Annotated in this window: 50 protein-coding genes, 2 pseudogenes and 1 riboswitch (2 of these 53 cut by a window edge); of the genes and pseudogenes, 35 read left to right on the top strand and 17 right to left on the bottom strand. The window is 73.7% G+C overall.

The annotated features are described in order from the left end of the window. A protein-coding gene (locus J5Y05_RS19060; RefSeq protein ID WP_210874110.1) for a hypothetical protein crosses the window boundary here: on the bottom strand, positions 1 to 127 show its beginning. Its footprint begins 476 nt before the window's first position; 127 of the gene's 603 nt are visible here — the first part of the coding sequence; it begins with the start codon at positions 125 to 127; its stop codon lies off the left edge, out of view. A gap of 283 nt (positions 128 to 410) precedes the next feature. Between J5Y05_RS19060 and J5Y05_RS19055 the strand changes: the two genes are divergently transcribed. From J5Y05_RS19055 to J5Y05_RS19000, 12 genes are all read left to right on the top strand, one after another. After that, the gene (locus J5Y05_RS19055) at positions 411 to 1,265 is read left to right on the top strand and encodes a bifunctional methylenetetrahydrofolate dehydrogenase/methenyltetrahydrofolate cyclohydrolase (protein ID WP_210874108.1); all 855 of its coding nucleotides are present in this window, start codon (positions 411 to 413) and stop codon (positions 1,263 to 1,265) included. Next, positions 1,255 to 1,731 (top strand): DUF3017 domain-containing protein, encoded by a 477-nt coding sequence (locus J5Y05_RS19050; protein WP_210874106.1) that lies wholly within the window; start codon positions 1,255 to 1,257, stop codon positions 1,729 to 1,731. Before J5Y05_RS19055 ends, J5Y05_RS19050 begins: the two co-directional genes overlap by 11 nt. A gap of 412 nt (positions 1,732 to 2,143) precedes the next feature. Continuing rightward, positions 2,144 to 3,292, top strand: coding sequence for a helix-turn-helix domain-containing protein (locus J5Y05_RS19045; RefSeq protein ID WP_210874104.1), 1,149 nt, complete (start codon positions 2,144 to 2,146; stop codon positions 3,290 to 3,292). A gap of 702 nt (positions 3,293 to 3,994) precedes the next feature. Further along, positions 3,995 to 4,984: a malate dehydrogenase gene (locus J5Y05_RS19040; RefSeq protein ID WP_210874102.1), complete on the top strand. Its 990-nt coding sequence runs from the start codon at positions 3,995 to 3,997 to the stop codon at positions 4,982 to 4,984. Between the two features lie 349 nt (positions 4,985 to 5,333). Next, entirely contained in the window at positions 5,334 to 6,863 is a 1,530-nt protein-coding gene (locus J5Y05_RS19035; protein ID WP_210874099.1) for an aldehyde dehydrogenase family protein, read from the top strand. A 59-nt stretch (positions 6,864 to 6,922) separates the two neighbouring features. Further along, positions 6,923 to 8,464 (top strand): GMC family oxidoreductase, encoded by a 1,542-nt coding sequence (locus J5Y05_RS19030; RefSeq protein ID WP_210874097.1) that lies wholly within the window; start codon positions 6,923 to 6,925, stop codon positions 8,462 to 8,464. A gap of 68 nt (positions 8,465 to 8,532) precedes the next feature. Beyond that, the gene (locus J5Y05_RS19025; protein WP_210874547.1) at positions 8,533 to 9,864 is read left to right on the top strand and encodes a quaternary amine ABC transporter ATP-binding protein; all 1,332 of its coding nucleotides are present in this window, start codon (positions 8,533 to 8,535) and stop codon (positions 9,862 to 9,864) included. Next, positions 9,864 to 11,831: an ABC transporter permease gene (locus J5Y05_RS19020; protein WP_210874095.1), complete on the top strand. Its 1,968-nt coding sequence runs from the start codon at positions 9,864 to 9,866 to the stop codon at positions 11,829 to 11,831. The genes J5Y05_RS19025 and J5Y05_RS19020 overlap by 1 nt, the downstream gene beginning before the upstream one ends. Beyond that, entirely contained in the window at positions 11,832 to 12,788 is a 957-nt protein-coding gene (locus tag J5Y05_RS19015; protein WP_210874093.1) for an ABC transporter substrate-binding protein, read from the top strand. It abuts the gene before it with no gap. A 100-nt stretch (positions 12,789 to 12,888) separates the two neighbouring features. Continuing rightward, a riboswitch (ZMP/ZTP riboswitch) is annotated at positions 12,889 to 12,991 on the top strand. 30 nt (positions 12,992 to 13,021) lie between these two features. Further along, a complete protein-coding gene (locus J5Y05_RS19010) occupies positions 13,022 to 14,470 on the top strand; it encodes a glycine hydroxymethyltransferase (RefSeq protein WP_210874091.1) in 1,449 nt (482 codons plus the stop codon). 120 nt (positions 14,471 to 14,590) lie between these two features. Then, positions 14,591 to 15,604: a tryptophan--tRNA ligase gene (gene trpS, locus J5Y05_RS19005; protein WP_210874089.1), complete on the top strand. Its 1,014-nt coding sequence runs from the start codon at positions 14,591 to 14,593 to the stop codon at positions 15,602 to 15,604. 185 nt (positions 15,605 to 15,789) lie between these two features. Further along, on the top strand, positions 15,790 to 16,368 hold the full coding sequence (locus J5Y05_RS19000) for a 2'-5' RNA ligase family protein (RefSeq protein WP_210874087.1): 579 nt from the start codon (positions 15,790 to 15,792) through the stop codon (positions 16,366 to 16,368). A gap of 46 nt (positions 16,369 to 16,414) precedes the next feature. Here the strand turns inward: J5Y05_RS19000 and dprE2 are convergent, their stop codons facing one another. Both dprE2 and dprE1 read right to left on the bottom strand, forming a co-directional pair. After that, positions 16,415 to 17,170 (bottom strand): decaprenylphospho-beta-D-erythro-pentofuranosid-2-ulose 2-reductase, encoded by a 756-nt coding sequence (gene dprE2, locus J5Y05_RS18995; protein WP_210874085.1) that lies wholly within the window; start codon positions 17,168 to 17,170, stop codon positions 16,415 to 16,417. 17 nt (positions 17,171 to 17,187) lie between these two features. Continuing rightward, complete coding sequence (gene dprE1 / locus J5Y05_RS18990; RefSeq protein WP_210874083.1) at positions 17,188 to 18,537, bottom strand: decaprenylphosphoryl-beta-D-ribose oxidase; 1,350 nt, start codon at positions 18,535 to 18,537, stop codon at positions 17,188 to 17,190. Between the two features lie 134 nt (positions 18,538 to 18,671). On the opposite strand from dprE1, the gene J5Y05_RS18985 reads away from it, so the two are divergent. The 4 genes from J5Y05_RS18985 (at position 18,672) to J5Y05_RS18970 (ending at position 21,545) form a co-directional block, all read left to right on the top strand. Beyond that, the gene (locus tag J5Y05_RS18985) at positions 18,672 to 19,181 is read left to right on the top strand and encodes a phosphatase PAP2 family protein (RefSeq protein WP_210874081.1); all 510 of its coding nucleotides are present in this window, start codon (positions 18,672 to 18,674) and stop codon (positions 19,179 to 19,181) included. Then, positions 19,174 to 20,121 carry a decaprenyl-phosphate phosphoribosyltransferase gene (locus J5Y05_RS18980; RefSeq protein ID WP_210874079.1) on the top strand — a complete coding sequence of 316 codons (948 nt, stop codon included), beginning with the start codon at positions 19,174 to 19,176 and terminating at the stop codon, positions 20,119 to 20,121. The genes J5Y05_RS18985 and J5Y05_RS18980 overlap by 8 nt, the downstream gene beginning before the upstream one ends. Further along, the gene (locus tag J5Y05_RS18975) at positions 20,118 to 20,567 is read left to right on the top strand and encodes a GtrA family protein (RefSeq protein ID WP_307853980.1); all 450 of its coding nucleotides are present in this window, start codon (positions 20,118 to 20,120) and stop codon (positions 20,565 to 20,567) included. The genes J5Y05_RS18980 and J5Y05_RS18975 overlap by 4 nt, the downstream gene beginning before the upstream one ends. 69 nt (positions 20,568 to 20,636) lie before the next feature. Beyond that, entirely contained in the window at positions 20,637 to 21,545 is a 909-nt protein-coding gene (locus tag J5Y05_RS18970) for a YihY/virulence factor BrkB family protein (RefSeq protein WP_210874077.1), read from the top strand. On the opposite strand, the gene J5Y05_RS18965 is transcribed toward J5Y05_RS18970, so the two are convergent. Beyond that, a complete protein-coding gene (locus tag J5Y05_RS18965; RefSeq protein WP_372450503.1) occupies positions 21,493 to 22,803 on the bottom strand; it encodes a D-alanyl-D-alanine carboxypeptidase family protein in 1,311 nt (436 codons plus the stop codon). The genes J5Y05_RS18970 and J5Y05_RS18965 overlap by 53 nt on opposite strands. A gap of 91 nt (positions 22,804 to 22,894) precedes the next feature. Between J5Y05_RS18965 and J5Y05_RS31935 the strand changes: the two genes are divergently transcribed. Together J5Y05_RS31935 and J5Y05_RS18960 are read left to right on the top strand one after the other, a co-directional pair. Continuing rightward, on the top strand, positions 22,895 to 23,134 hold the full coding sequence (locus tag J5Y05_RS31935; RefSeq protein WP_247614946.1) for an SCO4848 family membrane protein: 240 nt from the start codon (positions 22,895 to 22,897) through the stop codon (positions 23,132 to 23,134). Between the two features lie 63 nt (positions 23,135 to 23,197). Beyond that, entirely contained in the window at positions 23,198 to 24,502 is a 1,305-nt protein-coding gene (locus J5Y05_RS18960) for a metallophosphoesterase (RefSeq protein ID WP_210874073.1), read from the top strand. 20 nt (positions 24,503 to 24,522) lie between these two features. Here the strand turns inward: J5Y05_RS18960 and J5Y05_RS18955 are convergent, their stop codons facing one another. Continuing rightward, positions 24,523 to 25,329: a TetR/AcrR family transcriptional regulator gene (locus J5Y05_RS18955; protein ID WP_210874072.1), complete on the bottom strand. Its 807-nt coding sequence runs from the start codon at positions 25,327 to 25,329 to the stop codon at positions 24,523 to 24,525. An 18-nt stretch (positions 25,330 to 25,347) separates the two neighbouring features. Next, on the bottom strand, positions 25,348 to 25,764 hold the full coding sequence (locus J5Y05_RS18950) for a VOC family protein (RefSeq protein WP_210874070.1): 417 nt from the start codon (positions 25,762 to 25,764) through the stop codon (positions 25,348 to 25,350). Between the two features lie 168 nt (positions 25,765 to 25,932). On the opposite strand from J5Y05_RS18950, the gene J5Y05_RS18945 reads away from it, so the two are divergent. The 3 genes from J5Y05_RS18945 to J5Y05_RS18935 all read left to right on the top strand — a co-directional run bounded on the left by J5Y05_RS18945 (position 25,933) and on the right by J5Y05_RS18935 (position 27,311). After that, complete coding sequence (locus J5Y05_RS18945) at positions 25,933 to 26,400, top strand: TM2 domain-containing protein (RefSeq protein ID WP_210874068.1); 468 nt, start codon at positions 25,933 to 25,935, stop codon at positions 26,398 to 26,400. Beyond that, a complete protein-coding gene (locus J5Y05_RS18940) occupies positions 26,393 to 26,812 on the top strand; it encodes a DUF2752 domain-containing protein (protein ID WP_210874065.1) in 420 nt (139 codons plus the stop codon). Before J5Y05_RS18945 ends, J5Y05_RS18940 begins: the two co-directional genes overlap by 8 nt. 232 nt (positions 26,813 to 27,044) lie before the next feature. After that, complete coding sequence (locus J5Y05_RS18935; RefSeq protein ID WP_210874063.1) at positions 27,045 to 27,311, top strand: TM2 domain-containing protein; 267 nt, start codon at positions 27,045 to 27,047, stop codon at positions 27,309 to 27,311. 85 nt (positions 27,312 to 27,396) lie between these two features. On the opposite strand, the gene J5Y05_RS18930 is transcribed toward J5Y05_RS18935, so the two are convergent. The 5 genes from J5Y05_RS18930 to J5Y05_RS18910 all read right to left on the bottom strand — a co-directional run bounded on the left by J5Y05_RS18930 (position 27,397) and on the right by J5Y05_RS18910 (position 31,577). Continuing rightward, complete coding sequence (locus tag J5Y05_RS18930; protein ID WP_210874061.1) at positions 27,397 to 28,170, bottom strand: succinate dehydrogenase iron-sulfur subunit; 774 nt, start codon at positions 28,168 to 28,170, stop codon at positions 27,397 to 27,399. Further along, positions 28,170 to 29,924 (bottom strand): succinate dehydrogenase flavoprotein subunit, encoded by a 1,755-nt coding sequence (sdhA, locus tag J5Y05_RS18925; protein ID WP_210874059.1) that lies wholly within the window; start codon positions 29,922 to 29,924, stop codon positions 28,170 to 28,172. Before sdhA ends, J5Y05_RS18930 begins: the two co-directional genes overlap by 1 nt. Before the next feature lie 19 nt (positions 29,925 to 29,943). Beyond that, positions 29,944 to 30,426: a succinate dehydrogenase hydrophobic membrane anchor subunit gene (locus tag J5Y05_RS18920; protein ID WP_210874057.1), complete on the bottom strand. Its 483-nt coding sequence runs from the start codon at positions 30,424 to 30,426 to the stop codon at positions 29,944 to 29,946. 5 nt (positions 30,427 to 30,431) lie between these two features. Continuing rightward, complete coding sequence (gene sdhC / locus J5Y05_RS18915) at positions 30,432 to 30,812, bottom strand: succinate dehydrogenase, cytochrome b556 subunit (protein WP_078856165.1); 381 nt, start codon at positions 30,810 to 30,812, stop codon at positions 30,432 to 30,434. Between the two features lie 189 nt (positions 30,813 to 31,001). Beyond that, on the bottom strand, positions 31,002 to 31,577 hold the full coding sequence (locus J5Y05_RS18910) for a 2-oxo-4-hydroxy-4-carboxy-5-ureidoimidazoline decarboxylase (protein WP_307853979.1): 576 nt from the start codon (positions 31,575 to 31,577) through the stop codon (positions 31,002 to 31,004). Between the two features lie 232 nt (positions 31,578 to 31,809). Here J5Y05_RS18910 and J5Y05_RS18905 point away from each other — a divergent pair, with 232 nt between their 5' ends. The 6 genes and pseudogenes from J5Y05_RS18905 (at position 31,810) to J5Y05_RS18880 (ending at position 39,723) form a co-directional block, all read left to right on the top strand. Next, entirely contained in the window at positions 31,810 to 33,366 is a 1,557-nt protein-coding gene (locus J5Y05_RS18905) for a beta-N-acetylhexosaminidase (RefSeq protein ID WP_307854014.1), read from the top strand. A 292-nt stretch (positions 33,367 to 33,658) separates the two neighbouring features. After that, positions 33,659 to 34,099 (top strand): annotated as a pseudogene (locus tag J5Y05_RS18900) (hypothetical protein); the annotation flags it as partial. Between the two features lie 518 nt (positions 34,100 to 34,617). Then, entirely contained in the window at positions 34,618 to 35,196 is a 579-nt protein-coding gene (locus tag J5Y05_RS18895; RefSeq protein ID WP_210874052.1) for a hypothetical protein, read from the top strand. Between the two features lie 3 nt (positions 35,197 to 35,199). Continuing rightward, on the top strand, positions 35,200 to 36,375 hold the full coding sequence (locus J5Y05_RS18890) for a hypothetical protein (RefSeq protein ID WP_210874050.1): 1,176 nt from the start codon (positions 35,200 to 35,202) through the stop codon (positions 36,373 to 36,375). Between the two features lie 739 nt (positions 36,376 to 37,114). Then, on the top strand, positions 37,115 to 37,777 hold the full coding sequence (locus J5Y05_RS18885) for an RNA polymerase sigma factor (protein WP_210874048.1): 663 nt from the start codon (positions 37,115 to 37,117) through the stop codon (positions 37,775 to 37,777). 686 nt (positions 37,778 to 38,463) lie between these two features. Next, a complete protein-coding gene (locus tag J5Y05_RS18880; RefSeq protein WP_210874046.1) occupies positions 38,464 to 39,723 on the top strand; it encodes a hypothetical protein in 1,260 nt (419 codons plus the stop codon). Positions 39,724 to 39,913: 190 nt separating this feature from the next. On the opposite strand, the gene J5Y05_RS18875 is transcribed toward J5Y05_RS18880, so the two are convergent. Beyond that, a complete protein-coding gene (locus tag J5Y05_RS18875) occupies positions 39,914 to 40,915 on the bottom strand; it encodes a L,D-transpeptidase family protein (RefSeq protein WP_210874044.1) in 1,002 nt (333 codons plus the stop codon). 311 nt (positions 40,916 to 41,226) lie between these two features. Here J5Y05_RS18875 and J5Y05_RS18870 point away from each other — a divergent pair, with 311 nt between their 5' ends. Both J5Y05_RS18870 and leuE read left to right on the top strand, forming a co-directional pair. Further along, entirely contained in the window at positions 41,227 to 42,807 is a 1,581-nt protein-coding gene (locus J5Y05_RS18870; RefSeq protein WP_210874042.1) for an acyl-CoA mutase large subunit family protein, read from the top strand. A gap of 47 nt (positions 42,808 to 42,854) precedes the next feature. Continuing rightward, positions 42,855 to 43,505 carry a leucine efflux protein LeuE gene (leuE, locus tag J5Y05_RS18865; RefSeq protein ID WP_210874040.1) on the top strand — a complete coding sequence of 217 codons (651 nt, stop codon included), beginning with the start codon at positions 42,855 to 42,857 and terminating at the stop codon, positions 43,503 to 43,505. Between the two features lie 100 nt (positions 43,506 to 43,605). On the opposite strand, the gene J5Y05_RS18860 is transcribed toward leuE, so the two are convergent. Next, complete coding sequence (locus J5Y05_RS18860; RefSeq protein ID WP_210874038.1) at positions 43,606 to 45,012, bottom strand: FAD-dependent monooxygenase; 1,407 nt, start codon at positions 45,010 to 45,012, stop codon at positions 43,606 to 43,608. A 79-nt stretch (positions 45,013 to 45,091) separates the two neighbouring features. Here J5Y05_RS18860 and J5Y05_RS18855 point away from each other — a divergent pair, with 79 nt between their 5' ends. Then, positions 45,092 to 45,742, top strand: a complete 651-nt coding sequence (locus tag J5Y05_RS18855; RefSeq protein WP_210874036.1) for a TetR/AcrR family transcriptional regulator C-terminal domain-containing protein — start codon at positions 45,092 to 45,094, stop codon at positions 45,740 to 45,742. A gap of 92 nt (positions 45,743 to 45,834) precedes the next feature. Here the strand turns inward: J5Y05_RS18855 and J5Y05_RS18850 are convergent, their stop codons facing one another. Further along, positions 45,835 to 46,782, bottom strand: a complete 948-nt coding sequence (locus J5Y05_RS18850; RefSeq protein WP_210874034.1) for a class I SAM-dependent methyltransferase — start codon at positions 46,780 to 46,782, stop codon at positions 45,835 to 45,837. A gap of 283 nt (positions 46,783 to 47,065) precedes the next feature. Between J5Y05_RS18850 and J5Y05_RS18845 the strand changes: the two genes are divergently transcribed. From J5Y05_RS18845 to J5Y05_RS18835, 3 genes are all read left to right on the top strand, one after another. After that, a complete protein-coding gene (locus J5Y05_RS18845) occupies positions 47,066 to 48,052 on the top strand; it encodes a glycosyltransferase family 2 protein (RefSeq protein ID WP_210874032.1) in 987 nt (328 codons plus the stop codon). Next, entirely contained in the window at positions 48,049 to 49,389 is a 1,341-nt protein-coding gene (locus J5Y05_RS18840; protein WP_210874030.1) for a polysialyltransferase family glycosyltransferase, read from the top strand. Before J5Y05_RS18845 ends, J5Y05_RS18840 begins: the two co-directional genes overlap by 4 nt. A 271-nt stretch (positions 49,390 to 49,660) precedes the next feature. Further along, on the top strand, positions 49,661 to 50,452 hold the full coding sequence (locus J5Y05_RS18835) for a phosphotransferase family protein (protein WP_210874028.1): 792 nt from the start codon (positions 49,661 to 49,663) through the stop codon (positions 50,450 to 50,452). An 80-nt stretch (positions 50,453 to 50,532) separates the two neighbouring features. Here the strand turns inward: J5Y05_RS18835 and J5Y05_RS18830 are convergent, their stop codons facing one another. The 3 genes from J5Y05_RS18830 to J5Y05_RS18820 form a co-directional block, all read right to left on the bottom strand. Next, positions 50,533 to 51,756 (bottom strand): acyltransferase family protein, encoded by a 1,224-nt coding sequence (locus tag J5Y05_RS18830; protein ID WP_210874026.1) that lies wholly within the window; start codon positions 51,754 to 51,756, stop codon positions 50,533 to 50,535. Positions 51,757 to 51,905: 149 nt separating this feature from the next. Next, entirely contained in the window at positions 51,906 to 53,573 is a 1,668-nt protein-coding gene (locus tag J5Y05_RS18825; RefSeq protein WP_210874024.1) for a polysialyltransferase family glycosyltransferase, read from the bottom strand. Continuing rightward, positions 53,573 to 54,553, bottom strand: a complete 981-nt coding sequence (locus J5Y05_RS18820; RefSeq protein WP_210874022.1) for a glycosyltransferase family 2 protein — start codon at positions 54,551 to 54,553, stop codon at positions 53,573 to 53,575. Before J5Y05_RS18820 ends, J5Y05_RS18825 begins: the two co-directional genes overlap by 1 nt. Before the next feature lie 198 nt (positions 54,554 to 54,751). Here J5Y05_RS18820 and J5Y05_RS18815 point away from each other — a divergent pair, with 198 nt between their 5' ends. Together J5Y05_RS18815 and J5Y05_RS18810 are read left to right on the top strand one after the other, a co-directional pair. After that, positions 54,752 to 56,074 carry a DUF6716 putative glycosyltransferase gene (locus tag J5Y05_RS18815; RefSeq protein WP_210874019.1) on the top strand — a complete coding sequence of 441 codons (1,323 nt, stop codon included), beginning with the start codon at positions 54,752 to 54,754 and terminating at the stop codon, positions 56,072 to 56,074. Between the two features lie 32 nt (positions 56,075 to 56,106). Next, positions 56,107 to 56,959 (top strand): annotated as a pseudogene (locus J5Y05_RS18810) (cytidylyltransferase domain-containing protein); its annotated part runs 368 nt beyond the window's last position; the annotation flags it as partial.

Raw genomic sequence — 56,959 nt, 5'->3', positions numbered from 1 at the left:
AGGACGAGACCGGCGGGGCGGCCGGGTAGCCGTAACCGGGCTGGCCCTGGGGCTGCTGCGGCTGTCCGTAGCCGGGCTGCTGGCCCTGCGGGGGGCCGTAGGGGTTGTTCGGGTCGCCGAAACTCATGGCGGTGTCTCCTCCGTTGTCTTCGCGTGCGGGGACGACGCGTGGCACGACTCGGAGGAGATGTCTACGAAGCGGTTCGTCCCCCCGGTACGGCCCCGCGGCACTGCCGTTCCATCGTTCGTGACCGGTCCAATGCTTGTCCAGCGATGGTCCGAAGGTGTTGTGCAAGTGCAACATCCATGATCAAGGTGTGACACTTCCCGTCTGCCCGGGTCTTCCGCGGGGCTGTCCGCAGGGTGGCCGGATTGGAACCGGGGGCCGGTCATCCGCGAGAATGGGGCCTATGACCGCCCAGATTCTCGATGGCAAGGCCACGGCAGCCGCGATCAAGTCCGAACTGACCGCCCGCGTGGCGGCGCTGAAGGAGAGGGGCGTCACGCCCGGCCTCGGCACGATCCTCGTCGGCGACGATCCCGGCAGCCAGAAGTACGTCGCGGGCAAGCACCGCGACTGCGCCCAGGTGGGCATCGCCTCCATCCAGCGCGAACTGCCGGCCACGGCGACGCAGGAGGAGATCGAGGCCGTGGTCCGCGAGCTGAACGAGGACCCGGAGTGCACCGGTTACATCGTCCAGCTCCCGCTGCCCAAGGGCATCGACGAGAACCGCATCCTGGAGCTGATGGACCCGGACAAGGACGCGGACGGCCTGCACCCGATGAACCTCGGCCGCCTCGTGCTCAACGAGCCGGCGCCGCTGCCCTGCACCCCCAACGGCATCATCACCCTGCTGCGCCGCCACGGCGTGGAGATCAAGGGCGCGGAGGTCGTCGTCGTCGGCCGCGGCGTCACCATCGGCCGGCCGATGCCGCTGCTGCTCACCCGGCGCAGCGAGAACGCCACGGTCACCCAGTGCCACACCGGCACCCGCGACCTCTCCGCCCACCTCAAGCGGGCCGACATCGTGGTCGCCGCGGCCGGCTCCCCGCACCTGATCCGCGCCGAGGACATCAAGCCGGGCGCGGCCGTGCTCGACGTCGGAGTCTCGCGCAACGCCGAGGGCAAGATCCTCGGCGACGTCCACCCGGACGTGGCCGAGGTGGCCGCCTGGATCTCCCCGAACCCCGGCGGCGTCGGCCCGATGACCCGCGCCCAGCTTCTCGTCAACGTGGTCGAGGCGGCGGAGCGCAGTGCCGGCTGACGAGAACGCCGAACGCCCGGAGGACGTCACGGTCAAGGACCCGGTCGCCGTGCCCGGCGCCGACGGTCGGCCGCGGCGCGGCACCCGGCGCTTCCCCCTCTTCACCCGGGACACGGCACGCCCCGAGGGCGGCGGACGCGCCGCGCCCGGGGGTGCCCCGGCACCGGCCCGGCAGTGGCCGATCCTCTCCGTGCTGATCGTCGTCGGACTCGGCCTGTTCCTCACCGCGCTCGACGTCTTCCGCCTCGGCACGCTGCTCATCGGCATCGCGCTGCTGGCGGGGGCGGCGCTGCGGTGGACGCTGCCGGACGTCGGGATGCTCGCGGTGCGCTCGCGCTTCACCGACATCGCCACCTACGGCGTGCTCGGCGGCGCGATCTCGCTCCTGGCGCTGATGGCGCAGCCCGATCCGTGGCTGGAGATCCCGTTCCTGTCGGACACGCTGCACTTCACGGTCAGCCAGTAGTCAAGCAGGCAACAGGCAGGAGCGGCGGCCCGTCCTCACCCCCGTGAGAGGGCGGGCCGCCGCCGGGAACCACCCTCGTGCACAGCGAACGCCCTGTTCAACGGCTGTCAGACCGCTGTGGCACGGAAGTGACCGTTCCGCTACGTGGCGCGTGCACCGCGGGGTGGGGGTTCCGGTCCGGAGGCACCGGCTCCGGTGGGACACTGGACCCCGGTCCGGCGGGCGTGCGACGGTGCATGCCCGCGGCCTTCCGTGCTCCTGTGCGCCTCCACCCCGGGAACTGGGGTCCCGCGCGGGCGCATCCCTGTGGGTAGCCGGAGCGGGGCCCCGGCGCGGGCGCCGCGCGGGGGGAACCGGGCGGGACCGAACGGGGAGACCACTCGCACGACACCGGGGGGAAGAGGGGGAAGCAATGCCTCGCTGGAAGGCGCTGCCGGACGAACTCGATCCGCAGATCAAAGAGTTCGCCAACCAGTTGCGCAGGCTCGTGGACCGCAGCGACCTGAGCATCGCGTCGGTGGCCGACGCCACGGGCTACAGCAAGACGTCCTGGGAGCGTTATCTCAACGGCCGGCTGCTCGCGCCCAAGGGCGCGATCGTGGCCCTGGCCGAGGTGACGGGGACCAACCCCGTCCACCTGACCACCATGTGGGAGCTGGCCGAGCGCGCCTGGAGCCGCTCGGAGATGCGCCACGACATGACCATGGAGGCCATCCGGATCTCCCAGGCCCGCGCCGCGCTCGGCGAGTTGGACGCGCCGGCCGACTCCGGGAGCCGGCGCGCGAACCGGGCCGGGCGGCACGCGGGCGGTACGGCGGCCCGGGGCGGTGCGCCGACGGTGCCCGTCCAGCCGACCGCCGCCGACAGCGCGGACGCCGGCCTCGGCGCGGTGCGGACCGGGGCGGCCGACGGCAACTCGTGGAACATGGCCGGGTACCGGGGACCGGCGCCCACCGGACACCGCGCCGCGCGCGGACCCCGGGGCGCGGGCGTCCCGGCGGGGCCGGGCGGCGCGGCCCCGGCGGGCCACGGCGGGCCGGGCGCGGGGGGTACGGGCCGCCGGGGTTCCGGGGGCGGGAAGCGGACGGCCACGTTCGTCATGGGCGCGGTGGGCGTGCTCGTGGTGACGGCCGGCGCGTTCTTCCTGCTGAGCGGCGGTGACGGCAAGGATGCGGTGGCGCAGCCCTCCCCGTCGCCCAGCGTCACGAAGAAGGAACTGCCGCCCGGCGTGAAGTGCAGCGGCGCCGCGTGCACGGGGCAGGACGCGGAGGCCATGGGCTGCGGCGGCGACCTCGTGACGACGGCGACGACCACGACCGTCGGCACCGCCGTCGTCGAGGTCCGCTACAGCGAGGTCTGCGAGACCGCGTGGGGACGCGTGACGCAGGCCGCCCAGGGCGACGAGGTACGGGTCAGCGCGGGCGGCGAGGACCCGCAGACCGGTGCGGTGAACGTGCCGGGGGACACGGTCGCGTACACGCCGATGGTGGCCGTCCAGGCCCCGGAGGACGCCATCGCCTGCGTCACCCTCGCCACGGGCGAGAAGGGCTGCACGCAGTAGGCCACGGGGCGGGGCGGGGCGGGGCATGCGGTGCGGGTGAGGTGCGGGGCCGGTCGCGGTGTCGTGGCCGGGGCCGCGTCCCGGGGGCCGGTCGCGTAGGGGCGTACGGAGCGTGGGGGCGTACGGGACGTAGGGGGCGTACGGAGCGTCGGGGCGTACGGAGCGTACGAGCCGCGCGCGGCGCGCACCCGTCGTACGAGCCGCGCGCCCCCGGGACGGGAAAGGCGGCCGCCTGTCCGGGAGAGGGGGGACGGAGACGGCCGCCGTTCGGGGGACACCGTTGCCGGATTCCCGTGGGGGTACCTTCCGCGTGCCCCCGCCCGTGCGGACCATGCCCGCCGGCGGACGCCTTTTCCGCGTCCTCACCGTTCCGCCCCACGGGCATCACCCCGTTCACCCACACGCACCCCGTACGCCCCTCCGGCACCACCCGTACCCGCCCCCGACGACCCCGGTCAGCCGCCCGTACACCTCGTCACGCTGTGGGACGGGCCACACCGACCCGGACGTCCGGGACACGGCGGGCGCGATAGCCTGACCGCTGGATCTCTCTTGACGCCAAGAGATCGATCATCCGTCGGTGATCGGTCCGTACCCAGCGGTGATCGATCATCGAGGCGGGCGCCGGCCGTGGCCGGCAGGGGAGAATCCCCGCACCCCGGGGCAGGGACGCCCCACCGCCTGCTGTGATACGGAGAAGCCATGACCCGCACTCCCGTGAACGTCACCGTCACCGGCGCGGCCGGCCAGATCGGTTACGCCCTGCTCTTCCGCATCGCCTCCGGCCAGCTCCTCGGCGCGGACGTGCCGGTCCGGCTCCGTCTCCTGGAGATCACCCCCGCGCTCAACGCCGCCGCGGGCACCGCCATGGAGCTGGACGACTGCGCGTTCCCGCTGCTCCAGGGCATCGACATCACCGACGACCCGAACGTGGCCTTCGACGGCACCAACGTCGCCCTGCTCGTCGGCGCCCGCCCCCGCACCAAGGGCATGGAGCGCGGCGACCTGCTGGAGGCCAACGGCGGCATCTTCAAGCCGCAGGGCAAGGCCATCAACGACCACGCCGCGGACGACATCAAGGTCCTCGTCGTCGGCAACCCGGCCAACACCAACGCCCTCATCGCCCAGGCCGCCGCCCCGGACGTACCGGCCGAGCGCTTCACCGCGATGACCCGCCTGGACCACAACCGCGCGCTGACCCAGCTCGCCAAGAAGACCGGCTCCACGGTCGCCGACATCAAGCGCCTGACCATCTGGGGCAACCACTCGGCCACCCAGTACCCGGACATCTTCCACGCCACCGTCGCCGGCAAGAACGCCGCCGAGACCGTCAACGACGAGAAGTGGCTGGCCGACGAGTTCATCCCGACCGTCGCCAAGCGCGGCGCGGCCATCATCGAGGCCCGCGGCGCCTCCTCGGCCGCCTCCGCCGCCAACGCCGCCATCGACCACGTCCACACCTGGGTCAACGGCACCGCCGAGGGCGACTGGACCTCCATGGGCATCCCCTCCGACGGCTCCTACGGCGTCCCCGAGGGCCTCATCTCCTCCTTCCCGGTCACCTGCGACGACGGGCGGTACGAGATCGTCCAGGGCCTGGAGATCAACGAGTTCTCCCGCGCCCGCATCGACGCCTCCGTCCAGGAGCTGTCGGAGGAGCGCGACGCCGTCCGCGGTCTCGGCCTGCTCTGACCCCGCCGCGCCCCGCGCGAGCCTTCCGCCGTCCCGTACGGCACGCCCACGGGCCCCGCTCCGGTTCACCGCCGGAGCGGGGCCCGTCGCCGTACCCCGCCCGCCGCCGTGTGCCACCCCGTCGCCGTACCCCGCCCGCCGCCGTGTGTCACCCCGCCGCCGTACCCCGCTCCCGCCGCCGCCCGTGGCCTGCTTCGCCCCCCGTTGCGCCCATATCCCCCGTGACGCGGGGCACTTCGGCCGCTCCCGAGGCATGCGAACGGCCGGCCGGGGCAGGCGCTCCCGGTCCCCGGCGGTGGCACACGTGTGACACCGGGGCGCGGAACAGGAACGGAAGGCAGCACCCCACATGGCGAACACCACGGACACCCGGGCCGAGCGGGCACACCGCACCCTCCACCTGGGAGGCGAGTGGCGGGCCGCCGCCTCCGGCGCCACCCGCGAGATCCTCGACCCCGCCGACGCGCTGCCGTTCGCCGTCGTCGCCGAGGGCGACACGCACGACGCCGACCTCGCCGTCGCCGCCGCCCGCCACGCCTTCGACACCGGCGACTGGCCGCGCACCCCGGTCGCCGAACGCGCCGCCCTGCTGCGCCGCGTGGCCGGCCTCCTCGTCCGCGACCGGGAGGAACTGGGCCTGCTGGAGAGCCGCGACGCCGGCAAGACCCTGGAGGAGGGCCGGGTCGACGTGGACTGCGTCGCCGACGCCTTCCGCTACTTCGCCGACCTCGTCGCCGCCGAGGCGCCCGGCCGGGTCGTCGACGCCGGCTCGCCCGACGTGCACAGCGTCGTCGTCCACGAGCCGGTCGGCGTCTGCGCCCTGATCACGCCCTGGAACTACCCGCTCCTCCAGGCCAGTTGGAAGATCGCCCCGGCGCTCGCCGCAGGCAACACCTTCGTGGTCAAGCCCAGCGAGATCACCCCGTTGACCACCATCGCCCTGATCGGCCTGCTGACCGAGGCCGGGCTCCCCGCCGGCGTCGCCAACCTCGTCACCGGCCCCGGCCACACCGTCGGCGCCCGCCTCGCCGACCACCCCGACGTCGACCTCGTCTCCTTCACCGGCGGCCTGGCCAGCGGCACCAAGGTGGCGCACGCCGCCGCCGACACCGTCAAGAAGGTCGCCCTCGAACTCGGCGGCAAGAACCCCAACGTGGTCTTCGCCGACGCCTGCGCCACCGAGGAGGGCTTCGACACCGCCGTCGACCAGGCCCTCAACGCCGCCTTCATCCACAGCGGCCAGGTCTGCTCGGCCGGCTCCCGCCTCATCGTCGAGGAGTCGGTCCGCGAGCGCTTCGTCGCCGAACTCGCCCGCCGCGCCCGGCTGATCCGCCTCGGCCGCGGCACCGCCGACGGCGTCGAGTGCGGGCCCCTCGTCTCCGAGCGGCAGCGCGAGCGGACCGAGGAGTACGTCGCCTCCGCCCTCGCCGAGGGCGCGGCACTGCGCTGCGGCGGCAAGCGCCCCGAGCCGTCCTCGGACCGCCCGGAGACCGGCTGGTTCTACGAGCCCACCGTCCTCGACCACTGCCACCGCGGCATGCGCGTGGTCCGCGAGGAGGTCTTCGGACCGGTCCTCACCGTCGAGACCTTCCGTACCGAGGACGAGGCCGTCACACTGGCCAACGACACCGAGTACGGCCTCGCCGGCGCCGTGTGGACCACCGACGCGGGCCGCGCCCGCCGGGTCGCCGGCCGACTGCGCCACGGCACCGTCTGGATCAACGACTTCCACCCCTACCTGCCGCAGGCGGAGTGGGGCGGCTACGGCCGCAGCGGCACCGGCCGCGAACTCGGCCCCGCCGGACTGGCCGAGTACCGCGAGACCAAGCACGTCTACCAGAACCTCGCGCCCCGCCCGGTGCGCTGGTTCGCCGGCTGACCCGCAGCACCCTCCCCCCACCCCCACCACCCGTCCGCGAGCCCCAGGAGCAGCACCCCATGTCCCCCCACACCGAGAACCCCCGCGTCTACGACTACGTCGTGGTCGGCGGCGGCACCGCCGGCTCCGTCATCGCCGCCCGCCTCACCGAGAACCCCGACGTCACCGTCGCCGTCATCGAGGGCGGCCCCAGCGACGTCGGCCGCGACGACGTGCTGACCCTGCGCCGCTGGACGGGCCTGCTCGGCGGCGACCTCGACTACGACTACCCCACCACCGAACAGCCGCGCGGCAACTCGCACATCCGGCACAGCCGCGCCCGGGTGCTCGGCGGCTGCTCCTCCCACAACACCCTCATCGCCTTCAAGCCGCTCCCCTCCGACTGGGACGAGTGGGAGGCCGCGGGCGCCAAGGGCTGGGGCGCCGTCCAGATGGAGGCGTACTACGCCCGGCTGAAGAACAACATCGTCCCGGTCGACGAGAAGGACCGCAACGCCATCGCCCGCGACTTCGTCGACGCCGCCCAGGCCGCCGTGGGCGTCCCGCGCGTGGAGGGCTTCAACCGCAAGCCGTTCCAGGAGGGCGTCGGCTTCTTCGACCTCGCCTACCACCCCGAGGACAACAAGCGCTCCTCCGCCTCGGTGGCGTACCTGCACCCGGTGATGGACGAGCGGGCCAACCTGGAGATCTGGCTGGAGACCTGGGCGTACCGGCTGGAGCTGGAGGGCACCCGCGCGACCGGCGTCCACGTCCGCACCAAGGACGGCGAGGAGATCCTCGTCCGCGCCCGGGGCGAGGTCGTGCTCTGCGCCGGGGCCGTCGACACGCCCCGCCTGCTGCTGCACTCGGGCATCGGCCCCCGCGCCGACCTGGAGAAGCTCGGCATACCCGTGGCGCACGACCTGCCCGGCGTCGGCGAGAACCTGCTCGACCACCCCGAGTCGGTGATCGTGTGGGAGACCCACGGCCCCATCCCGGACAACTCCGCGATGGACTCCGACGCCGGCCTCTTCGTGCGCCGCGACCCCGCGCACCCCGGCCCGGACCTGATGTTCCACTTCTACCAGATCCCGTTCACCGACAATCCGGAGCGACTGGGCTACCGGCGGCCGGAGTTCGGCGTCTCGATGACCCCGAACATCCCCAAGCCGAGGAGCCGCGGCCGGCTCTACCTGACCAGCGCCGACCCCTCGGTCAAACCCGCCCTGGACTTCCGGTACTTCACCGACGAGGACGACCACGACGGCCGCACCCTCGTCGACGGCATCCGCATCGCCCGGGACATCGCCCGGACCGAGCCGCTGGCGGGCTGGCTCAAGCGCGAGGTCTGCCCCGGGCCGGAGGTCACCGGCGACGAGGAACTGAGCGAGTACGCCCGCAAGGCCGCCCACACCGTCTACCACCCGGCCGGCACCTGCCGGATGGGCGCCGCCGCCGACCCGGAGGCCGTGGTCGACCCCGAGCTGCGCGTCCGCGGACTGGAACGCCTGCGGATCGCCGACGCCTCCGTCTTCCCGACCATGCCCGCCGTCAACCCCATGATCGGCGTGCTCATGGTCGGCGAGCGCGCCGTCGAGCTGATCGCGGGTGACGCCCGGTGAGGGCGAGCGGCACGACCGGCGCGCGGCGCGCGGACGAGGGCGGTGACACGGGGGGCACTTCAGGGCCGCTGACGGGCAGTACCCCCGCGTCCGGCGCCGACGCTCCCGCCGACGGGCCGGTGTTCACGGTCGACGGGCTCTGGAAGGTCTTCGGGCCGAAGGCCCACCGCGTCCCCGCCGACCCGGCCCTCGCCGCCCTGCCCGCCGGCGAACTCCGCGCCCGCACCGGCTGCACCGCCGCCGTCCGCGACGTCTCCTTCGAGGTGCGCAAGGGCGAGGTCTTCGTCGTGATGGGCCTCTCCGGCTCCGGCAAGTCCACCCTGGTGCGCTGTCTGACCCGGCTGATCGAGCCGACCGCCGGCGCCATCGCCATCGACGGCGAGGACGTGCGCGCCATGGACCGCGCCCGGCTGCGCGCCCTGCGCCGGCACCGGGCCGCCATGGTCTTCCAGCACTTCGGCCTGCTCCCGCACCGCACCGTCCTCGACAACGTCGCCCACGGCCTGGAGATCCAGGGCATGGGCCGCGCCGAACGCCGCGAGCGCGCCGCCGGCCTCGTCGCCAAGGTCGGCCTCGCCGGGCTGGAGCACCGCCGCCCCGGCCGGCTCTCCGGCGGCCAGCGCCAGCGCGTGGGCCTGGCCCGCGCCCTCGCCGTCGACCCCGAAGTGCTGCTGTTCGACGAGCCGTTCAGCGCGCTCGACCCGCTGATCCGGCGGGACATGCAGGAGGAGGTGGTGCGGCTCCACCGCGAGGAGGGCCGCACGATGGTCTTCATCACCCACGACCTGCGAGAAGCCCTCAAACTGGGCGACCGCATCGCCCTCATGCGCGACGGCCGCGTCGTCCAGCTCGGCACCCCCGAGGAGATCGTCGGCTCGCCCGCCGACGACTACGTCCGCGCCTTCGTCCGCGACGTCCCCCGCGAACAGGTCCTCACCGTCCGCACCGCCATGCGCGCCCCCGCCGACGCCGCCGAGACCGGCCACGGCCCCGCGCTGCGGCCCGAGGCCACCGTCTCCGAGGCGATCGAGGCCGTCGCCCGCGCCGGCACCCCGGCCCGCGTCATGGACGGCCCCCGCTGCCTCGGCATCGTCGACGCCCCCGCCCTGCTCGACGTCATCGCCGGGACGGTACGCCCCACGGAGGGCACCCCGCCCTCCGCGGACGGGGCTCCCGCCGGCACCGTACGCGCCGGCGAGGCGGCGGACCTTCCCGGTGAGGCCGACCTCTCCGGTGAGGCGGCGGGCATCCCCGGTGAGGCGGGTATCCCCGGCGAGGCGCCGGGCCTTCCCGGTGAGGCGGGCATCCCCGGCGAGGCGGACCTCTCCAGCGAGGCGGCGGGCCTTCCCGGCGCCCCGGACCGCCCCCGCGAGGCCGACCGCCCCGAAGGGGCCGTCTGATGGCGACCCTCACCCCAGCCGCCCCCCGCCCCGCCCCGCTGCGTGCCCTCCGCGCCCTGCGCGCCCCGCGCGGCCGGCCCGTGGCCAAGCTGCTGGTCCTCGCCGCCCTCGCCGCCGTCCTCGTACCGCTGGCCCAGGCCCGCTGGGGCGCCGGCGCCTGGCCCGGCGCGCTCACCGTCGACGTCTCCGCGCCGCTCGGCACCGCCGGCGACTGGATCATCGACAACCGCGACAGCCACCCGCTGTTCCTGTACGTCCTCGGCCATGTCAGCAACGCCATCGTGGTCTCCGTGCGCGCCGTCTACCTCGTCCTGCTCGCCGCCGGCTGGGCGGGCGTCACCGCGGCCGGCGCCCTCGTCGCCTGGCGCGCGGCCGGACCCCGGCTCGCCCTCGGCACGGCGGCGGCCTTCCTCGCCTGCGGACTGCTCGGCATGTGGGTGCCGACGATGCAGACCCTCGCCCTGATGGTGGTCGCCGTCCTCGCCTCCGCCGTCGTCGGCGCCCTGCTCGGGCTGGCCGCCGGCCTCTCCGACCGGGCGGAGCGGGTGCTGCGCCCCGTCCTCGACACCATGCAGGTGCTGCCCGCCTTCGCCTACCTGCTCCCCGTCGTCCTGGTCTTCGGCATCGGCGTGCCCGCCGCCGTCCTCGCCACCGTCGTCTACGCCGCCCCGCCCATGGCCCGGCTCACCGCCCTCGGCCTGCGCGGCGCCGACCCGGAGGTCCTGGAGGCCGTCACCTCCCTCGGCACCACCGCCCGGCAGCGGCTGCTCACCGCCCGGCTGCCGCTGGCCCGCCGCGAACTCCTCCTCGGCCTCAACCAGACGATCATGATGGCGCTCTCCATGGCCGTCATCGCCTCCGTGATCGGCGCCGGCGGCCTCGGCGACCGCGTCTACCAGGCCCTCGCCTCGGTCGACGTCGGCGCCGCCCTCGCCGCCGGCATCCCGATCGTGCTGCTCGCCGTCGTCCTGGACCGCGTCACCGGCGCCGCCGGAGAACGCCTCGGCGCCGCCCGGCGCCCTCCGTCCCGGCCGCTCCTGGCCCTGGCCGCCGCCGGCGCCCTCGCGGTGGCGCTCGCCGCCCGCCTCGCCGGCCGCTCCCTGTGGCCCGGCGCGTGGGAGGTCCCGATCGCCGGGCCCGTCAACCGGGCCGTCGACTGGATGACCGCCCACCTGTACTCCGGCGTCCCCGTCGTCGGCGGCACCGCCGACTGGGCGGCCCGCTTCACCACCTGGGTCCTCGACCCGGTCCGCGACGGACTGCTCTGGCTGCCCTGGTGGTCCGTGCTGCTGCTGGTCGCCGCCCTGGCCTGGGTGATCGGCACCTGGCGCACCGCGCTCACCGCCGTCCTCGCCCTCGCCGCGATCGGGGTGCTCGGCGTGTGGGAACCGTCCCTGGACACGCTCTCCCAGGTGCTGGCCGCCGTCGCCGCCACCCTCGTCCTCGGCGTCGCCACCGGGATCGCCGCCGCCCGCGGCGACCGCTTCGAACGGCTGCTGCGGCCCGTCCTGGACGTCTTCCAGACCATGCCGCAGTTCGTGTACCTCATCCCGGTCGTCGCCCTCTTCGGCGTCGGCCGCGCCCCCGCCGTCGCCGCCGCCGTCGTCTACGCCCTGCCGGCCGTCGTCCGCATCACCGCCCAGGGGCTGCGCCAGGTCGACCCGGCCGCGCTGGAGGCGGCCCGCTCGCTCGGCGCCACCACCGGCCAGCAACTGCGGCAGGTCCAGCTCCCGCTGGCCCGCCCCGCGCTGCTGCTCGCCGTCAACCAGGGCGTCGTCCTGGTCCTCGCCGTCGTCATCATCGGCGGCCTCGTCGGCGGCGGCGCCCTCGGCTATCAGGTCGTCTTCGGCCTCGCCCAGGGCGACCTGGCGACCGGGCTGGTGGCGGGCGCGGCCATCGTCTGCCTCGGCCTGATGCTCGACCGGGTCACCCAGCCCACCGCCCGCCGCCCGAGGAAGGGAGCCTGAATGCGTCCCCGCGTCACGGCCGCTCTGGCCGCCGGTTCCGCGCTGCTGCTGCTCACCGGCTGCGGCGCCGCCGACATGACCCGCCAGGCGTCCCCGTTCGCCCACGCCGGCGGCACCCGTACCGTCACCCTCTCCGTCCAGTCCTGGGTCGGCGCCCAGGCCAACGTGGCCGTCGCCCGGCACCTGCTGGAGAACGAACTCGGCTACCGCGTCGACACCGTCCAGGCCGACGAGGTCCCCGCCTGGGACGCGCTCAGCCAGGGCCGGGTCGACGCCATCCTGGAGGACTGGGGCCACCCCGAGCAGGAACGCCGCTACATCGACGACAAGAAGACCATCACCCGAGGCGGCGACCTCGGCGTCACCGGGCACATCGGCTGGTACGTCCCCACCTACTTCGCCGACGCGCACCCCGACGTCACCGACTGGGAGAACCTCGACAAGTACGCCGGGACGCTGCGCACCGCCGAGAGCGGCGGCAAGGGCCAGCTCATGGACGGCTCCCCGTCCTACGTCACCAACGACAAGGCCCTGGTGAAGAACCTCGACCTCGACTACGAGGTCGTCTTCGCCGGCTCCGAGGCGGCCCAGATCACCCAGATTGAGCAGTTCGCCAAGGAGAGGAAGCCGTTCCTCACCTACTGGTACACACCCCAGTGGCTCTTCGAGAAGGTCCCCATGACCGAGGTGGAACTCCCGCCGTACGAGGAGGGGTGCGACGCCGACCCGGCGAAGGTCGCCTGCGCCTACCCGGTCACCGCACTGCAGAAGTACCTCAACGCCGACTTCGCCCGGGGCGGCGGCGACGCGGCCGAGTTCCTCAAGCGGTTCCGGTGGTCCACCGAGGACCAGAACGAGGTCTCCCTGATGATCGCCGAGCGCAAGATGCGCCCCGAGGACGCCGCGCGCGCCTGGGCCGACGCCCACCCCGGCACCTGGAAGCCCTGGCTCCCCTGACCGGGCCCCGCCGGCCCCCCGTACGGTCCCGTACGGCCCCGTACCCCCCGGCCCGCATGGTGGACGCCGGGGGCCGGGGCACCGGGGTCCCGGTAGGGTGAGCGTGGGCCGTGACTGGCGTGCTGGGATGGGACCGACCATCGGGAAGCGGCCCCCGGGACCCCGCGGGCCCGGCACGAGTGCCGTGCGCCTGGGCCGTACCGACAATGCCGACGCACCGTCCGGAGGTCCCCATGTCAGCGGAGCCGCTGTCCACCGCTTCCACCGCCTACCGCGCCGCCCTCGACGTCATCCGCTCGGTCGAACCGCGCGTCGCCGACGCCATCGGCCAGGAGGTCGCCGACCAGCGCGAGATGCTCAAGCTGATCGCGTCCGAGAACTACGCCTCCCCGGCCACCCTGCTCGCCATGGGCAACTGGCTCAGCGACAAGTACGCCGAGGGCACCGTCGGCCGCCGCTTCTACGCGGGCTGCCGCAACGTCGACACCGTCGAGTCCCTCGCCGCCGAGCACGCCCGCGAGCTCTTCGGCGCCCGGCACGCCTACGTCCAGCCGCACTCCGGCATCGACGCCAACCTGGTCGCCTTCTGGGCCGTCCTCGCCGACCGCGTCGAGGCCCCCTTCCTGGAGAAGGCCGGCGCCCGCCAGATCAACGACCTCACCGACGCCGACTGGGCCGAGCTGCGCGCCGCCTTCGGCAACCAGCGCATGCTGGGCATGTCCCTGGACGCGGGCGGCCACCTCACCCACGGCTTCCGCCCGAACATCTCCGGCAAGATGTTCGACCAGCGCTCCTACGGCACCGACCCCGTCACCGGCCTGATCGACTACGAGGCGCTGCGCGCCACCGCCCGCGAGTTCAAGCCGCTGATCCTCGTCGCCGGGTACTCCGCCTACCCGCGGCTGGTGAACTTCCGGATCATGCGCGAGATCGCCGACGAGGTCGGCGCCACGCTCATGGTCGACATGGCGCACTTCGCGGGCCTGGTCGCGGGCAAGGTCCTCACCGGCGACTTCGACCCGGTCCCGCACGCCCCGATCGTCACCACCACCACCCACAAGTCGCTGCGCGGCCCGCGCGGCGGCATGGTGCTCTGCGACGACTCCCTCAAGGACCAGGTCGACCGCGGCTGCCCGATGGTCCTCGGCGGCCCCCTCCCGCACGTCATGGCCGCCAAGGCCGTCGCCCTCGCCGAGGCCCGGCAGCCCGCCTTCCGCGACTACGCCCAGCGCGTCGTCGACAACTCCCGCGCCCTCGCCGAGGGCCTGACGCGGCGCGGCGCCACCCTCGTCACCGGCGGCAGCGACAACCACCTCAACCTCATCGACGTCGCCACCTCCTACGGCCTCACCGGCCGCCAGGCCGAGGCCGCCCTCCTCGACGCGGGCATCGTCACCAACCGCAACTCCATCCCCGCCGACCCCAACGGCGCCTGGTACACCTCCGGCATCCGCGTCGGCACCCCCGCGCTGACCACCCGGGGCCTGGGCACCGCCGAGATGGACGAGGTGGCCGGCCTCATCGACCGCGTCCTGACCGCCACCGAGCCGGGCACCACCGCCAAGGGCGCCCCCTCCAAGGCCCAGCACGTGCTGGACGCCAAGGTCGCGGACGAGATCTCGCACCGCGCCAGCGACCTGGTGGCGGGCTTCCCGCTCTACCCCGAGATCGACCTCGGCTGACCCGCCCGCGCGGCGCCCCGGCCCCCACCGGGCCGCCGCGCGGCACCCCGCCGCCACACCGCGCCCGTTTCCCGCGCAGCCGTGCCCGAGCGGGCCCCGGAGCCTGAGACAATGGGCGCCATGGCGACTGAACAACCCCGCGTGCTCTCCGGCATCCAGCCGACGTCCGGCTCGTTCCACCTCGGCAACTACCTCGGCGCCGTCCGCCAGTGGGTCGACATGCAGGACACCCACGACGCGTTCTACATGGTCGTCGACCTGCACGCGATCACCGTCCCGCAGGACCCGAGGGAGCTGCGGGAGAACACCCGCGTCGCCGCCGCCCAGCTCCTCGCGGCCGGCCTCGACCCGGACCGCTGCACCCTCTTCGTGCAGAGCCACGTTCCCGAGCACGCCCAGCTCGGCTGGCTGATGAACTGCATCACCGGCTTCGGCGAGGCGTCCCGGATGACCCAGTTCAAGGACAAGTCCGCCAAGCAGGGCAACGACCGCACCACCGTCGGCCTCTTCACGTACCCGATGCTGATGGTCGCCGACATCCTGCTCTACCAGGGCGACCAGGTCCCGGTCGGCGAGGACCAGCGCCAGCACCTGGAGCTGACCCGCGACCTCGCCGAGCGCTTCAACCAGACCTACGGCGACACCTTCACCGTCCCGAGCGCCTACATCCTCAAGGAGACGGCGAAGATCTTCGACCTCCAGGACCCCACCGCCAAGATGAGCAAGTCGGCGGCGACCCCCAAGGGCCTGATCAACCTCCTGGACGAGCCGAAGGCCACCGCCAAGAAGATCCGCAGCGCCGTCACCGACACCGACACGGTGATCCGCTTCGACCGCGAGCAGAAGCCCGGCGTGAGCAACCTCCTCACCATCCACTCCACCCTCACCGGCGAGACCGTCGCCGAGCTGGAGCAGCGGTACGAGGGCAAGGGGTACGGCGCGCTCAAGACCGACCTCGCCGACATCGTCGTCGACTTCGTCACCCCCTTCCGGGACCGCACCCGCCAGTACCTCGACGACCCCGAGACGCTCGACTCGATCCTCGCCAAGGGCGCCGAGAAGGCCCGCGCGGTCGCCGCCGAGACGCTCTCCCGGGCGTACGACCGGATGGGTTTCCTCCCCGCCAAGCACTGATCCGGCAAAGCCCCAGGGCACCGGGCCCGTACGCCCCGCCGCCGCGCCGTAGCGCTGCACATCACTCCCGTTGCGCCTGCCCGGGGCCGGGTCGTGGACGTACAGTCGATAACCGGGTGGCCGCGCCGCGGCCACCGCCGCGCGCCCCGGGGGCGGGCGGCACCGACAGAACGACAGGAGACGATGTGGGGACCGTAACGATCGGCGTGTCGATCGCGGTCCCGGAGCCTCACGGCAGCCAGCTCCAGGTGCTGCGCACGGGCTTCGGCGACGCCGCTGCTCACGGCATCCCCACCCACGTCACCCTGCTGCCGCCGACGGAGATCGACGCCGGGGTGCTGCCCGCCGTGGAGGCGCACCTCGCCGAGGTCGCGGCGGCCGGCCGGCCCTTCCCGATGAAGCTGTCCGGCACCGGGACCTTCCGCCCGCTCTCCCCGGTCGTCTTCGTGCGGGTGGTGGAGGGCGCCGCCGCCTGCGCCTGGCTGCAGAAGCGGGTCCGCTCCACCTCGGGCCCCGTCCCGCGCGAGTTGCAGTTCCCGTACCACCCGCACGTCACGGTGGCCCACGGCATCGACGAGGCCGCCATGGACCGCGCCTTCGAGGAGCTGTCCGACTACGAGGCCCAGTGGCCCTGCACCGGCTTCGCCCTCTACGAGCAGGGCGCCGACGCCGTCTGGCGCAAGCTGCGCGAGTTCCCCTTCGGCAGCGGGGTCGTCCCGCCCCAGGCGGGCCGCGTGGAACACGGCACCCTGCCGGCGCGGTAGGCGTGCCGACCCCGGGCGCCGCCACCGGCGCCCGGCGCGGGCCGGGTCACATCGGCAGGCGGCGGAAGACCGCGCGCGGCAGGTGCCGCACCGCCGACATCACCACCCGCAGCGTCCCCGGCACCCACACCGTCTCCGAGCGGCGGCGCAGGCCCAGTTCGATGGCGGCGGCCACCGCGCCCGGCGTCGTCGCCAGCGGGGCCTCCTCCCTCCCGGCCGTCATCCGCGACCGGACGAAACCGGGCCGCACCACCATCACGTGCACGCCGGTGCCGAGCAGCGCGTCGCCCAGCCCCTGGGCGAAGGCGTCCAGGCCCGCCTTGCTGGAGCCGTAGATGAAGTTGGCCCGGCGGGCCCGCTCCCCGGCGACCGAGGAGAGCACCACCAGCGAACCGTGCCCCTGGTCCTGGAGCGCGCGGGCGGCCACCAGCCCCGAGGAGACCGCGCCGGTGTAGTTGGTCTGCGCCACCCGCACCGCGTTCAGCGGCTCCCGCTCGTCGTGCGCCTGGTCGCCGAGGATGCCGAAGGCGAGCAGCACCAGATCGATGTCGCCCTCCGCGAACACCTTGCCGAGCGCCGCCTCGTGGGAGGCGGGGTCGAGGGCGTCGAAGGCGACGGTGCGCACCTCGGCGCCGAGCGCGCGCAGGTCCGCCGCGGCGGCCTCCAGGGCGGGGGAGGGGCGCCCGGCCAGCCAGACGACGCGGGTACGGCGGGCGATCAGGCGGCGCGCGGTGGCGAGCGCGATCTCGGACGTACCGCCGAGGACGAGAAGGGACTGGGGGAGGCCGAAGGCGTCCTTCACGACAGCTCCTGGGGTTCCTAGAGGGCGAGGCGCCGGGACAGGTCGGAGACGAACACCCCGCGCGGGTCCAGCTCCGCGCGCAGCGCGCGGAACTCGTCCAGGCGCGGGTACATGGCGGCCAGCAGCTCGGGGCGCAGCCGGGAGTCCTTGGCCAGGTAGACCCGGCCGCCCGCTTCCGCCACCTCCTCGTCCAGACCGTCCAGGAGCGGGCCGAGGCCGGGCAGGTTCGCCGGGATGTCCAGGGCGAGGGTCCAGCCGGGCACCGGGAAGGAGAGCCAGCCCGCGTCGCCCTCCCCGAACCGCTTGAGGACGGCGAGGAAGGACGGGCAGCGGTGCTCCGCGATCCGGCGCACGATCCGGCGCAGCGCCTCCTCCCGCCCGTGCCCGACGACGAACTGGTACTGCACGAAGCCGCCGCGGCCGTAGACCCGGTTCCAGTCGGGCACGCCGTCCAGCGGGTGGAAGAAGGCGGGGATCGGCCGCAGCCGGCCGGTCTCGGCGCGCGGCGCCTTGTGATACCAGACGGTGTTGAAGAGGCCCACCGTCGTGCGGGTCAGCAGCCCCTCCGGGAAGCGGGCGGGGGCGGCCGGCAGGCGCGCGGTGCGGAACTCCAGCGGGCGGGTGCGCCGGCGGGCGGGGAGCGCGTCCAGCGGCGCGTGGTCGCCCCGGGTGAGCACCGCCCGGCCGGTCGCCGCGCCGCGCGCCAGCAGGTCGATCCAGGCCACCGAGTAGCGGTGGCGGTGGTCGCCGGCGGTCAGCCGGGCGAGCAGGTCGTCCAGGTCGCGGGCGCGCTCGGTGTCCACCGACATCAGCGAGGTCTCCACCGGCTGGAGCCGCACCGTCGCGGTGAGGATCACCCCGGTCAGCCCCATGCCGCCCGCCGTCGCGTCGAAGAGCGGGGTGCCGGGGAGCACGGTGCGCACCTCGCCGTCGGCCGTGAGCAGCTCCAGCGCGAGCACGTGCCGGGCGAAGGAGCCCGAGACGTGGTGGTTCTTGCCGTGGATGTCCGCGCCGATCGCCCCGCCGACCGTCACGTACCGGGTGCCGGGGGTCACCGGCACGAACCAGCCGAGCGGCAGCAGCACCTCCATCAGCCGGTGCAGGGAGACCCCCGCGTCGCACAGCACCGTCCCGCCCGCGGCGTCCACCGCGTGGACGCGGTCCAGGCCCGTCATGTCCAGCACGGCCCCGCCCGCGTTCTGCGCCGCGTCCCCGTACGCCCGTCCCAGCCCCCGGGGGATGCCGCCGCGCGCCCCGCACGCCCGGACGGCGGCGGCGGCCTCCTCGTACGTCCGCGGGCGGACCAGACGGGCGGCCGTGGGCGCCGTACGGCCCCAGCCGGTGACGGAAACGGTGTCGGCAGACATGGCGGTGACCGTATCGCCCGAAGATGAGCGGTTAGTTATGAAACATTCCGACCATCCCCGAAACGGGTGATTAATGGTATGTCGCTCGACCGGGCAGGGACTTCCCGCGCCCTCGCCGTGAACAGTGAGTGGACATGGACGACGTCGACGACTTGGACCACCGGATCGTCACGGCCCTCAGGGCCCGCGCCGCCGACCCGCGGATCGCCGGTGCCGCGCGCGCCCTGTCCTGGGCGGGCGAGCACGGCGCCCTGTGGCTCGCGGCCGGACTCGCCGGAGCCGCCGCGGACGCGCCGCGCCGCCGGGCCTGGCTGCGCGGCACCGCGCTCACGGCCGGCGCGCACCTCGCCAGCATGGGCGTGAAGCGGGTGGTGCGCCGCCCGCGCCCCGCGCACGTGGACCCCCTGGTGCGCACCGCGGGCCGGCACTCCTTCCCGAGTTCCCACGCGACCTCCGCCGTCGCGGCGGCCGTCGCCTTCGGCGCGCTCGGCGCCCGCGCGGCCTGGCCGCTCGCCGCCGCCGTGTGCGTCTCCCGACTGGTCGCCGGCGTCCACTACCCCTCGGACGTGGCGGCGGGCGCCGCCCTCGGCGCCCTCACCGCCCGGCTCGGCGCCCGCTGGATGAGAGGAGCAACCGATGGCTGACACCGCAGTCCTCCCCCGCGCCCCGGAGCGGCCCGGACCGCCCGCACCGGCGCCGCCCGGCGGCATCGCCCGCGGGCTGCTGCGGACCGCCCGCCCCCGCCAGTGGGTGAAGAACGTCCTCGTCGTCGCGGCCCCGGCCGCCGCCGGACAGCTCTTCTCCCGCCACGTACTGACCCAGACCGCCCTGGTCTTCGCCCTCTTCACCGCCTGCTCGGCCGCCGTCTACCTGGTCAACGACGCCCTGGACGCCGAGGCCGACCGCGCCCACCCCGTCAAACGGCACCGGCCCGTCGCCGCCGGCCAGGTCCCCGTCGCCGTCGCCCACGCCGTCGGCGCCGCCCTCGGCATCCTCGCGCTCACCGTCGCGGCCTGGCTCTGCCCGCCCCCCGTCGTCCTGCTGCTGATCGCCTACCTCGCCCTGCAACTGGCGTACTGCGTCAGCCTCAAGCACGTCCTCGTCGTCGACCTCGTCGTCGTCACCACCGGCTTCCTGATGCGGGCGGTGATCGGCGGGCCGGCCCTCGGCATCCCGCTCTCGCGCTGGTTCCTCATCACCACCGGCTTCGGCGCGCTCTTCATGGTCGCCGCCAAGCGCTACTCCGAGGCCGTCCGGATGGCCGGGGCGCAGGGCGCCACCCGCGCGCTGCTCACCGAGTACACCACCGGCTACCTCCGCTTCGTCTGGCAGCTCGCGGCCGGGGTCGCCGTCCTCGGCTACTGCATGTGGGCGATGGAGGCCGGCGGCGTCCCGCACTCCGGCCTGCTGCCCTGGCGCCAGCTCTCCATGGTCGCCTTCATCCTCGCCGTGCTGCGCTACGCCGTCTTCGCCGACCGCGGCACCGCCGGCGAACCCGAGGACGTCGTCCTGCACGACCGGGCCCTCGCCCTGATCGGCGCCGTCTGGGTGGCCATGTACGGCCTGGCGGTGGCCAATTGGTGACGGCGCAGCTCGGCACCGCGGCGGCCCCGCGCCGCCGCGAACTCCTCGGCTTCGCCTCCGCCGGACTCCTCGCCTACGCCGTCGACCTCGGCCTCTTCACCCTGCTGCGCGGACCGGCGGGCCTCGGCCCGCTCACCGCCAAGGCGCTCTCCTTCGCCGCCGGCTGCACCGTGGCCTACGCGGGCAACGCCCTGGGCACCTACCGACACACCCGCCCCCGCGGCCTGCGCCCCTACGCCCTCTTCTGCGCCGTCAACCTGGCCGGCGCCGCCGTCCAGCTCCTCTGCCTGGCCGTCAGCCACTACGGCCTCGGCCTCACCTCCCAGCGCGCCGACACCGTCTCCGGCGCCGGTGTCGGCATGGCCCTGGCCACGGTCCTGCGTTTCTGGGGCACCCGCACGCTGGTGTTCCGCGCGGACGGGGGGAGCGGACGGGGGAGCGAATGAGGGAGCGAATGGGGGAGCGGATGGGGGAGCGCAGCCATGGACCGGGGGGAACGGGGGCAGACGGGGGTCATGGACTGGCTGAAAAAGCTCCCCGTGGTGGGGCCGTGGGCGGCGCGGCTGATGGTCTCGCACGGGTGGCGTTCCTACGAGCGGCTGGACCGGGTCAAGTGGTCGCGGCTCGCCGCCGCGATGACCTTCACCAGCTTCATCGCGCTCTTCCCCCTGCTCAGCCTGGCCGCCGCCATCGCCGCCGCCACCCTCAGCACCCGGCAGCAGGACCGGCTCCAGGACAAGATCGCCGAGCAGGTGCCGGGCATCTCCGACCAGCTCGACATCCACGGCCTGGTCGACAACGCCGGCACCGTCGGCCTGATCGCCGCCGCCCTGCTGCTCTTCACCGGCATCGGCTGGATCGACGCCACCCGGGGCTGCCTGCGCGCCGTGTGGGAGCTGCCCGACGAGGAGCAGAACCCGGTGGTGCGGCGGGGCAAGGACGCCGGCATCCTCATCGGCCTCGGCGGCGCCCTGCTGATCACCATCGGCATCTCGACCGTCGCCTCGGCCCTGGTCGGCCGGTTCATCCACGAGGTGGGCCTCGCCGAGGGCGGCCTCGGCAGCGTCCTGCTCTACGTGGCCGCCTTCGCCGCCGCCGTCCTCGCCGACTTCCTGGTCCTGCTCTACGCCCTGACCCTGCTGCCCGGCGTCCACCCCGAACGGCGCCGCCTGATCGTGGCGGCGCTGATCGGCGCGGTCGGCTTCGAACTGCTCAAGCTGCTGCTCAGCGGCTACATGCAGGGCGTCGCCGCGAAGAGCATGTACGGCGCCTTCGGCGTCCCCGTCGCCCTGCTGCTGTGGATCAACTTCACCTCGAAGCTGGTGCTCTTCTGCGCCGCCTGGACGGCCACCCCGCGCCGGGCCGGGCAGGTCACGGACGGGACCGGCGACGCACCAGGTCCGGCAGCGGCCAACGCCGGTTGACCAGGAAGGCGCCGCCCGCCAGCACCACCAGGGACCCGGCCGCCACGGCCGCCGCGGTACCGGCGCCGCCCCCGCCGCCGGGCGCCGGGGCACCGGCCGCCGCCTGCGTGCCGACCCCCTTGCCCGCCGGGGCGGACGCGCCCGAGGACGGCCCCGCGCTCGCCGTGACGCTGCGCGGCGGCACCAGCTCACCGACCGGCCGCGCCTTCCCCAGCGCCTCGAAACCCCAGTCCAGGAGCCGCGCGGACTCCTTGTAGACCTCGTTGTGCTCGTCCTTCTCCGGGTTCATGACCGTGACCAGCAACACCCGGCCGTCCCGCTCCGCGACCCCGGTGAAGGTCGCGCCCGCGTTGGTGGTGTTGCCGTTCTTGACGCCCGCGATGCCCGGGTAGACCTGCACGTCCCGGTCCCCGGCGAGCAGCCGGTTGGTGTTCTGGATCTCGAAGGAGCCCCGCTTGGCCTTGCCCTTCTTGTCCTTCTTCGTCTCGCCCGGGAAATCGGCGCGCACCGTGGAGGCGTACTCGCGGAAGTCCTTCTTCTGGAGCCCCGAGCGGGCGATCAGCGTCAGGTCGTAGGCGGAGGAGACCTGCTCGGGCGCGTCGTAGCCGTCCGGGGTGACCACGAAGGTGTCGAGGGCCTGGAGCTCCTCGGCGTGCGCGTTCATCTCCCGCACCGTGTTCTCGACGCCGTGGTTCATCGCCGACAGCACGTGCACCGCGTCGTTCCCGGAGCGCAGGAAGACCCCGAGCCACAGGTCGTGGACGGTGTACGTCTCCTCCTCCTTGATCCCGACCAGGCTGGAGCCGGCGCCGACGTCGGCCAGGTCGGAGGGGGCGACCGTGTGCTTCTCCGTCTTCGGCCAGCGCGGCAGCAGCGTGTCCGCGAACAGCATCTTCAGGGTGCTCGCCGGGGCCAGCCGCCAGTGCGCGTTGTGCGCCGCCAGCACCTCGCCGGACTCGGCGTCCGCGACGATCCAGGACCGGGCGGTGAGGTCCTTCGGCAGCACCGGCGCCCCGCCGGCCAGGTCGACCTGGGTCCCGGGCTCGCCCAGCCGGGCCCCGCCCACGGTCGACATCCCGGCCGGCGGCGTGACCGACGGACTCGCCGACGGACTGGTGGCGGGGCTCCCCGACGGGCTCGTGGCCGGGCTCGGGGCGGCGTACGCGGCCGGGACGGCCAGGGCGAGCGGGCAGAGGGCGACGAGGAGCGCGGAGGCGGCCGTCACGGCGCGTCCGGCGATCTTGTGGGGTGCGGGCACGACCGAGAAGGTACTCGCCGCCCCCGGAGCCCTCCCGGGCGCCTCCCCACCCCGGGCACGGGACCGGGCGCGGGGCGGTGATACTGGACGCATGAAGCTCAGCCGCCCCGTCTCCTGGTTCCTGCTCGCCTTCGGGGTGTGGAGCTGGGTCATTTGGGTTACTTTCGTTAAGAATTTGATCAAGGACGGCAGCGGGCTCGCGTTCGACGACGGTGAGCCCACGGCGTACTTCTGGGTGCACCTGCTGCTCGCGGTCGTCTCCTTCGTATTGGGGACGGTCGTCGGGGCCATCGGGTTGCGCGGGGTCCGGGCACTGCGCCGAACGTCATAGCGCGGCGCGCGCGGCGCGCGTTCCGCATGTCCTGCTTGTCCTGACGGAGGGGTTTTCGACGGCATGGTGCTCGTCTTCGTGCTGGTCGCCTTGGCGGTCCTGAGCGTGCTCGTGACGGCCAACTGGTACCTGTGGCGCCGCCTGTTCCGCGACACGACCCGGGGGCCGGGCTGGGTGCGCCGAGCCGGGGCGGTACTGATCGTGGGCGGCTGGGCCCTCGCCGTCGGCGCCTTCGTCTCCAGCCGCAGCGGCGTCCCCTTCCGGGTCCAGCAGATTCTGGCCTGGCCCGGCTTCCTGTGGCTGGCCCTCTGCCTCTACCTGGTCCTCGCCCTCGTCGCCACGGAGGCGGTACGCCCCTTCCTCCGCCGCTTCCTGGAACGCCGGGCCGCGGCGCGGGAACCGGCGCCGGTCCCCGTGGCGGCCGGCGGTGCCGCCGCGACGCCGGAGGCGGGCCCGGAGACCGCTCCCCGGACGTCTCCCGCTGTGGACGGTGACCCGGGGGCGGGGGAGACCGGCGACGAGGTGGCCGGAAACCTCACCCCGCCCTCCCGGCGGCTCTTCGTCTCCCGGGTGCTCGCGGGCGGAGCCGTCGCCGCCGCCGTGGGCACCGTGGGCCAGGGCACCTACGGGGTGCTGCGCGGGCCCCGGGTGAAGCGGATCACCGTGCCGCTGGCCAAGCTGCCCCGCGCGGCGCACGGCTACCGCATCGCCGTGGTCAGCGACATCCACCTCGGCCCGATCCTCGGCCGGAGCTTCGCGCAGACGGTCGTCGACACCATCAACTCCACGCAGCCCGACCTCATCGCCGTCGTCGGCGACCTCGTCGACGGCAGCGTGAAGGACCTCGGCCCGGCGGCGGCCCCGCTGGCCGGACTCCGGGCCCGGCACGGCGCGTACTTCGTCACCGGCAACCACGAGTACTTCTCCGGCGCCGAACAGTGGGTCGAGGAGGTGCGCCGCCTGGGCCTGCTCCCGCTGGAGAACGCCCGCACCGAGCTGCCCCACTTCGACCTCGCGGGCGTCAACGACCTGGCCGGCGAGAACCAGGGCCAGGGCCCCGACTACGCCCGCGCCCTCGGCGACCGCGACCGGGACCGCGCCTGCGTGCTCCTCGCCCACCAGCCGGTGATGATCCACGACGCCGTCGACCACGGCGTCGACCTCCAGCTCTCCGGCCACACCCACGGCGGCCAGCTCTGGCCCGGCAACCTCCTCGCCGCCGCCGCCAACCCGACCGTCGCGGGCCTGGAGCGCTACGGCGACACCCAGCTCTACGTCAGCCGCGGCGCCGGCGCCTGGGGGCCGCCCACCCGCGTGGGCGCCCCGTCCGACATCACGCTGATCGAGCTGGCCTCCCGCCGGACCTGAGCCCTTGGGGGAGGGGCCGCTCAGGGGGCAGGGCGCGCGTCTGGTGCGTCTGGTGCGTCTGGTGCGTCCGGCGAGGCCGGTGTGGCCGCTGCGGCCGGTGTCCGCCCGGCCGGGTCCGGGAGCGCGCGGGTCAACCCGGGCAGGAAGTCCGTGAACAGCTCGTGCACCTCCCGCACCAGCGGACGCAGCGCCCGGAACCGGGCCAGCGAGACCCCCCGGGCCGCGAGCCGGGCGCCGCGCTCGGCCAGCCGGTAACTGCGCTCACGCCCCTCGCTGCGGTCGAAGACCCAGTACAGGACGAGTCCCATCTGCGCGAGCCACATCAGCTCCGGGAGCACGTCCCGCAGTTCCGCCGGCACCTTGGTCTTCGTCCCGGCCAGCACCGACCGCTGCACGCCGATGGCCTCCAGCCGCGCCGGTTCGGACTCGGGGGAGAAGGGGCTGAGCGGGCTCTCCGGGTCGGCCGCGTTCTTGAAGAACTGCACCGCGAACTCGTGGTACGGCGTGGCGATGTCCAGCCAGACCTTCAGCACGCCCGCGAGCCGGGCGCCCAGCTCCTTCTCCCGCTCCAGGACGTCCCGGATCGCCACCCGGTGCTCGGCGGCGATGCGGTCGTAGAAGCCCTGGATCAGGTGCTCCTTGCCGGCGAAGTAGTAGTACGCGTTGCCGACGGAGACACCGGCCTCCTGGGCGATGGCCCGCATCGTCGTCCGGTCGTAGCCGCGCTCCCGGAAGAGCCGCATGGCCGTCTCCAGGATCAGCGCGCGGGTCTGCTCGGACTTGCTGAGGGACGGTCCGCCGCCGGGAAGGTCGTTCGTCGCAGGCACACCCCCGAGCCTAGGCGGTCACCCGGCGACGGTACGCCCCAGCTCCGGACGCCGGCTGTAGTCGGTGAGCCCAACCACGTTGCCCCAGGGGTCGGCGAACTCGACCGTCCATCCGGTGGCCACGGAGAACGGCTCGTCGAGCGGCGCCACCCCCGCCGCGCGCAGCGCCCCGGCCGCCGCACGGGCGTCCGGCACCTCCAGCCACACCCGGGCGGTGGGCCAGGGCGGCGGCCGGCGGCCGAACCCCTCCTCGGCGCGCAGCAGCAGTCCCGGCGTCTCGGCACCGGCCCGCAGCAGGGCGATCCCGGCCTCGTCGAGCCGGAAGGCCACCGGGAAGCCCGCGCGTTCGTAGAAGCCGACGGCCTCGCCGAGGTCCCCGACGGGCAGCAGCACGTTGTCGAAACCGAGCACTTCGTACGGCCCTTGAGCTGACATGGCAGCAGATTAGGGACGGGCGGCGGCCGGTGACCCCCTCCGCCGGCCCCGCGGGGGACGCGCTCACCCGTTGGGCCGGAAGCCGGCGGGCGGACCGACTTCTCATTCCATCCGCCTGTCCTGCAAGATGACCGACAGCCTTCCGCCATCCCCAGGAGTGACACCACTGTGAGCGAGCAGCCGCAGCAGCCGTCCCAGCCGCCAGGCTACGGATACCCGCAGCAACCCCCCGGCGCGGCCGGCCCCTACGGCTACCCCCCGGCCGGCCCGCCGCAGGGCGGCCCCCAGCAGCCGGGCTACCAGACGCCCCCCGGCGGCTACCCGCAGCCCCCCGGCGGCCACCAGATGCCCGGCTACCCGCCGCCGCCCGTCTACTACCCCCCGGACCCCAGCGCCCCGTACGGATACGACCCCTACGGCCGCCCGTACTCCGACAAGTCGAAGATCGTCGCCGGTATCCTCCAGCTCTTCCTCGGCTCCTTCGGCATCGGCCGCTTCTACGTCGGCTCGGTCGGCATCGGCCTCGCCCAGCTCTTCACCTGCGGCGGCCTCGGCTTCTGGTCGCTGATCGACGGCATCATGTACCTGGTCGACAACGACCGCACCGACTCCTACGGGCGAGTCCTGCGTGGCTGACACGGCCGGCCGCGTACCGCCGAGGGGAGGGCGCCGACGGTGGCACCCCGCCGCGGCCCCCCTCGCGGTACTCGCGGCCGGCCTCGCGGGCGCCGCGTACCTGTGGGACACCGACCCGCACGAGCCGGGCCACCTGCTGCCGCAGTGCCCGTTCCGGCTGGTCACCGGGCTGCTCTGCCCGGCCTGCGGCGGCACCCGCATGGTCTACGACCTGATGCACGGTCACTACGCCGCCGCCTGGCTGGACAACCGCGCCCTGCTGCTAGCCGCGCCCTTCGCGCTGGCGCTGTGGGGCCGCTGGACCGTGGAGGGGCTGCGCGGCCGGTCCTGGCGCCCGAGCCTCGCGCCCCGGACCCAAGTGGCCGTCCTGGGCGGTGCGGTGGCCTGGACCGTGCTCCGCAATCTGGTCTGAACACCCCCGTAACCTCCACGGCATGATCACGGAATGGGCACATTCGTTCGGCAGCCCTCCCCTTGGTCGCTCCCGCCTCTTTAAGCTCCCCTTACGCGCACAGGGGGGACGGCCGCGGGCGAGACGCCACGGCCGCCGCGCAGGTCGGTATCCGGCCGGACGGTGTCCTTCCTGGGCCCGGACCGGGGCGATCCCACCCCCGGTCAGGCACATCCTCCCCAGGAGCACCAGCATGACCGTCCCCACCAACCCCGCCGCTCCCTTCGGGCACGACCCCCAGGGCCGCCCGTACTCCGACAAGTCGAAGATCGTCGCCGGTATCCTCCAGCTCTTCCTGGGCACCCTCGGCATCGGACGCTTCTACGTCGGCTCCGTCGGCGTCGGCATCGCCCAGCTCCTGACCTGCGGCGGTCTCGGCCTGTGGGCGCTGATCGACGGCATCATGTTCCTGGTCAGCAACGACCGCACCGACAGCCAGGGCCGCGTGCTGCGCGGCTGACACGGCGCACGGCACAGACGGACACGGCCGAGGGCCCCGATCACCAGGATCGGGGCCCTCGGCCGTGCTGCGGGACGCCGGAGCGTCAGAAGCGGCGCGTGATGAGCGCCCGCTTCACCTCCGCGATCGCCTTGGTGACCTCGATACCGCGCGGGCAGGCGTCCGTGCAGTTGAAGGTCGTACGGCAACGCCACACGCCGTCACGGTCGTTGAGGATCTCCAGCCGCTGCTCACCGGCCTCGTCGCGCGAGTCGAAGATGAAGCGGTGGGCGTTGACGATGGCCGCCGGGCCGAAGTACTGCCCGTCGTTCCAGAAGACCGGGCACGAGGAGGTGCAGGCCGCGCAGAGGATGCACTTCGTCGTGTCGTCGAAGCGCTCCCGGTCCTCGGCCGACTGGAGCCGCTCACGGGTCGGCTCGTTGGTCTCCTTCGTGATGAGGAAGGGCATCACGTCCCGGTACGCCTGGAAGAACGGCTCCATGTCCACGACCAGGTCCTTGAGGACCGTCATGCCCTTGATGGGCTCGACCGTGATGGGCTTCTCCGGGCTGATGTCCTTGATCAGGGTCTTGCAGGCCAGCCGGTTCTTGCCGTTGATCCGCATGGCGTCGGAACCGCAGATGCCGTGCGCACAGGAACGCCGGAAGGTCAGCGTGCCGTCGAGATCCCACTTGATCTTGTGGAGGGCGTCGAGGACGCGCTCCTTCGGATCGATCTCGAACTGGAAGTCTTCCCAGGTCGCCTGGTCCGAGACCTCCGGGTTGAAACGCCGGAGCCGGAAGGTGACGGTGATGTAGGGGGAGTCGGCGAAGCCGGGCTCGGGGGCCGGGCCCGCCTTGTCCAGAACAGGGGTAGCCATCAGTACTTACGCTCCATCGGCTGGTAGCGGGTCTGGACGACCGGCTTGTAGTCGAGACGCACGGACTCGGCGCCGTCGTCGCCCACCTCGCGGTACGCCATGGTGTGGCGCATGAAGTTGACGTCGTCGCGGTTGGGGTAGTCCTCGCGGTAGTGACCGCCGCGCGACTCCTTGCGGGCGAGGGCGGAGACCGCCATGACCTCGGCCAGGTCCAGCAGGTTGCCCAGCTCGACGGCCTCCAGCAGGTCGGTGTTGAAGCGCCGGCCCTTGTCCTGGATGGCCACGTTCTTGTACCGGGCGCGCAGTTCGGCGATCTTCTCGACCGCCGTCTTGATCGTCTGCTCGGTGCGGAACACCATGACGTTGGCGTCCATGGTCTCCTGGAGCTCCCGGCGCAGCGTCGCCACCCGCTCGGTGCCCGTGGACTCGCGCAGCCGCTCGATCTGCTCGACGACCAGCGACTCCGGGTCCTCCGGCAGCGGCACGAACTCGGCCGTGTGGGCGTACTCGGCCGCGGCGATGCCGGCCCGGCGGCCGAACACGTTGATGTCCAGCAGCGAGTTGGTGCCCAGGCGGTTGGCGCCGTGCACCGAGACGCAGGCGACCTCGCCGGCGGCGTACAGGCCCGGCACGACGGTGGTGTTGTCGGCCAGCACCTCGCCCTCGACGTTGGTCGGGATGCCGCCCATGGCGTAGTGCGCGGTCGGCTGGATCGGGATCGGGTCCGTGTACGGCTCGATGCCCAGGTAGGTCCGCGCGAACTCGGTGATGTCGGGCAGCTTGGCGTCGAGCTGCTCCGGCGGCAGGTGGGTGAGGTCGAGGTAGACGTGGTCGCCCTCGGGACCGCAGCCGCGGCCCTCGCGGATCTCCGTGTAGATGGAGCGGGAGACGACGTCGCGGGAGGCGAGGTCCTTCATGACGGGCGCGTACTTCTCCATGAAGCGCTCGCCGTCCTTGTTGCGCAGGATGCCGCCCTCACCGCGGGCGCCCTCCGTGAGCAGGATGCCCATGCGCCAGATGCCCGTCGGGTGGAACTGGAAGAACTCCATGTCCTCCAGCGGCAGCCCGCGCCGGTACACGGCCGCCTGGCCGTCGCCGGTGAGGGTGTGCGCGTTCGACGTCACCTTGAAGAACTTGCCGCAGCCGCCCGAGGCGTAGATCACGGACTTCGCCTGGAAGACGTGGATCTCGCCGGTCGCCAGTTCGTAGGCGACCACGCCGGCGGACTTCTTGACGCCGTCGACCTCGGTGATGAGCTGGTCCAGGACGTAGAACTCGTTGAAGAACTCCACGCCCTCCTTGACGCAGTTCTGGTACAGCGTCTGGAGGATCATGTGGCCGGTGCGGTCGGCCGCGTAGCAGGAGCGGCGGACCGGGGCCTCGCCGTGGTTGCGGGAGTGACCGCCGAAGCGGCGCTGGTCGATCGTCCCGTCGGGCGTCCGGTTGAACGGCAGGCCCATCTTCTCCAGGTCGAGGACGGAGTCGATGGCCTCCTTCGCCAGGATCTCGGCGGCGTCCTGGTCGACCAGGTAGTCGCCGCCCTTGATCGTGTCGAAGGTGTGCCACTCCCAGTTGTCCTCCTCCACGTTGGCCAGCGCGGCGGCCATGCCGCCCTGCGCGGCGCCCGTGTGGGAGCGGGTGGGGTAGAGCTTCGTCAGGACGGCCGTGCGGCTGCGCTTGGTCGCCTCGATGGCGGCCCGCATACCGGCGCCACCGGCGCCGACGATGACGGTGTCGTACTTGTGGATCTTCATGATTCTCGCAGCCCCGTGCCTAGCGGATGTTCGGGTCGAAGGTGAAGATCACCAGCGAGCCCAGCAGGATGGTGAACACCGTGGCGGTGTAGAGCAGGCCCTTGAGCCACAGCCGGGTGTTCGCGCGCTCCGCGTAGTCGTTGACGACCGTGCGCAGGCCGTTGCAGCCGTGCAGCATCGCGAGCCAGAGCATCAGCAGGTCCCAGACCTGCCAGAACGGCGAGGCCCAGCGGCCCGCCACGAAGGCGAAGCCGATCTTGGAGACGCCGCCGTCCAGGACGAGCTGGATCAGCAGGTGCCCGATGACCAGGACGACCAGCACCACGCCGGACAGGCGCATGAAGAGCCACCCGTACAGCTCGAAGTTGCCGCGGGTGGCCTTGGGGGTCTTCGGGGTCCGCTTGCGAGGGGGTTCGATCAGCGGGGCCGGGTTGTCGACGGTGTAGACGGACGCGCCCTCGACAGGGCCGATCCCGGAGGTGGTCGATTCGGTGGTGGACATGCGCGTCAGCTCCCGAACAGTTCACGAGCGGCGTGGCCGAGGACGGGGTAGATCGCCCCGATCATCAGCACGACCCACAGGGCGACGACGGACCAGAGCATCTGCTTCTGATAGCGGGCGCCCTTGGCCCAGAAGTCGACGGCGATGACGCGCAGGCCGTTGAGCGCGTGGAAGAGGATGGCGGCGACGAGGCCGTACTCCAGCAGCGCGACGATCGGCGACTTGTACGTGGCCACGACGGTGTCGTAGGCCTCGGGTGACACTCGGACGAGCGCGGTGTCCAGCACGTGGACGAACAGGAAGAAGAAAATGAGGACACCGGTGACTCGGTGAGCCACCCACGACCACATTCCTTCCCGGCCGCGGTACAGCGTTCCAGCCGGCACGGAAATTTCCTCCGGGAGCGGTGATTGGGGCCGCGCCGGCTTTCCTTGTCGGTCGGGCCCGGCCGGGTACGGTCCACCGGCCCCCAGCATCGTAGCCACGGATGTCCGCCGTGCTCACGGGGGGCCTGTCTCTGTGATCAAAGTTGCACTCAAAGGAGCACGGACGGGTGACCGGCCGGGCGGATTGGGCTATGTGCCCGATGTGCGCTGCTCGGGGGCGGTGGCTCCGGCCAGGACGCCGACCAGTCGGCCGCGGGCCAGACGGCGCAGTTCGTCCGCCGTCACCAGGCGTTCTTCCTCCGGATCGTTGGCCAATCGTGACCGGATTCCTTCGAGTATGCGGTCCGGTGCCTCGGTGGGACCGAGTCCGTCCAGGCAGATGGTGAACGTGTGTCCGAATCTGCTCTCGTAGGCGGCGACCGCGGCTCCGAGGGCGGTGTGCGCGGCGCCGTGCGTCCCGGCGGGCAGCCGCGGCGGCGACTCGCCGGACAGGGCCTCGGTCAGATCGCCCGGCGTCAGGTCGTACGCGGCCTCGTCCGCCGCCGCCAGCAGGGACGGCGGGTCGGGGTAGGGGCGGTGCGCGGCCAGGCGGCGGGCCCAGCGCCCGCTGTTCAGGCAGCTCAGCAGGGTGCGAACGGCCTCGTCGGCGGGGGCGGTGTTGAAGTGCTCCAGCGGCGGAGGGGTCCTCGGCGCCGTCGGCGCGGCGGGGGTGGGTGCCGGTGCCGGGAGGGCGACTCGGCCGGGGACATCTGGGAGACGGTGCACAGGCAGCGTGGTCCTCGTGGGCGTCACGTGTGTGTCGACGGGGGATTCTGTGAGAGGTGTGGCGTCACGTTACCGAGAGAGGCCCATCGGCACCCGACACCTGCCCGAATTTCACCCGAACGGTAGAGTTTCGGAACCTCTGGTGGACGCAAGTCCCGTGCGGCGGCCGTAGGTTGGCGCTGTGAGTCGACAAGGACGACGCCGGAAACCGGCGAACAAGGTCAGGCAGCGGGTGGTCATAGCCGCCGCGGCGGTCGCCGCGCTCGGCGTGGGCGTCGGCCTGTGGGCGACCGCCGACGGCGGACCGGGAGGTTCCGCGACCTCCGACGTCTCCGCCGACCAGCCCAGCCCCACGGGCTCCTTCCCGCTCTCCCAGGCGCCGCGGACGATACCCGCGGTACGGGAGCACACCCCCGCCCGCGGCCCCGGCTGGCGCCCCGAGAGCGGCCACCGGGTCACCGTCGCCTCCCCGGACCTCGCCGACGAGGGCCGCCTCGTCGCCGACGAGCTGGGCCTCACGTACGCGGGGGAGAAGGACGACTCCCGCGCCGGCGACGTGCGGCTGGAGATCAAGGCGGCCAAGGGCGCCGGCCCCGAGTCGTACACCATGACCGTGCGCGACGGCCGCGTCACCGTCACCGGCCCCGCCGAGGCCGGCGTCTTCTACGGCACCCGCACCCTCAAGCAGACGGTCGCCGACGGGGCCACCGCGCCCGAGGGCGTCGTCAAGGACGAGCCGGCCAAGCCGCGCCGCGGGTTCATGCTCGACATCGCCCGCAAGCACTTCTCCGCCGACTGGATCAAGGACCGGGTCCGCGAGCTGGGCGACCTCAAGTTCAACGAGCTGGGGCTGCACTTCTCCGACGACCAGGCGTTCCGCATCGAGTCCTCCTCGCATCCCGAGGTCGTCTCCAAGGACCACCTGACCAAGGCCGAGATGAAGCAGATCGTCGACCTCGCCGCCTCCCGCCACATCACCGTGGTCCCCGAGATCGACTCGCCCGGCCACCTCGGCGCCGTGATCGCCGCCCACCCCGACCTCCAGCTCCGCAACGCGCAGGGTGTCCCCACCAGGGGCGCGATCGACATCTCCAACCCGAAGGCCGCCGAGATCGTCGACGACCTGCTGGACGAGTACGCCGACCTCTTCCCCGGCTCCCAGTGGCACCTGGGCGCCGACGAGTACCAGGCGCTCACCGTCCGCGACCCCCAGGCGTCCTACCCGCAGCTCGCCGCCGCCGCCCGCAAGGCGTACGGCCCCGACGGCATCGTCGCCGACCTGACCACCGCCTGGCTCAACGGCCGCGCCGCCGTGGTCATGGCCCACGACCGCACCCCGCGCGCCTGGAACGACGGCTTCTTCCGCGTCACGTCGGTGAAACCGGCCCCCGAGATCCAGGTCGCCTACTGGACCGGCAAGGAGATCGGCGCCCGCCAGCCCGACGAGTACCTGAGCGCGGGCCGCAAGGTCCTCAACTACAACGACGAGTTCCTCTACTACGTGCTCGGCGAGCCGCAGACCTTCGTCTACCCGACCGGCGAGCGCATCTACGAGCAGTGGACCCCGCGTGTCCTGCGCGGCACCGAGGCCGTCCCGGCCCGCTACGACGACCAGATCCTCGGCGGCAGCTTCGCCGTCTGGTGCGACATCTCCGGCGCGCAGACCGAGGCCCAGGTCGCCGACGGCATCCGCCTGCCGCTCGCGGCGACCGTCCAGAAGCTCTGGGACCCCGGGAAGCCGGAACTGTCCTGGGCGGACTTCAAGACGCTGGCGGGGCGGGTGACGTGAGGCGGGGGGAGCGGTTCGTGAGGCGTGACGGGTGATGCCTGACGCGTGAGAGGGGTGGGTGAGGGCGGGGGGTGCGGCCTCACCCGCCGAGGGGGGCGGGGCCGGGCTGAGGGCGAGCTGGTCGGGGGTGGTCGGGGTGGCTGGGGTGGTCGGGGTGGCCGGGGTGGCCGGGGGTGGCCGGGGTGGCTGGGGCAGCCGGGGGTGGCTGGGGATTGTCCGATACGGCTGCGGGGTGTGGCGCGGCTGTGGTGGTGTGGGCGGGGGGAACCGACACGCCGGGGGGAGCCGGGACATGGGGTACTGGGGGTATTACGTCGTGGGCCGCGCCGGGCGCCCGCTCACGGAGCTGGAGGCGCTGGCGGGGGCCGACGAGGCGACCTTGCACGTCTCCACGCCGGACGGCTGGCAGGTGTGGCGGTTCCCCGGCGGTGACGGCGACGTCGGCAGCATGAACGACCTGGCCGCCCAGACCGGCGCCCCCGCCCTCTTCGGCTACGTCCTGGACAGCGCCTGCGTGGTCGTGGAGGCCGCGGCGCCCGGGAGCGGGGCGTGGACGACCTGCCTGGTGCGCTCCGCCATGGCCCGCTACCTCGGCGCCGAGCGGGAGGGGCTGACCCTGGAGGACTACTTCCTCGAACCCGCCGACGCCGCCGCGCGGGCCGTCGACTGGGCGGCGGAGGCGGGGTACGAGGCGAGCGCGGGGGAACTGGAGGAGGTCCTGTCGGCGGAGCCTGGGGGGTCGGGGTCGGGGTCGGGGGCGGAGCGGGGCCGGGGGGCCGGCGGGGGCGACGGTGTGGCCGCTGACGGGGGCGTCGACGGGGGCGCTGGCGGGGGCGTGTCGGCGGTGGGGTCGGGGGAGGAGCCTCCCGGGCGTGTCGCGGGGCCGGGGAGCGGTCCTGGGGGCGGGCGCGAGGGCGGGCCGGGGGCCGGGTCCGAAGCCGAGCCCGAGTCCGCGCCGGGGGGCGAGCGGGAGACCGGGCCGGGGGGCGAGCCCGCGTCGGGGACTGAGCCCGCGCCGGGGACCGAGCCCGCGTCGGGGGCCGGGCCCGAGGCCAGCCCTGGAGCCCGGCCCGAGTCCGCGCCGGAGGCCGAGCCCGCTCCCGGGCCCGTGGCCGAAAACCTCCTCTTCCGTTTCCTCGACCGCCTCGGAGTCGTCCCGCTGTGACGTTCCCGGCCCGCCGCACGCAGTAAGGGGAAAGTGCGGGTCCCGAGCCCGTACGCGGGCGGTGCGGGACGAACGGGAGGCGTTCGATGAGCCTGGTGGAACTGATCGCGCAGGCCGACACACGCGGCCTCGCCGCGAGCGGGCTGGCTTGTTTGGATCGCTGCCTGCCGCTGCTCGACGGTGACGACGAGGTGCTGCGCCCCCTGTGGGCCGCCCTCGCCGCCGGGGACGGCGAAGCGGACGCCCGGGACTGGGCCGACGCCCTGGAGCAGGTACGGGGCAAGCTCGCCGGGCCCGACGCGGCCGACGAGGACGAGGCCGTCCTCCTCGCCCGCCGGATGCTGGACACCGCCCCGGCCGGCCGCACCGCCGCCGAGGCACGGGCGTGGGCCGACGCCTGCTCCGTCGCCTCGCTGCGCATCCACCGCCTGCTCGACCCCCTCGCGGACGACGCCCTGGACACCGAGGCGGAACGGGAGGGTGACCTGGCGGACGTGCCCCCGCTCGTCGCCGCCGAACTGCGCCGCCAGACCGCCGTCCTGGAACTCGTCACCGCCCACGGCCCGGCCGGCCTCCGCGGCGCCCTGGACGTCTCCACCGAGGGCCGCCGCATCCTCCGGGCAGTGGTCTCCCGCCGAGCCCGCAACAGGGTCGGGACAGAATGAGGGGTGGACTATGACCTGACGCGCCTCGGCCCCCGCGAGTTCGAGCACCTGACCCAAGCGCTCGCCGTCAAGATCCTCGGTACCGGAGTGAGTGTCTTCGGGGACGGGCGGGATGGTGGCCGCGAGGCGGCCTTCAGCGGTCGGATGAGATTCCCCGAGCCCGACCCCGGTGGCCCCTGGAACGGCTACGGCGTGCTTCAGGCGAAGTTCAGGACCCGCCCGCTCGGCACGTCGGCGGACACCGGATGGTTCCTCAGGGAAGTCGATCGGGAGTTGGCGGCGTGGGGAAATCCGAACTCGTCACGGGCGAGGCACGGCCGGCTTCCCGACTACATGATTCTGGCGACCAATGTGGTGCTGTCGTCCGTCACCGGGTCCGGTGGGATCGATCGCGTCGAGACGGAGATCAAGAAACTCGTCGCCAAGCACCGTCTTCCGCTGAAGGGCTGGAAGATCTGGCACTTCGAGCAGATCCGCACCTTTCTGGATCTCCACCCCGAGATCCGTCAGACCTACGACGCCATGGTCACCCCGGCGGACGTCCTCGCCCGGTTGCGCCGGAGCATCGACACCCGGTCCATCCCCCGGGCCTCTGTGCGGTTCACCCCCGGCCCAGGAGGCGGCAGCCTCGTGACCGATGACGTCTCCGGGAACATGACGGACCGTCTCGGCCTGCATCACAGCATTCATTCGACCCCCATGGGCGTATCCCTCGTCGGGGGACGGCCCGACTGGCTCGTCAAGCCGCAGAATGTCAGGTCGGACCCCACTCGCCTGCGCATCGAGAAACTGGCGGAAGCCCGCTGGCTTCGGGAGCTGCGGACCTCGGACGAGTGTGCCCGGGAAGTCGGGAGCCGAGTCAGGGAGCAGCTCGCCGGATTCACGCACATCCTCGTGCTGCGAGTCGCAGAGGCTCCGCCCACCCTTGCGTATCAGCTCTGCGAGGTGCCCAGGGATCTCCTGGTCGAGCGCATAGCGGCAGCCAACGCGCGGACGTTCAGGCAAGTCAACACAGGATTTGTCGGCGACTTCAGCCACCGCAACGGCGATTGGCTCTTCAGGCTGAACCTGGACAAGCCGACCGAGAAGATCAGGGTCGGATACGCACTGGAGCACGCGATCGATCACGGTACGTGGACCGTCACGCTGCCGTCGCCACGCACTCTCCCAGATGCTTAGAACTCGGGGCAGCTTCCCCCGGAAGCCGACCTCGATCTCTTCGACGACCGAGGCCCGCACCTTGCGGGGGTCGACCCGACGGGTTGGCCGCACGCTGCCCGATCCGGGACGGGCGGCGTACTCGCGTAACGAGACCCAGTACCTGCTGAGCGAGGCCCCGAGGACCACGCCCTGATCCCTGGTGGGCTGCCCGGCCCGGTAGGCGCCACGGAGGTCGCCGGCCAAGCCCGCTCGTACGAAGAGCGAGGGCGACGTCATCGCACTGGCCGCCGGCGAGCGCCCACAGGCCCCCGGCCGACCGCCGGGACGCTCTCCTCTTGGAGGATCTGTCCACCTCTACGGCGGCTGACGCCAAACGCGGCCGGTCCTCGAACCGGGCCCGCAAGACGGTTTCCCCGACGGTGAGGCCGAGGCAACGGCCGGGGCCGCCACCCCCCACAGGAGAGGCCCCGGCCGTCGCGCGGTACGGGCCGCGCGGCGGCCCGTACTTCCTACAGCGCCGCACCCCCGTTTTCTGTCACACCGCTGCGTCACGGGTTAGTTGCAGCTTGTATGGCAATCGCATGACGGCGTGGACGTGCGACGGTTTCAAGACGTAACGTGCCATTCGCGCCGAAGAGCGGGGGCACGCCCCCGCGCACACCTGCGGTGGACCACCGCAACCATTCATCGAGGAACCACGACGAGGGCCGGGTCCGCGAGGGCGGCGTCGGTCCGGGTGCAAGGAGAGGCGCGCGCGGTGCAGGGGGACGACGCGGAGTTGACCGCCGCGGTGCGTGCGGCACAGGACGGGGACGAGACCGCGTTCCGGACGGTGTACCGCACGGTGCACCCACGACTGCTCGGGTACACCAGGACCCTGGTCGGCGACCCCGACGCCGAGGACGTCACCTCGGAGGCGTGGCTCCAGATCGCCCGCGACCTCGACCGGTTCCACGGCGACGCCGACCGGTTCCGAGGCTGGGCCGCCCGCATAGCCCGCAACCGGGCCCTGGACCACCTCCGCATGCGCGGACGCCGGCCGGTGACGGGCGGCGACGAGACGGAACTCGTGGACCGGGCCGCCGAGTCCGACACGGCGGGCGAGGCCATGGAGGCCCTGTCCACCGGCCGCGCCCTCGCCCTCATCGCCCGGCTGCCGCAGGACCAGGCCGAGGCGGTGGTACTGCGGGTCGTCGTGGGCCTCGACGCCAAGAGCGCCGCCGAGACGCTGGGCAAACGGCCCGGCGCCGTCCGCACCGCCGCCCACCGGGGTCTCAAACGCCTCGCCGAACTGCTCGGCGACGACCCGGAGTCGGCCGCCGGGATCGACGCGCTCCCGCTCCCGCGAGAACCGCAGGGGGCCACTGTGACGTCCGCGACTGTGACGCATCCACGGGCGCGGACGCAGAAGGACATGTGATGGCCGACGAGCAGGACAAGTGGCTGGACCGCGAAACCGCGGACGTCGTGCTGCGCGGAGAGCCGCTGGAGAAGGCCGGCCCGGAGACGCGAGCCCGCGCCCGACGCCTTCTCGACACCCTGAACGCCCTCACCACGACGGCCCCCGAACTCCCCGGCGAATCCGCAGCCCTGGCCGCCTTCCGCGCCGCCCGCGCGACGTCGGGAACGTCGGGAACATCAGAATCATCGGGAGTGTCGGGAACGCGGAGTGCCGACACGCCGGGCGCGGGGGCCGGAGCCGGGGTGCGTGCCGGCGTCGGTGCTGAGGCCGGTGCCGGTGCCGTGTCGGCGGTTCGCCGGGCCGACGCGCCGACCGACACGCCCGGCGGCGCTTTTCCCCTCCGTGGTGCCGACACGGCTGCCGCGGCGGGTGGTGTGTCGGCGGTCGGCGGGCGTGACACGCCGAGTGGGCGTCGTACGGACTCGCCCCGCGGCGTGTCCGCTCTCCGTGGTGCCGACACGACCTCCGCCCCCGATGGCGTGTCGGCGGTTGGCAGGCGTGACACGCCGAACGGCCCGCGTACGGACTCGCCCGGCGGCGTGTCCGCTCTCCGTGGTGCCGACACGACCTCCGCCCCTGATGGTGTGTCGGCGGTCGGCGGGCGTGACACGCCGAACGGCCCGCGTACGGACTCGCCCGGCGGCGTGTCCGCCCTCCCTGGTGCCGACACGACCTCCGCCCCCGGTGCCGTGTCGGCAGTCGGCAGGCACGACACGCCGGGCCCGACCTACGGCGACACGCCGAGCGGCCACCGCACCTACCCGACCGCCGACACGACCCACGCCGCCCGCCGCGTGTCGGCACACAGCCGACACGCCGAGGCGGCCATCGCCGTGTCCGGAGGCAACACGCGCGTCGGCGTGGTGGACGACACGCCCCGGACGGCGCCCGGCCTCCGCCGGGAAGGGACGACGCCCGCCGGGCGTGTCGGGACCGGGGCCGTCGGGTGTTCCGACGCGCCGAGCACGGCGGGCGGCGGGGACGCCGGGCTGGTGCGACTGGGCACGCGGGCCGAAAGGCCCCGGCGTTCGCGGTGGGGCCGGTCGGTGCGGTTCGGGCTGGCCGCCGCGCTGAGCGCGGGCATGGTGGGCGGCGTCGCGGCGGGCACCGGCCTGCTGCCCACGCCGTTCGGCGGCCCCCTGCCCGACCCCGCGGCGACCGTCTCGGCCGGCGCGACGGCCGAACGCCCGCTCGTCTCACCGTCCCCCTCCGGCACGGGCCCGGACGGGTCGGCCACGCCCGGCGGCGCCACGCCCGGCCCGGACGGCACCGGTACGGGCGAGAACGGCGTCACCACCGACGAACCCGGCACCCGCACCGGCACCGGCGCGACCGGCGACCCGGGCCATGAGGCCGACCTCGTCCAAGCCTGCCGGGAGATCCGCGCGGGCAAGGGACTCGACGAGGCCCGGGAACGCGCCCTGGAGCAGGCGGCCGGCGGCGCCTCCCGCGTGGGCAGGTACTGCGCGAACGTCCTCGCCGGAACCGGACCCGGAGCGGGCAACGGCACCCGCGACCGCGGCGAGGGCCGGGGCACCGGCTACGGCTGGGGCCAGACCCGCTCGTACCCGAAGGGCCGGGACGACGACGGCCACGGCGACGACGACCGACAGGACACCGGGAACCGCGACGGCACCGGGAACCGGAACGACGACGACTCGGGCGACCAGGGCGAGGAGCAGAAGGAGACGGACGAGGAGGGGGAGGGCAGCCGCCGGCCCCTCGCCTCCCGCCTGGGGCCCCCGGACACCCCGCCCGCCCTCGCCCCGCCGCGCCCCCTGCTCAAGACGCCCGCCCTCCCGGCGGAACCCCGCTACCAGGACCTCTTCCGGAGCGGGATCACCGCGCACGTGGAGGCCGTTCCCGGCGGGGGTGTGACACTTTTCGCGGACGCGGCGCAGTAGGGAGTGAGCCGACTGGTCATCGGCTTCCGCACCGAGCCGGGGTTCCCCCCGTACCTGCGGCTCGTGCGCCTCGGCGCGGGCGGGACACGTTCCCCCGGTCCCGCCCGCGCCCCTTCAGGAGAATCGTTCCCGCCGAGGTGCCTCCGGCCGACGTGGGACCCGTCGCACGCAGCGCCCCGGCAGGGGCGGGTCACTGGTGGACAACGACCTTGTCACCCGTACGGACCTCGTCGTAGAGGCGGGCGATGGCCGCCTCGTCCCGGACGTTGACGCAGCCGTGGGAGGCGCCCGCGTAACCGCGCGCGGCGAAGTCCTGGGAGTAGTGCACCGCCTGGCCGCCGCTGAAGAACATCGCGTACGGCATCGGCGTGTCGTAGAGGGTCGACCAGTGGTCGCGGGACTTCCAGTAGACCTCGAAGACGCCCTCCCGGGTCGGTGTGCGGTCGGAGCCGAAGCGGACCGGCAGGGTCGTCAGCGTCTTCCCGTCGATCATCCAGCGCAGGGTGCGGCTCGACTTGCTGATGCACAGCACCCGGCCGGTCAGGCAGCGCGGGTCGGGCGGGGCGGCGGGCTGACCGCCCATCGGATACAGGTCCCACTGGCCCGGCGCGCGGGTCATGGCGCGCAGCCGTTGCCAGGTGTCCTCGTCGGTGCGGCCGGTCGCCGGCAGGCCGCGTTTGGCCTGGAAGCCGCGCACGCCGCTCTCGGTGAGGGGACCGTAGGTGCCGGTCGGCACGGAGTCGAGCCAGCCGATCTGGCGCAGCCGGGCCTGGAGTTCACGCACCTGTGGGCCGGTGTCGCCGCGCGACCACAGCACCTTCGGCTCGGGCCGGGCGGGCGGCACGGCCGGAGCCGCGGGAGTCGCCGGCGTCTTCCGGGACGGCGTCACAGGTGCCACAGGCGTCACAGGCACCACCGGCGCCCCAGCAGACGGTGTGGAGGGCGCCACCGGCGTGGCCGACACGCCCGACCTCCTCCCCGCCCCGTCATCCGTCCCGCTCCCCGGCGACGACGCCCCGCCCGTGCCCTCGACGCGCACCGGCCCACCGGTACCCGCCCCGGTGGCGTCCGTGCCCTCCACCCGGCAGCCGGCCACCACCGTCGTCGCGGCCACCGCCAGGGCCAGCGCGGCCACCCGCCGACGGCGCCCCACCGTCACCGGGGCCCTTCCCGCGCGTGTGTCCCTCCCCATACCCATCTCCTCGCCCCTCCCGGGCATCGTTCTCGTACGCATCACGGCCCCCCGCCGTTTCGGAGTGTCGTACGGACGTCCTCAAGGATGGCCCCCGAGGAGTTTCCCCTGTGTCGTTCCCGCGGATGACGCCCGGCGAACGGCACGGCATCGTTGTGACCGGGACCGCAGGGTGGTTGTGAGCAAGGTCCCAGCGTGCGGCCCTGCCAGGGGGCGCGCACGCGCCGATACAGTCCGGTCGTGGCTCGGTCCGTACCGACGAGTAACTGACAGAGTGGTCCGAGCGAACGCTCAGCGGGAGGCATCACACCATGGCGCGCGAGTCGGAGTCCGGCCTGCCCATCGAACCGGTCTACGGGCCCGACGCCCAGGCGGACTGGGACCCGGCCGAGAAGCTGGGCGAGCCGGGGAAGTACCCCTTCACCCGGGGCGTGTACCCGACGATGTACACCGGCCGTCCCTGGACGATGCGCCAGTACGCCGGTTTCGGCACCGCCACGGAGTCGAACGCGCGCTACCAGCAGCTCATCGCCAACGGCACCATGGGCCTGTCGGTCGCCTTCGACCTGCCCACCCAGATGGGCCACGACTCCGACGCGCCGATCGCCTCGGGCGAGGTCGGCAAGGTCGGCGTGGCGATCGACTCCATCGACGACATGCGGGTGCTGTTCGGCGGCATCCCGCTGGACCAGGTCTCCACGTCGATGACGATCAACGCCCCCGCGGCCCTGCTGCTCCTCCTCTACCAACTGGTCGCCGAGGAACAGGGCGTCTCCGCCGACCGGCTCACCGGCACGATCCAGAACGACGTGCTGAAGGAGTACATCGCGCGCGGGACGTACATCTTCCCGCCCAAGCCGTCCCTGCGGCTGATCGCGGACATCTTCAAGTACTGCAAGGCCGAGATCCCGAAGTGGAACACCATCTCGATCTCCGGCTACCACATGGCCGAGGCGGGCGCCTCTCCCGCGCAGGAGATCGCCTTCACCCTCGCCGACGGCATCGAGTACGTGCGCACGGCGGTCGCGGCCGGCATGGACGTGGACGACTTCGCGCCCCGGCTGTCGTTCTTCTTCGTCGCGCGGACCACGATCCTGGAGGAGGTCGCCAAGTTCCGGGCGGCCCGCCGGATCTGGGCCCGGGTGATGAGGGAGGAGTTCGGCGCCCGGAACCCCAAGTCGCTGATGCTGCGCTTCCACACCCAGACCGCAGGCGTGCAGCTCACCGCGCAGCAGCCCGAGGTCAACCTCGTCCGCGTCGCCGTGCAGGGCCTCGCCGCGGTCCTCGGCGGCACCCAGTCGCTGCACACCAACTCCTTCGACGAGGCCATCGCGCTGCCCACCGACAAGTCCGCGCGCCTCGCCCTGCGCACACAGCAGGTCCTCGCCTACGAGACGGACGTCACCGCGACCGTCGACCCCTTCGCCGGTTCCTACGTCATAGAGAAGATGACCGACGACGTCGAGGCGGCGGCGCTGGAGCTGATGCGGAAGGTCGAGGACCTCGGCGGCGCCGTCAACGCCATCGAACACGGCTTCCAGAAGAGCGAGATCGAGCGCAGCGCCTACCGCATCGCCCAGGAGACCGATTCCGGCGAGCGGGTCGTCGTCGGCGTCAACCGCTACCAGCTCGACGAGGAGGAGCCCTACGAGCCGCTCCGCGTCGACCCGGCGATCGAGGCCCAGCAGGCCGAACGGCTGGCCCGGCTGCGCGCGGAGCGCGACGGAGCGGCCGTGGAGAGCGCGCTCGCGGCGCTGAAGAAGGCCGCCGAGGGCGAGGACAACGTCCTCTATCCGATGAAGGACGCGCTCCGCGCGCGGGCGACCGTCGGCGAGGTCTGCAACGCGCTGCGTGACGTCTGGGGGACCTACGTCCCCTCCGACGCTTTCTGACCGACCTGCCGGACCGGAGTGTCGTACCCGCGTGCGACACTCCCTCCATGTTCGGCGTCATCGACCTCCCCACCTACCTGGCAGGGCTCGCCCTCATCGTCCTGCTCCCGGGGCCCAATTCCCTGTACGTCCTCTCGGTCGCCGCCCGGCGCGGCGTGCGCCCCGGGTATACGGCCGCGGCCGGCGTCTGGTGCGGCGACACGGTCCTGATGACGCTGTCCGCCGCCGGGGTCGCCTCGCTGCTCCAGACCAACGAAATGCTCTTCGGCATCGTGAAGTACGTCGGCGCCGGGTACCTCACCTGGCTCGCGGTCGGCATGCTGCGGGCCGCCTGGAGCATGTGGAAGGCGCGGCGGGAGCGAGTCGAGGAGACGGCCGACGCGCCGGTGACCGCCGACGAGCGGCCCTTCCGGCGGGCCCTGGTGGTCAGCCTGGTCAACCCGAAGGCGATCCTCTTCTTCGTCGCCTTCTTCGTGCAGTTCGTCGACCCGGCCTACGCCCACCCCGCGCTGTCCTTCGTGGTCCTCGGGCTCTTCGCGCAGCTCGCCAGCTTCCTCTACCTGAGCGCGCTGATATTCGGCGGCACCAAGCTGGCCGCCGCCTTCCGCCGCCGCCGGCGCCTGTCGGCCGGGGCGACCTCGGCGGCCGGGGCGCTCTTCCTCGGCTTCGCGGTGAAGCTGTCCCTGGCGAGCGCGTAACCGTTTGACTGCGGAACCGCTTGACCGCGTAATCGCTTGACTCCGTGACCCCGAGCGCCACCGGCTCCAGGCTCTCGGCTCCCGGGCCCCTTCGGCCCCCTCAGCGCACCCCGAACCGGGCCAGGTGCCCTGCGGGTCCGTCCGGCCCCGGTCCGGCCCAGCCGACGTACCCGTCGGGCCGTACGAGGAACAGCCCCGTGCCGTACGCCCCGTGCGCCGGGCCGCGGACGACGCGCACCGGTGCCGGGACCCCGTCCGGGACGGGGACGCCCAGCGCGAGCAGGGTCCAGTGCGGTCCGCGGAAGGCGTCGAAGAGCCGGGTGCCCGCCACCGTGCCGTCGGGCGCGCGGTCGCCCGCCCGCAGCGTGCCGTCCGGGGCCGGCCGGGTCTCGGCGGTGAGGGACGAGTCCCGGTAGCCGAGCCCGAGCTGCCGGGTGGCCCCGCCGCGCCGCACCTCGCCGCGGTGGACGCCGGTGGACAGGCCGAGCATCGCGGCGGCGACGGGGCGCCGTTCCTCCTCGTAACTGTCCAGGAGCGTGTCCGGGGCACCGTCGAGGAGCACGGCGCCCAGCTTCCAGCCCAGGTTGTAGGCGTCCTGGACGCTGGTGTTCAGCCCCTGCCCGCCCGCCGGGGAGTGCACGTGCGCCGCGTCGCCGGCGAGGAAGACCCGGCCCGCGCGGAACCGGTCGGCCAGCGCCGCGCGTGGCCGGAAGTCGGAGGCCCAGCGCACCTCGGTGACGTCCCCGGCGGACAGGTGGGTGCGTTCCGCGACCACCCGGCGCACCCCGTCCGGGGAGAGGTCCACCACCGTGCCCTCCGGAAAGCGGACGACGAGCTGGAAGTCCTCGGTGCCCGCCAGCGGGCAGAGCGCGAGGCCGTCGGTCTCCGCGCCGCCGCCGGGGAAGAAGTGCCAGTGCTCCCGGCCCAGGCCGCGCACGCGCACGTCCGCCACGAGGCTCGGGCCCGGGTCGAGGGCCTCGCCGGTCATGCCGACGCCGAGGTGGCGGCGTACGGCCGAGCGCCCGCCGTCGGCGGCGACCGCGTACCGGGCGCGCACGACCTCTCCGGAGGCGAGGCGGGCCCGTACGCCGTCGCCGTCCTGCTCCAGGGCGGTGACCTCGCGGCCGAAGGCGACCTTGCCGCCCAGCTCCTCCAGGCGGTCGCGCAGGATCTCCTGGGTGCGCCACTGGGGGACCATCCAGGGCGTGTCGTAGGGGGAGTCCTCGGTGGGGCTCGGGGCGTCGAACATCCGGTGCTCGCCCGCAGGCTCGCCGTCCCGCCACACCATGCTCACCGGGTACGTGCCGCCGGCCGCGTGGATCGCGTCGACGACGCCGAGGTCGTGGAAGACCTCCATCGTGCGGGGCTGGATGCCCTTGCCGCGCGAGCCGGGGAAGAGGCCCCGCTCCCGTTCCACGACGAGCGCGCCGACGCCGCGCCGGGCCAGATCGACGCCGAGCGCGAGACCCGTGGGTCCCGCGCCGACGACCAGGACATGCGTGTCCATTGTTCCGTCCACCTTTCCTTAACGATGTTAAGTGCAGCCTGGTCCCGAGGATGGACTTAACGCCGTTAAGCTGTCAAGCGTGAGTACGGAAAGACGCGCTCCCCTCGACCGCCGGCGGGTCGCGGACACGGCGCTGACACTGCTGAACGAAGTCGGCCTGGACGGGCTGACCCTGCGCGCCATCGCCCGGGAGCTGGACGTCAAGGCGCCCGCCCTGTACTGGCACTTCAAGGACAAACAGGCCCTGCTCGACGAGATGGCCACGGAGCTGTACCGGCGGATGACCGCCGCGACGCCGCTCGGCCCCGGCGACACCTGGCGGGAGCGGCTGCTCAAGGCCAACCGGGGCCTGCGCGCGTCCCTGCTCGGCTACCGCGACGGCGCCAAGGTCTTCAGCGGCTCCCGTTTCACCGGCCTGGTGCACGCCGAGCAGATGGAGGACGACCTGCGCCTGTTCACCGCCGCCGGGCTCACCCTCGCCCAGGCGGTGCGGGCCAGTTCCACGGCGTACCTGTTCACCCTCGGTTTCGTCGCCGAGGAACAGGGCGTCCAGCCCCTGCCCGGCGAACGCCGGGAGGGCTACGACCTGACGGAACGCGCCCGCCGGATGGCCGATTTCCCCCTGTCGGCCGCGGCGGGCGCGGAGATCTTCGCGGACTACGACCGGCACTACGAGGAGAGCCTCGCCCTGATCGTGACGGGCATCGGGGCGCGCTACGGGCTGGACTAGGCCGGGTTAGGCCGGGTCCTGTCCAAAGCCCGTACGGTGCGACGCGACGCCACCGCGCGGACCGGACCCGTCCCCCGCCGGGCCCCCGGCCCCTACCTCGTCCGGCGGGCCCGCCGGCGGCGGATCGCGCGGGTGGCCACCGGGGGCAGCAGGTCGACGGCGAGCCGCTTCAGCCGTGTTCTGGTGCTCCGCCGGGCCGCTTTCGCCGCGCCGGAGGGGGCCGGTGCCGCCGGTACCACGGCCGGGGGCGTGGGCTCGGGTGCCGGCTCGGGCTCCGGGTGCCGGGACACCGGCAGGGACGGCGGGCGCAGCCGCTTGCCCTTGGCGCGCAGGCGGATCAGCCGGTGCCCGGCGGCCCACTCCTCGCTCACCGCGCAGTCGTCGCGCCCGGCCAGCATGGCCAGCAGCGCCTCCCGTACCGGCTCCGGGTCGCCCCAGGTGCCGTAGAGCTTCTGGCCGCTGAGGCAGACCGGGCGGAGCCCGCGGCTGAGCACCGCCTCCCAGGTGGCCAGCGCGACGCCCGGCGTGTGCTCGGAGCGGAAGTCGTCCAGGACCACGATGCCGTCCGGCAGGAGCAGCTCCCGGGCGGCGCCGATGTCGCCCCGGACGTGCTCGTACAGGTGCGAGGCGTCGATGTGGACGAAGCGGCAGCTCCCCGCCGCGACCTCACCGGTGATCGCCGAGCTGGGGGCCTGCACCACGACCGGCAGCGACGCGTGGAAGGAGAGGTAGTTCCGCTCGAAGGCCCGCCGGGTCAGCGAGGAGTACGACTGCTCCGCCTCCGCCCGGTTCGCCTCGTCCGGGGGCTCCTCGCCGAACAGGTCGCAGACGACGAGCCGCTCGCCGTCCCGCAGCCGGTGCCCGAGCAGGATCGCGCTCTTGCCCAGGTAGGTACCGAGTTCCAGCAGGTCCCCGTGGACGCCCCGGTTCTCCTGCCACTCCAGGAACCAGGAGAAGAGCACCTGGTCGAGCGGCCAGAACCAGCCGGGGACGTCGTCCAGCTCACGAGGGTGCACGGGTGACTCTTGCGCAGTGGCCATGGAGCGAGGATGCCGCCTGAACGGCTGAAAATCTGCCTACCCGTCCATATTGATATCGGGGGGCGACACCGAATCGCCCGGCGCGGCCCGCCCACGCCGACACGCCCGACACGCGCCCCGCCCACGACGATACGCCCGACACGCCCGACACGCCCCGCGCGCAGCGGCCCGGCGGCGGGACGTCATCCCGTGTTCACCTCACGGCCCCGGCATGTTCGGTCCCCGACGATGGGCGCCTCCTACGGTCGCGGGGATCGGCCTCTGAGAGAACCCAGGTGCACGTGTGACCCGACGCCCTCCGACCCTGTCCGTGATCGTCCCCTGCTACCACGTCGCGGACCTGGTCCACGACACGGTGGCCGGCCTCGCGGCCAACCAACGGGACGACTTCGAGTTCATCTTCGTCGACGACCACTCGACCGAGGACGAGACCCATGAGGCGCTCCTGGCACTGACCCGGCCCCTCGCCCGCGCCCGGGTGATCCGGCGCGAGCACAACGGCGGACTGGCCACCGCGCGCAACACCGGCATCGACGCGGCCGAGGGCCGCTACCTCACCTTCCTCGACGGCGACGACTGGCAGGCCCCCGGCCACCTGAGCGCCCTCGTCGAGGCCGCCGAACGCCTCGACGTCGACTTCGTACGCACCGACCACGTCCAGGTCACCGGCCGCGAGCGCACCCTGCACCGCGCCCCCGAGGGCCGCCGGAACGTGGCCCTGGACCCCCGCGACTCGATCCTCCCGGTCGACGACACCACCATGGTCGACTACCCCTACGCGTGGGCCGGCGTCTACCACCGCCGCCTGCTCGAACGGGGGCTGCTGCGCTTCCACGACGGACTGCGCACCGCCGAGGACCGGCCCTGGATCTGGGAACTGCACCGCCGGGCCGACTCCTACGCCGTCGCCGCACTCCCCGGCGTCTTCTACCGCCGGGGCCTCGCCACCTCCCTCACCCAGATCGGCGACGTGCGCCAACTCGACTTCTTCCGCGCCTTCGACCTCGTCCTCGACGCCCTCGCCGACGACCCGGACGCCGCCCGGCTGCGCCCGAAGGCCCTGCGCACCTACTGCGTCGTCATCGCCCACCAGCTCCTCGACCGGCACCGCTTCGAACGCGGCGTCCACGCCAGGCTGCGGCAGACCGCCGCCGAGGTGCTGGGCCGGATGACCGAGGAGGAACTGGGCGAGGCCCTGGTCGGCATGGGGGAGGAGCGCCTGACGGCGCTGCGCCGCGTCCGCGGCGGACTGAAGGGAGTGGCGGCGTGATCCAGATCTTCTTCTCGGCCACGCAGTACGCGGCGGCCACCGTCACCGCCGCCCTGCGCGCCGGCCTCTTCGGACCCCGCGCGGCCCACCGCCGCATCCTCGTCGTCAGCAACACCGCCGCCGTGCCCGAGGTGGGCACCCCACTCGACCGGATGCCCGGCTTCGGGGAACTGCGCCCCGAGTTCGACCAGGTGCACTCCTGGAACGCCTTCATCAGCCCCCACCACCCGGCCGGCTGGTCGCCCCGCGCCCAGGACGCGCACCTGTGGGAGAAGGCCCTGCGGCTCGCCTGGGACCTCGGCGACGAACCCGTGGAGATCGCCTGCGAGTCCATCCAGGCCAACCCCTCCCGGGCGGTCGCCGAGATCTTCGCCGACAGCCCCGTCCACGTCTACGCCGACGGCCTGATGAGCTACGGCCCCACCCGCAACCGCCTCCCGCGCACCCTGAGCAGCCGCATCGCGCGCGTGCTCCACCTCGACCTGGTCCCGGGACTGCGGCCCCTGCTGCTCTCCGAGTACGGCGTCGCCTCCGAACCGGTCCCGCACGAGGCGATCGTCGGCGTCCTGGACCGGCTCGGCCGCGAGAGCGCCGGCGTCCTCGCCGGGCGGCTGCCCGCCGACGACCCGCCGACGGCGGTCCTGCTCGGCCAGTACCTCTCCGCCATCGACCTCATCACCCAGGACGAGGAGGAGGAACTGCACCTGCGGATGGTGCGCGCCGCCGTCCGCGCCGGACACCGCTCGGTCCTCTTCAAGGCCCACCCGAGCGCCCCCGCCGCGCACAGCCGGTCCCTGGAGTCGGCCGCCGCCGGCCTGGGCGTCCGCCTGACCGTGCTCAGCGAACCGGTCCTCGCCGAGACCGTCTTCGCCCACCTGCGGCCCACCCTGGTCGTCGGCTGCTTCTCCACGGCCCTGATGACCGCCGCCGCCTTCTACGGCATCCCGGTCGCCCGGGTCGGCACCGACCTGCTCCTCGACCGCATCACCCCGTACGAGAACAGCAACCGCGTCCCGCTGACCGTCATCGACGCGGCGCTGCCCGACGCCGAGACGGACACGGTGGGCGAGCCGCTGGACCTGGACGCCCTCGCCGGCCGGCTCGCGCCGCTGCTGCGGGCGGTCGGCTACTGCATGCAGTCCCGCAAGCTGCACGACCTGCGCGAGGAGACGGCCGCCTGGCTCACCGAGCACCTGGCCGAGCACCCGCGGTACTTCAAGAAGCGGCGGCTGACGAGCCTGCGGCTGCCCGGTGGCAGCCCCGTCCGGGCGGAGGCGCTGCGCCGCAGCCCGACGGTACGGCGGGTGGTACGCGGCATCCGCGCCGCCCAGCCCTGACCCACCCCGACGACCACCGGCCCCGCACCACACAGCGACGCGGTCCCGGCGTGTCGTACGGGCGGCAGGTGACGCGCCGGGCCGGGAGTGTCGGGCCCCGGCGCCGGCCTCGGGGGCAGACGTCCGGGCCGGACCGGGGGTGCTCGCAGTGCCACGCCAACTGTTCTGACAGCCCGCTGACCCCCGAGGGCTGACGCTCAGCCCGTCACGGCGGGCCGGTGGGCCTGGAGAATCGGCGACATCGGCCCGCGCCCACCGAGAAAGCCCCCCGATGACCCGAACCCCCTGGGCGGACCTGCCCGCTGCCGCACGTCGTGTCGTCGAAGGCGTCATCGGCGCCGTCCATTCCGTGACCGAGCCGGACGCGGGGGTCATGTCCGCCTTCGTCGCCCGACTCGGGGCCGAGGGCGGGGAGTTCTTCGTCAAGGGGACGCCGACGGCTGCCCCCGACGCGTGGACGTACCGCCATGAAGCCCGCGTGGCCGCCTGCGCGCCCATGGCCCCGCTGCCGAGGTGGGAGACGGAAGGCGGCGGGTGGACGTTCTTCGGGTACAGCGTGGTGCCCGGTCGGCACGCCGATTTCACCATCGGCTCTCCCGACCTCGGCCCCGTCGCGGAAGCGCTCACCCTGCTTTCCGGGACCCCGTGGCCGGACGCCGTCGGTAAGCGGCCGTTACGGGACCGGTTGGCGCCGTTCGTCCCCGAGGGGCAGGGAGCAGCGCTCGCCGGCTCGACTCTCGCGCACACCGACCTGGGGGAGGCGAACATCCTGGTCGACGGCAAAACCGCGCGCCTGGTCGACTGGGTGCTGTCCTGCCCCGGTCCGGCGTGGGCCGACGCCGCTCTGTGGGTTCCCCGGCTGATCGCGGCGGGGTACTCGTTCGCCGAAGCGGACGCCCTTGCCCGCATCGTGCCCGCTTACGCGAAAGCCGACCCCGCCGACCTCGGCGTGTTCGCCCGCACCATCCGCGCGTTCTGGCAGCGCCGCGCCGAGGAAGCCCCCATGCCCCACCGCGCCGTGCTGCTCGCCGCAGCCGTCGAGTGGGAGCGCCGCACCGCGTAGCACCGCCGGTACGGCCCCGGTGCGGGCGCACCTTTCCCGGTGCTTCGGCACGGCGGCCCCACGTCACCCCGGTCCGGTTGTCATCCCCCGTGGCTGCCGGACCGGGTGTCTTCGGGTGTTCGTCGAAACGGTCGGGCATCAGCGTTTGCCTGCGCGGTCAGCGTGCGCTTCAGCGCGGGACCGAAGGGTCGCTCCACGTACCGGTGCGTCAGCCAGGCCACCGCCAGCAGACCGGCCACCGCCAGGACCAGCGTCCCGTACGGCCCCACCCCCAGCCCCCGGTGCAGCACCCGTACGACGAACCAGCCCAGGTGCTCGTGGATCAGGTAGAAGGGGTACGTCAGCGCCCCCGCCACCGTGAGCCACCGCCAGTTCGCCCACCGGGCCCAGCCCAGCGCCACCACCGCGACGGCCGCGAAGGAGGCGAAGACGATCGCCTGGATCACGTACGGGTTCCGCTGGAAGTCGCCGGACATCCCCGGGTGCCACAGGGCCGTCACCGAGTACCGCTGCCCCAGCAGGAACGACACGCCGACGATCCCCCAGAGCAGCAGATCGCCCCCGAAGCGGTGGATCAGGTACAGCGCGAGGCCGCCGATGAAGTACGGGGCGTGATCCCGCATCACCACTTCGTCGGTGAGTGGCGTGTCGGCGACCCGGGCGAGGACTCCGGCCAGCGTCCACAGCACGCAGAAGAGCACCACCCGGCGGTAGGTGACGCCCTTCCAGATCACGAACAGCGCGAAGAGCACGTAGAACCGCAGCTCGACCCAGAGCGTCCAGCACACGCCGAGCACCCGCGGGGAGCCCATGGGCTGCTGGAGCATCGTGAAGTTGAGCAGGAACTCGTCGGTGCGCAGCGGCGCGGAGACCACGGGCAGCACCAGGGAGGCGGCGCCCACGATCAGCAGGGCGGCCCAGTACGCCGGGTACAGACGGGCGACCCGGGAGCGGAAGAAGTCGCCCAGGCTGCGGCCCCAGCCGCTCATGCAGATGACGAAACCGCTGATGACGAAGAAGAACTGCACCCCCAGGCAGCCGTAGACGGCCACCTGGGACAGCGACGGGAACAGCCGCCCGGGGGACTGGCCCCACGAGGCGGCGATCTCCCCGTTCTTGCCCGCGAAGTGGTACAGGCAGACCATCAGCGCGGCGAGCAGCCGCAGCCCGTCCAGAGCGCGCAGCCGGTCCGCGCGGCCACGGCGCGGCGCGGACCCGGCGGGCGGCCGGCCGCCCGCCGGGAGGGGAGGGGTGGGGGCCGGTGCGCGGCCCTCGCGGGCCACCGCCGGTTCGGCCGCTGTCATCCGAAGCCTTTCTCGGTCTCTGGGTCTTTCGGTTTCTCGGGTGCCGGGTCTCGTGCGTGTTCGGTCTCGTGCGTGCCGGGTCTCGTGCGCGCTCTGTCTCGTGCGTGCGGGGTCTCTTCGGTGGCGCGGCGCGCGTGTCGTACGGGCGGTCAGCGCCGTGTCAGGCTCCGGGCGCGGCGGGCGAGCCGCCGTACGGCCGGGCTGCGCGGCAGGAACTCCAGCCGGGCCGGGACCGCGCCGGGCAGGGCGAGGGCGGCGAGGCGGCGGCGGGGGAAGTAGCGCCGGGTGCGCGCGTCGAGGTGCCGGGACAGGTACGCCTCGGCGGCGGCGCGCAGGTCCGGGCGGACCGCCGGGCGCATGGCGAACGCCACCGCGTCCAGCAGCGCGGCCACCTCCTCCCGGGGCGGGGCCGCGCCGGGCGGGGCGCCGAGTTCCGGCACCAGCGCGTCGACGAGGGTCAGCGCGGGCCGGTCCGGGTGCGCGTAGGGCGTGAGCCGGGCCGGCAGGGGGCCGGTGGCCATCCGAGCGGCCGGTACGCCGTACCGCTCCGGGGCGGTGAGCAGCGCGGCGGAGAGGCAGCCGACGACCAGCGCGGGCCGCGCGAGCACGAGGGCGGCCTCGGCGGGCAGCCCCGGCGCCAGTACCGAGCAGTGGGCGCCGAGCCGCGCCGCTTCTTCCTCCAGGGGGTGCGACCAGCGGGCCGGGGCGCCGGGAGGGGGCCGCAGGACGAGGTGCCGGTGGCCCAGGGCGACGGCGTCGCGCACCGTCCGCCGGAGCAGTTCCCTCTCCCCGGCGGGGGAGAGGAGGCCGCGCGCCGCCAGCCCCTCGGCGAGCAGGAGTGCGCGGGTGCCTCCGGCGGGGGCGCGGGCGGGCGTGTCGGCACTCGGGCCGGTGTTCTGGCGGGCGGGCGTGTCGGCGGTGGTGCCGGGGTTGCCGCGAGGCGGCGTGTCGGCGGTCTGGCCGGCGTTGCCGTGGTGGGGCGTGTCGGCGGTATCGGCGGTATCGGCGGTGTTGCCGGTGTCGGCGGTCTGGCCAGGGTTGTCGTGGTCGGGCGTGTCGGCTGCCCGGCCGGGGCTGCCATGGGCCGGCGTGTCGGCCGTTTGGCCAGGGCTCTGGTGGTCGGGCGTGGCGGTGGTCGTACCCGTGTTCCCGGCAGCGGTTCCGCCGGGGCCGCCGTCCGCGCGCGTGACCGGAGCCCCGTCGGGTGCGGGGAGCGGAGCCTGATCCTCGGCCAGTTCGCCCGCCACCTTCGTCAGCGCCTCGGCCGGCACCGGCACGGACGGCACCCCGTACTCGGCGAGCAGCAGCGGCGTGAGCCCCGGCGCCGCGCCGGTGTGCAGCAGTCGGCCGACACGCGTGCCGACCAGGGGGTCGATCTTCTCCCCGGTGGGGCCGTAGACGGCGAGGCCGTCCGCGAGGACGTCGACGGGGGCGCCGGTGAACACCTGGCACAGGGCGAGCGACGGGCTCTCCTGGACCGACTCGACCACGAGCCGCACCTCGTCGTCGCCGAGCCGCCACAGCCCCCGCAGATACCGCTCCCACAACGGCACGTCGTCGGGACGGGGGCTCCAGGCGGCCGGGTGGAAGGGCGCGATGACCGCGTTCCAGGACAGCACCTCGTCGAAGCGGCCCCGCAGCCGCGCGAACCCCGGCAGCGCGTCGGGCGCGGGCGTGGTCTCCGGCACCTCGGCCCGGTGCGCGACCAGCAGCAGCCGCCGCCCGTCCGGCGCGAACAGGCCGGCGTCGAGAGCGGCGGCGAGCGTCATCGCGCCCGCGAGGGAGGAGACGCAGAAGATCCGGGTCGTCGCGGCCATCAGACGGCCGCCGTCCGGGCCGGAAGGGGCCGGCGTCGCAGCCGCCGCAGCCGGTTCGCCCGCCGGGCGTCCATCGACTCCAGCACCCCGGACAGCACCGGCTGCGGCAGGCGCCGCAGCGCGGCGGCGACGCCCGAGCGCAGCGCGCGGGCCACGTCCGGTTCGAACCGTTCGGTCGCGCCCAGGTGGTGGGCCATCACCGCGCAGTAGGTGCGTACCGCCTTGGGCAGCAGCCGGTCCGCGTCCCGGTCCCGGGTCGTCTCCTCGACGACCTGGTCGAAGGCGCGCAGGAAGTCCAGTTGCCGCACGTCCCCGATCTGGGTCAGAGAGGAGGCCACGCCACGCCGGTAGTAGACCCCCAGGAGCCCCACCACGGCGAACGACTCCGCCTCCCGGTGCAGCCGCCAGATCCACGGCCGGTCCTCCGCCGTGCGCAGGCCGTCGGTGAAACGCAGCAGCCCCCGGTCGAGCAGCCGCCGGTGGTAGACGCCGGCCCACGCGTACGGGTAGTCCACACAGGTCGTGCGGTCCACGGGGAGGATCGACCCGCGCGGATCGAGGACCACGTCCCGGCGCCCCATCGGCACCCGGTGGACACTGCGCGCCCGGCCGGTGCACTGCACGTGGTCCGTGCGCACGAAGTCGCAGCCCAGGCGCTCCGCCGCCGCGAGCAGCCGCGCCAGATGACCGGGAGCGATCCAGTCGTCGCCGTCCAGGAACGTCAGGTACGTGCCGCGCGCCCGGTCGATGCCGGTGTTGCGCGCGGTCGCCAGGCCGCCGTTGCGTTCGTGCCGGATCAGCACCGCGCCCGGCAGTTCGTCCGCCGCGCGCCGCAGGATGTCCGCCGTACCGTCCTCGGAACAATCGTCCACGAGGAGGAATTCGACCTCCTCACCGGCGTTCGCCCGCAGGCTTTTCAGGGTGTCCGTCGCGTAATGCCGCACGTTGTAGAACGGCACGATGACCGAGAGCTTGACCACGCGCCCCACGCTAGGAGCCGGTCCGGCACGCCTTCCGACCTCCGCCTTGACCCCTGGTGAACGGCGCGTGGTGAGTCCGTGAACGGGCGGCCCTCCCGTCGTTTTCCGGGGCCGGTTCTCCGCCCGGCGGGGCGCTGTTCACCCTTTGTTGTGTTCCGGTTGGGCGATTACTAGGAATGGCTTCCTAGCGTCTTCGGCGTGCCAGAAAGTGCAACGAAGGCCCGGCGAGTGGCCGTTATCGCGGATTCCGACACCCGGTGGAAATGGGGCGCTCTCACGGCGTCCCGGCTCTCCCCCGAGGACGTCGGCGTCCACCTGGACGGCTACCTCCTGCGGGGCCGCGCCACCCCCACCGCCCGCCAACTGCGCGAAGTCGGCGTCCAGGCGGACTCGCTGCGCGAGGTGACCGCCGCCGAGTTCCTGCGCGCGATGACCGAGGAGCCCTGCGACGTCCTCGTCCTCGCCCTGGTCGGCGGCGGCGTCCAGGCGATGCTGCACGGACTGGCCCGCGCCTGGGCCGGCCGCACCGACCGGCCCGTCGTCGTCACCGGCTACGTCGGCGTCGTCTACGAGAAGCTCGCCGACGGCCTCCTGCTGCGCCACGGCGCCGACCTCGTCCTCGCCAACTCCCGCCAGGACGCCGAACGTTTCCGCGCCGTGTACGAGGGGGTCGGCGCCGACGCCTCCTCGGTCACCGAGGTCGCGCTGCCCTTCCTCGGCGGCGAGCCGCACCCCGGCATCCCGGACGGCACCGGCCCGCGCACGGTCGTCTTCGCCGCCCAGCCCTCCGTCCCGGAGACCCGCACCGACCGCGCCTACCTGCTGGACCGGCTCGTCCGCCACGCCCGCCTGCACCCCGGCCGCGAGGTGCTGCTGAAGCTGCGCTCCCGGCCCGGCGAACACACCACGCACATCGAGGAGGTGCCGTACCAGAAGCTGGTGCGCCGGGCCGATCCGCCCGCCAACCTCCACCTCGTCTACGGGCACATGGGCGAGGTCCTGGACCGCACCGACCTGCTGGTCACCGTCAGCTCCACGGCCGCCCTGGAGTCCCTGCACCGGCGCATCCCCACCGCGCTCCTCACCGACCTCGGCGTGCGCGAGGCGCTCGGCAACCACCACTTCGTCGGCTCCGGCTGCCTCGCCTCCTGGGACCAGCTCGACGACGGCCACCTGCCGGTGCCGGACCCCGAGTGGAGCGCGCGGCAGGGCATCGCCGCCGACGGGGGCTACGCGCGGAGCTACGACGCCGCCCGCGCCCGCATCGCCGAGCTGCTCGCCCGGCCCGGCGGACGGCCCCCGATCGGCCCGTACTACACGCCCGTCACCGCCCCCGGCTACCTGCCCCGCGTCCTCGCCCGCCACCACCTCGCCCCCGACGGCACCCCGCTGCCCGGCGCCCCCGCCGCCGGACCCGGGCCCGGACCGGTCCGGCGGGCCGTGCGCAGCGCCGCCCGGGGCGCTTACCGGCACGGCGTCCAGCGGGTCGCCCCCGTCATCCGGCGGATGGGCGAGCTGTGACCGCCCCGACCCCCATGCCAGGAGCAGATCCCATGACCCACCCGCACGCGGTGCGCCGCGTCCTCGCCGTGATCCCCGCCCGGGGCGGCTCCAAGGGCGTGCCCGCGAAGAACCTCGCCCCCGTCGGCGGCGTACCCCTCGTGGTCCGCGCGGTACGCGCGTGCCGGGACGCGGGGCTGGTCACGGACGTCGTGGTCTCCACCGACGACGACGCGATCGCCGCCGTCGCCCGCGAGGCGGGCGCCGAGGTGGTCCGCCGGCCCGCCGCGCTCTCCGGGGACACGGCCACCTCCGAGGCCGCCGTGCTGCACGCCCTGGACGCCCACGAGGCCCGCCACGGCACGCCCGTCGACGTGGTGCTGCTCGTGCAGTGCACCAGCCCGTTCCTCTCCCGCGCCGACCTCGACGGCGTGGCCGGCGCGGTCGTCCGGGACGGCGCGGACACGGCGGTGACCGTGGCCCCCTTCCACGGCTTCGTCTGGCGGGACGGGGACGCGCCCCTGCACCTCGCCGGCGACCCCCGGGGCGGCCACGGCGTCAACCACGACAAGGCCCACCGGCCCCGCCGCCAGGACCGCCCCCAGGACCTGCTGGAGACCGGCGCCGCCTATGCCATGGCCGTCCCCGGCTTCCGCGCCCACGGGCACCGCTTCTTCGGCCGCACCGACCTCGTGCGCACCGACCCGGCCCGCGTGCTGGAGGTCGACGACCCGCACGAACTGGCCCGCGCCCGCGCCCTGGCGCCCCTGCTGGACGCGGCCGTCTACGGCGCGCTGCCGACCGCCGCCGACGTGGACGCGGTCGTCCTCGACTTCGACGGCACCCAGACCGACGACCGGGTGCTGATCGACTCCGACGGCCGGGAGGTGGTCCGCGTCCACCGCG

The organism is Streptomyces tagetis, from assembly GCF_018069565.1.
GTDB classification, from domain to species: domain Bacteria; phylum Actinomycetota; class Actinomycetes; order Streptomycetales; family Streptomycetaceae; genus Streptomyces; species Streptomyces tagetis.
This window is presented reverse-complemented; position numbering and strand designations above follow the sequence as displayed.

Bases quoted from the DNA above. Each gene is read 5' to 3' on its own strand.
- J5Y05_RS18970 (WP_210874077.1), top strand. From the start codon at position 20,637: ATGGACTGGCTGAAAAAGCTCCCCGTGGTGGGGCCGTGGGCGGCGCGG.
- J5Y05_RS19045 (WP_210874104.1), top strand. From the start codon at position 2,144: ATGCCTCGCTGGAAGGCGCTGCCGGACGAACTCGATCCGCAGATCAAA.
- J5Y05_RS18980 (WP_210874079.1), top strand. From the start codon at position 19,174: ATGGCTGACACCGCAGTCCTCCCCCGCGCCCCGGAGCGGCCCGGACCG.
- J5Y05_RS18950 (WP_210874070.1), bottom strand. From the start codon at position 25,764: ATGTCAGCTCAAGGGCCGTACGAAGTGCTCGGTTTCGACAACGTGCTG.
- J5Y05_RS18850 (WP_210874034.1), bottom strand. From the start codon at position 46,782: ATGGCCACTGCGCAAGAGTCACCCGTGCACCCTCGTGAGCTGGACGAC.
- dprE1 (WP_210874083.1), bottom strand. From the start codon at position 18,537: ATGTCTGCCGACACCGTTTCCGTCACCGGCTGGGGCCGTACGGCGCCC.
- J5Y05_RS19040 (WP_210874102.1), top strand. From the start codon at position 3,995: ATGACCCGCACTCCCGTGAACGTCACCGTCACCGGCGCGGCCGGCCAG.
- J5Y05_RS18985 (WP_210874081.1), top strand. From the start codon at position 18,672: ATGGACGACGTCGACGACTTGGACCACCGGATCGTCACGGCCCTCAGG.
- J5Y05_RS18860 (WP_210874038.1), bottom strand. From the start codon at position 45,012: ATGGACACGCATGTCCTGGTCGTCGGCGCGGGACCCACGGGTCTCGCG.
- J5Y05_RS19055 (WP_210874108.1), top strand. From the start codon at position 411: ATGACCGCCCAGATTCTCGATGGCAAGGCCACGGCAGCCGCGATCAAG.
- J5Y05_RS31935 (WP_247614946.1), top strand. From the start codon at position 22,895: ATGAAGCTCAGCCGCCCCGTCTCCTGGTTCCTGCTCGCCTTCGGGGTG.
- J5Y05_RS19035 (WP_210874099.1), top strand. From the start codon at position 5,334: ATGGCGAACACCACGGACACCCGGGCCGAGCGGGCACACCGCACCCTC.
- J5Y05_RS18870 (WP_210874042.1), top strand. From the start codon at position 41,227: ATGGCGCGCGAGTCGGAGTCCGGCCTGCCCATCGAACCGGTCTACGGG.
- J5Y05_RS18825 (WP_210874024.1), bottom strand. From the start codon at position 53,573: ATGGCCGCGACGACCCGGATCTTCTGCGTCTCCTCCCTCGCGGGCGCG.
- J5Y05_RS18935 (WP_210874063.1), top strand. From the start codon at position 27,045: ATGACCGTCCCCACCAACCCCGCCGCTCCCTTCGGGCACGACCCCCAG.
- leuE (WP_210874040.1), top strand. From the start codon at position 42,855: ATGTTCGGCGTCATCGACCTCCCCACCTACCTGGCAGGGCTCGCCCTC.
- J5Y05_RS18835 (WP_210874028.1), top strand. From the start codon at position 49,661: ATGACCCGAACCCCCTGGGCGGACCTGCCCGCTGCCGCACGTCGTGTC.
- J5Y05_RS19020 (WP_210874095.1), top strand. From the start codon at position 9,864: ATGGCGACCCTCACCCCAGCCGCCCCCCGCCCCGCCCCGCTGCGTGCC.
- J5Y05_RS19010 (WP_210874091.1), top strand. From the start codon at position 13,022: ATGTCAGCGGAGCCGCTGTCCACCGCTTCCACCGCCTACCGCGCCGCC.
- J5Y05_RS18920 (WP_210874057.1), bottom strand. From the start codon at position 30,426: ATGTCCACCACCGAATCGACCACCTCCGGGATCGGCCCTGTCGAGGGC.
- J5Y05_RS18930 (WP_210874061.1), bottom strand. From the start codon at position 28,170: ATGGCTACCCCTGTTCTGGACAAGGCGGGCCCGGCCCCCGAGCCCGGC.
- J5Y05_RS18960 (WP_210874073.1), top strand. From the start codon at position 23,198: ATGGTGCTCGTCTTCGTGCTGGTCGCCTTGGCGGTCCTGAGCGTGCTC.
- sdhA (WP_210874059.1), bottom strand. From the start codon at position 29,924: ATGAAGATCCACAAGTACGACACCGTCATCGTCGGCGCCGGTGGCGCC.
- J5Y05_RS19015 (WP_210874093.1), top strand. From the start codon at position 11,832: ATGCGTCCCCGCGTCACGGCCGCTCTGGCCGCCGGTTCCGCGCTGCTG.
- J5Y05_RS19030 (WP_210874097.1), top strand. From the start codon at position 6,923: ATGTCCCCCCACACCGAGAACCCCCGCGTCTACGACTACGTCGTGGTC.
- J5Y05_RS18830 (WP_210874026.1), bottom strand. From the start codon at position 51,756: ATGACAGCGGCCGAACCGGCGGTGGCCCGCGAGGGCCGCGCACCGGCC.
- J5Y05_RS18895 (WP_210874052.1), top strand. From the start codon at position 34,618: ATGAGCCTGGTGGAACTGATCGCGCAGGCCGACACACGCGGCCTCGCC.
- J5Y05_RS18875 (WP_210874044.1), bottom strand. From the start codon at position 40,915: ATGGGGAGGGACACACGCGCGGGAAGGGCCCCGGTGACGGTGGGGCGC.
- trpS (WP_210874089.1), top strand. From the start codon at position 14,591: ATGGCGACTGAACAACCCCGCGTGCTCTCCGGCATCCAGCCGACGTCC.